Origin of the sequence: Aeromonas sp. 97A (assembly GCF_051919185.1) — a bacterium.
GTDB classification, from domain to species: domain Bacteria; phylum Pseudomonadota; class Gammaproteobacteria; order Enterobacterales; family Aeromonadaceae; genus Aeromonas; species Aeromonas veronii.
This window is the reverse complement of record NZ_JBQBFF010000001.1, coordinates 4,577,501-4,635,171: the sequence shown is the minus strand read 5'-3', so window position 1 is coordinate 4,635,171 and position 57,671 is coordinate 4,577,501. Positions and strand designations below refer to the sequence as shown.

The following is a 57,671-nucleotide window of genomic DNA, read 5'->3' as shown; positions in this document are numbered from 1 at the left end:
ACGGTGTAGTCGGTACCGTTCACGGTGATCTTGCTCACCGTCAGCGTGTTGTCCACGTCACTGTCGTTCGCCAGCAGACCACCAGCCTTGCCCACCACCAGCGGGGTGTCTTCGGTCACCGTGTTGCTGTCCGGCGCCACGACCGTCGCGTCGTCCACCGGCGTCATGGTCAGCGTCAGTGTCGAGCTCGCGCCGGTGTTGGTGGTGTAACCCACCACCGGCAGGGCTCCGGCGAAGTCTTTCACCGGCGTGAAGCTGTAGCTGCCATCACTGTTCACCACCAGGGTGCCCTTGCCCGCCAGCTCCACGCTCGCACCGTTGGCACCCACGGTGTAGTCGGTACCGTTCACGGTGATCTTGCTCACCGTCAGCGTGTTGTCCACGTCACTGTCGTTCGCCAGCAGACCACCAGCCTTGCCCACCACCAGCGGGGTGTCTTCGGTCACCGTGTTGCTGTCCGGCGCCACGACCGTCGCGTCGTCCACCGGCGTCATGGTCAGCGTCAGTGTCGAGCTCGCGCCGGTGTTGGTGGTGTAACCCACCACCGGCAGGGCTCCGGCGAAGTCTTTCACCGGCGTGAAGCTGTAGCTGCCATCACTGTTCACCACCAGGGTGCCCTTGCCCGCCAGCTCCACGCTCGCACCGTTGGCACCCACGGTGTAGTCGGTACCGTTCACGGTGATCTTGCTCACCGTCAGCGTGTTGTCCACGTCACTGTCGTTCGCCAGCAGACCACCAGCCTTGCCCACCACCAGCGGGGTGTCTTCGGTCACCGTGTTGCTGTCCGGCGCCACAACCGTCGCGTCGTCCACCGGCGTCATGGTCAGCGTCAGTGTCGAGCTCGCGCCGGTGTTGGTGGTGTAACCCACCACCGGCAGGGCTCCGGCGAAGTCTTTCACCGGCGTGAAGCTGTAGCTGCCATCACTGTTCACCACCAGGGTGCCCTTGCCCGCCAGCTCCACGCTCGCACCGTTGGCACCCACGGTGTAGTCGGTACCGTTCACGGTGATCTTGCTCACCGTCAGCGTGTTGTCCACGTCACTGTCGTTCGCCAGCAGACCACCAGCCTTGCCCACCACCAGCGGGGTGTCTTCGGTCACCGTGTTGCTGTCCGGCGCCACGACCGTCGCGTCGTCCACCGGCGTCATGGTCAGCGTCAGTGTCGAGCTCGCGCCGGTGTTGGTGGTGTAACCCACCACCGGCAGGGCTCCGGCGAAGTCTTTCACCGGCGTGAAGCTGTAGCTGCCATCACTGTTCACCACCAGGGTGCCCTTGCCCGCCAGCTCCACGCTCGCACCGTTGGCACCCACGGTGTAGTCGGTACCGTTCACGGTGATCTTGCTCACCGTCAGCGTGTTGTCCACGTCACTGTCGTTCGCCAGCAGACCACCAGCCTTGCCCACCACCAGCGGGGTGTCTTCGGTCACCGTGTTGCTGTCCGGCGCCACGACCGTCGCGTCGTCCACCGGCGTCATGGTCAGCGTCAGTGTCGAGCTCGCGCCGGTGTTGGTGGTGTAACCCACCACCGGCAGGGCTCCGGCGAAGTCTTTCACCGGCGTGAAGCTGTAGCTGCCATCACTGTTCACCACCAGGGTGCCCTTGCCCGCCAGCTCCACGGTCGCACCGTTGGCACCCACGGTGTAGTCGGTACCGTTCACGGTGATCTTGCTCACCGTCAGCGTGTTGTCCACGTCACTGTCGTTCGCCAGCAGACCACCAGCCTTGCCCACCACCAGCGGGGTGTCTTCGGTCACCGTGTTGCTGTCCGGCGCCACAACCGTCGCGTCGTCCACCGGCGTCATGGTCAGCGTCAGTGTCGAGCTCGCGCCGGTGTTGGTGGTGTAACCCACCACCGGCAGGGCTCCGGCGAAGTCTTTCACCGGCGTGAAGCTGTAGCTGCCATCACTGTTCACCACCAGGGTGCCCTTGCCCGCCAGCTCCACGCTCGCACCGTTGGCACCCACGGTGTAGTCGGTACCGTTCACGGTGATCTTGCTCACCGTCAGCGTGTTGTCCACGTCACTGTCGTTCGCCAGCAGACCACCAGCCTTGCCCACCACCAGCGGGGTGTCTTCGGTCACCGTGTTGCTGTCCGGCGCCACAACCGTCGCGTCGTCCACCGGCGTCATGGTCAGCGTCAGTGTCGAGCTCGCGCCGGTGTTGGTGGTGTAACCCACCACCGGCAGGGCTCCGGCGAAGTCTTTCACCGGCGTGAAGCTGTAGCTGCCATCACTGTTCACCACCAGGGTGCCCTTGCCCGCCAGCTCCACGCTCGCACCGTTGGCACCCACGGTGTAGTCGGTACCGTTCACGGTGATCTTGCTCACCGTCAGCGTGTTGTCCACGTCACTGTCGTTCGCCAGCAGACCACCAGCCTTGCCCACCACCAGCGGGGTGTCTTCGGTCACCGTGTTGCTGTCCGGCGCCACGACCGTCGCGTCGTCCACCGGCGTCATGGTCAGCGTCAGTGTCGAGCTCGCGCCGGTGTTGGTGGTGTAACCCACCACCGGCAGGGCTCCGGCGAAGTCTTTCACCGGCGTGAAGCTGTAGCTGCCATCACTGTTCACCACCAGGGTGCCCTTGCCCGCCAGCTCCACGCTCGCACCGTTGGCACCCACGGTGTAGTCGGTACCGTTCACGGTGATCTTGCTCACCGTCAGCGTGTTGTCCACGTCACTGTCGTTCGCCAGCAGACCACCAGCCTTGCCCACCACCAGCGGGGTGTCTTCGGTCACCGTGTTGCTGTCCGGCGCCACGACCGTCGCGTCGTCCACCGGCGTCATGGTCAGCGTCAGTGTCGAGCTCGCGCCGGTGTTGGTGGTGTAACCCACCACCGGCAGGGCTCCGGCGAAGTCTTTCACCGGCGTGAAGCTGTAGCTGCCATCACTGTTCACCACCAGGGTGCCCTTGCCCGCCAGCTCCACGGTCGCACCGTTGGCACCCACGGTGTAGTCGGTACCGTTCACGGTGATCTTGCTCACCGTCAGCGTGTTGTCCACGTCACTGTCGTTCGCCAGCAGACCACCAGCCTTGCCCACCACCAGCGGGGTGTCTTCGGTCACCGTGTTGCTGTCCGGCGCCACAACCGTCGCGTCGTCCACCGGCTTGACGGTGATGTTGACTTTGGCACTGTCGGTATCGCCGTCAACGTCTTCGGCCACATAGTTAAAGCTGATCTCACCGTTGAAGTCCTTGCCCGGCACAAAGCTGATGCTGCCATCCGCCGCAATCACGACATTGCCACCCTGTACCGCTATGGTCTGCGCCAGTCCGGTCAGCTCGACGCCGTTGATGGACTGAATTGCTAGCCCGCCATCCGGCGCCTTGTCGTTGGCCAGCAGGTTCAGGCTCACCGAGCCATCTTCGTTGACCTCGTACTCGTCATTGACTGCATCGACCGACTCATCAATATTCACGCTGCCATCGTCGGTCGCGGTGCCGGTGTTGCCGGCCGGATCGGTGACGCTGGCCGTTACTTGATAGCTGCCTTCCGCCAACGGAGTGGTGACATCCACGCTGTAACCACCACCCGGTTGCACGGTGGTAGTCAGGGTTTGCTGAGTGCCATTGGCATCGGTCACCACTAGGGTAACTGTGCTGCCTGGAACCGCATTGGTAGTACCAGTGATGGTAGGTGTGGTGTCACTGGTATTGTCAGGCGCATCGACGGTGATCACTGGAGCGGTTACATCCACACTCCCTGAATCAGTCGCACTGCCGGTATTCCCCGCAGGATCTGTCACTGTGGCTGTGACGGTATAAGAGCCTTCGGCCAAGGGGGTCACCACATCCACGGTGAAGGTGCCAGTGGGTGTGACGATCGCGGTCAGGGTTTGTTGATTACCGTTTGCATCGGTAACCAGCAGGGTGACGATGCTGCCAACGGGAGCATCCGTGGTTCCGGTCAGGGTCGGAGTGGTGTCATTGGTGTTATCTGGCGCAACGACGGAAATGGTGGGCGGAGTCAGGTCAAATACTTCATCTTCGCCAGCAGCATCAAGCGGTAGTTCACCATTGGCGTTGTAGGTGGTATCGAAGGTAGCTTCGGCAATGGTTGCGGAACCGGTACGGTCGATGGTGACAAAACCGCCGTTGCCACTGGCACCAGCTACGCCCCCAATACCGCCACCGCCGGCGGCAGGCGCACCGCCTGCTGCGGAGGCTTCAAAGGCCTGGGTCGGGTCAGCGCCACCCAAGATCGCCTGTTGCAGGGCATTGATATCATCAGGAGTGCCAGCAGCGCCGTTTTGTGCCAGCTGGGGAGCATCCCCCTCTTCGGCAGGCTCACTCTGCTCGCTGGCTGGTTGCACAGTGAACGACTGTCCACCGCCCATGAAACTGGCGCCATCCGGCGACATGATCACCGCCCCTTTCGGCAGCACATCACCTTCAGCCAACAGCTTCCGGCTGCCATCTGCGGCAACCAGATAAATTTGTCCTTTAAGTTGGGTTACGGTTACGCCCTGTTCCAAGGTAACGGCATTGGTGATCATGTTCTCTCCTGAATCCTGATTTGAATGCAATAAGCCACAGCCTACTTTGCAGACTGAGGGGAAAAATAACCAGCTCGAAAATTCGAAAGGATAGACCGATTTGAGGCTGAATTGTTCAGCCAGACAGAAGTGTATAAAACGAAGTTGCGAGAATGGTAAAAACCAAAATTATCAATAAATTACAGAGTAATGACAGGAGCATGACAAAGCATGCTCCTGTCAAGATTAACCCTATACACCCGCCCAGAGGATGATAGCCAGCAGCTGTGGCGAGATGATCCGCAGGAACATCACCAGCGGGTAGACAGTGGCGTATGAGAGCGCACTGGCGCCACTGGTCGGGTGCATGGCGTTGGCAAAGGCCAGCGCGGGAGGGTCTGTCATGGAGCCGGCCAGCAAGCCGCACAGGGTCAGATAGTTCATCTTGCCGTAGAGGCGCGCCAGCACACCGACTACCAGCAGCGGGATCAGGGTGATCGCCATGCCGTAGAGCATCCAGGCCGGGCCATCACCGTTGATCAGGGTATCGACGAAACCGGCTCCGGACTTGAATCCGACCACCGCCAGAAACAGCACGATCCCGATCTCCCGCAGCGCCAGGTTGGCGCTGGGTGGCATGAACCAGTAGAGCTTGCCGATGCTGCCGATCCGCGACAGGATCAGCGCCACCACCAACGGCCCGCCCGCCAGACCCAATTTGAGGGCGGCCGGAAAACCGGGCAGATAGAAGGGGATGGAGCCGAGCAATACGCCAAGGCCAATCCCGATAAATACCGGCAACATCTGCACCTGCTGCAGTTTTTGCTGCACGTTGCCGACCACATTGGTCACCGCTTCGATGGCATCGAGGCGCCCCACCAGGTTGAGGATGTCACCAAACTGCAGGCTGGTCTGACTGGTCGGCACCAGCTCGATACCGGCGCGGTTAAGACGGGAGATCACCACGTCATAGCGCTGTTTGATGTCAAGATCGCGGATCTTCTTGCCAAGTACCTGCTCGTTGGTCACCACCACCCGCTCGACGCGCAGATCGGTGCCACGGGTCGAGAGCGAGGTCTCCACCTCCTCCCCCAATACCAGCAACACCTTGTGCAGCGCGTGACGCTCACCCACCAGGTGCAGCAAGTCACCCAGTTCGATACGGGATTCCGGGCGCGGCACCATCAGCTCGTCGCCCCGTTTGAGCCGTGAACAGATGACATCAGACTCGTCGAGACTCGGGATCTCGCTCAGCATCAGGCCGTGCATGTTGGGGTTGCGCACCGCGATGTTGATGGTCTGCAAGCTCTCCTTGGTTTTACCGGTTTGTAGCTCGAACTGGGCGGCTTCATCGTCGATCTTGATGCGAAAGAAGACCCTGACCAGCCACATGGTGAGCAAAATGCCACAGATACCAAACGGATAGGCAACCGCATAGCCCATCCCCATCAGGCCGGTAGAACCGGGCGCGGCGCCCAGCTCGGCCAGGATCTGCTGGCCCGCACCGAGGGATGGGGTATTGGTGACGGCACCGGAGAAGACCCCCAGAATGACCGGCAACGGCACATCGAAAAATTGATGCAAGCCAGCGGCCACCACGCAGCCAAGGATGACCAGCAAAGCGGCAAACGCGTTGAGTTTGAGACCCGAACTGCGCAATGACGAGAAGAAACCCGGCCCGACCTGGATGCCGATGGTATAGACAAACAGGATCAGGCCGAATTCTTGAATAAAGTGAAGCGTTTGTGCATCCAGCGCGAGATCGGAGGCGCCTGCAAAGTGACCCACTATGATGCCGCCGAACAGCACCCCCCCTATTCCCAAGCCAACGCCATAGACTCGCCAGTTTCCCAGCCAGAGTCCCAGCACTGCCACCAGCGACAACATGCTGATGGAAAGCGCGATTTCACTCATTTCGTGCATCCTTTGCGAATTGAACTGGCCCTAGCTTGTCAGCAAACGCTGATGCCAACTGTGTGATACCGCACGAATTTATCCTTTTTCGCGCTAAAAATACCAATTAAGGGCTAGTTGCAAGACGTTAGGCGACGTAGCCGTAAATGGCCATAAAGTGACAAACGCTGCCACCCAGCACAAAGAGATGCCAGATGGCGTGGTTATAGGGGATCTGCTTGGCCACATAGAAGATGACCCCGAGGCTGTAGATAAGGCCACCAAGCCCGAGCAGCAGCAGCCCCTCACCGGCCAGATGGATATAGAGCTGATAGATGACCACCAGCGACAGCCAGCCCAGCATCAGGTAGGTAAAGAGCGACAACTTCTTGAAGCGATTGATAAACACCAGCTTGAACACCACGCCAGCCAGCGCCAGGGCCCAGATCACCACCATCAACCCCTTAGCCAGCGGCGTATCGAGCGCCACCAGCAGGAAGGGGGTATAGGTGCCGGCAATCAGCAGATAGATGGCGCAGTGATCAAACACCTTGCACCAACGTCTGGCCCGCCCTGACCCCATGCTGTGATAGAGGGTCGAGGCGAGATAGAGCAGCACCAGACTGCCGCCATAAAGGCTGTAACTCACCAGCGCCTGCGTGCCCTGCCCCCATCCCTTGATGAGCAACAACACCAGCCCGACAATCCCCAGCAACAATCCCGCACCGTGACTCAGCCGGTTTGCCAGCTCCTCTCGGGGGGAGTAATCCATCACACCACTCATAACATCGACTCCACAATAACTGTGGCTCACTCTACCCAGCGCCATTTCAGAGTACAAGTGTTCGCTTAAAAAATGGAGTGGCTGTCACCTGCCCCCCTTTGGTGTATGCTCTGCCGCCGATGCCCGAGACAAACGGCATAGACACCTACCCTGGTGAACTGGTCTGGAGAACCTGATGAAGTTGACTGAGCTGTTTGCACAAGCGGATCCCGCCTTTGGCGAGGCGATGAACACCTTGCTGGAGAGCTTCCACCACTCCGACGACAGTCAGGCCCCCTATCAGCGCGACCTGTTCACCCACCAGCTCGATCAATCCCGCATGCCTGCAGTCGGCCAACCTATCGAGGAGTATCTGGCGCGGCTGGCCACTCTGGTGCCCGGCGCCTCGCACCTCACCTCACCACGCTACATGGGCCACATGACGGCGCCCCTGCCGGCCTATACCGCCGAGCTGTCGCGCCTGCTGGTGATGCTCAACCAGAATCCGATGAAGATGGAGTCCTCCCGCCTGCTCAGCTTTCTGGAGCGGGAGGTGCTGGCCAAGCTGCACCGCCTCATCTATGGCAGGGACGATGCCTTCTACGGCGAGCAGATGCATGCCAAGGATGCCGCCCTCGGCGTCATGACCAGCGGTGGCACCATCGCCAACGTCACGGCACTGTGGCTGGCCCGCAATCGCGCCTGTGGCGACAACCTGTTCGCCCTCTATGAGCAGGGCTATCGCGGCGCCGTCATTCTGGGTTCCCGGCTGATGCACTACTCCTTCGACAAAGGGATGGATCTGCTGGGACTGGGCGCCCGCAGCGTCTGGCGCCTTGAGACTGACGAACAGAACCGGCTCTGTCTGGCTGCGCTGGAGCAGGCGCTGCTCCAGTGCAAGGAACAGAAATTGAAAGTACTGGCATTGGTCGGCGTGGCTGGCAGTACCGACTTTGGCTCCATCGACCCCCTGCCGGAGCTGGCGACCATCGCCGAGCGCGAGCAGATCCACTTCCACGTGGATGCGGCCTGGGGTGGCCCGACCCTCTTCTCCTCCCGCTATCAAAACCTGCTGGCCGGGATCGAGCGCGCAGATACCGTCACCCTGGATGGCCACAAACAGCTGCTGGTGCCGCTCGGTACCGGCATGCTGCTCTGCCGCCAGCCCGACCTGATGATGGCGGTCAAGCGGGAGGCGCCCTATGCCATTCGCGCCACCTCGTTCGATCAGGGCCGCTTTACGCTGGAGGGCACCCGCCCGGCCAACGCCCTCTATCTGGACGCCGCCTTCCAGCTCTTCGGCCAGCAAGGCTATGCCGAGCTTATCGAAGCCAACTACGACCGGGCGCGACTGATGGCCGAGCTCATCACCAGCAATCCCGCGTTCGAGCTGATGTCGGCACCGGTGATGAATCTGCTCTCCTACCGCTGTATTCCGCCCCACCTGCAGGGCAAGGTGCTGGATGAAGCAGCCAACGAGCAGATCAACGCCTTCAACGTAGCGCTGCAAAAAGCCCAGCGCGCCGAGGGACACAGCTTTGTCTCCCGTACCCAGCGGGCGGTGGTACGCTACGGTGCCCAACCGCTCACCCTGCTGCGCGCCGTGCTGCTCAACCCGCTTATCGAAGAGCGCCATATCCGCGACCTGCTGGCCGATCAGCAGCGACTGAGGATCTCGATTGCACGCCAACTGTTTGGCGACAGCGCGGAACCGGCGTAAAAATGAGCGGTCTTATTCATTTGCCGTTGTCCACCGTACAGGTAGACTGGGCAAAATTTGCAGGCCATCTTTGAGGACTAGGCGCCAACAATGAAGCAATTTATTGAATTTATTCCACTTATCGTTTTCTTCGCGGTCTACAAGTTCTACGACATCTACATGGCTACCGGCGCACTGGTGGTGGTCACCGGTCTGCAGCTCGCCTATAGCTGGATCCGCTATCGCAAAGTCGAGAAGATGCAGCTCTTTACCTTCCTGCTGGTCGGCTTCTTTGGCGGCCTCACCGTCTTCTTCCACGATGACACCTTCATCAAGTGGAAAGTGACTGTCATCAACGTACTGTTCGCACTGGGTCTGCTCATCAGCCGCTACGGCTTTGGCAAGAATCTGATCAAACAGATGCTGGCCAAGGAGCTGCAAGCACCCGATAAGGTCTGGGACACAGTCAATCTCGGCTGGGTCGGCTTCTTTACCGTCTGTGGCCTGCTCAACCTCTACGTGGCATTCAACATGCCGCAAGAGATGTGGGTCAACTTCAAGGTGTTCGGCCTGCTGGGGATGACGCTGGTCTTTACCCTGCTCAGCGGCGTCTACCTCTACCGCCATATCCCTGCCGAGCAGTTGTCCCAGCAAAAAGACGAACCAAAAAAATAACCCTCATCAGAAAAGGATTGTCTCATGTGGTATCTCATCTACTCCGAAGATGTCCCCGATAGCCTGCCACTGCGCAAGCAAGTTCGCCCTGCCCATCTGGCTCGCCTGCAAGCTCTGCAGGATGAGGGGCGGCTGCTGACTGCCGGCCCCAACCCGGCCATCGATGCCGAGGATCCGGCCGATGCCGGCTTTACCGGCAGCACCGTCATCGCCGAGTTTGCCTCGCAAGCGGACGCCCAGGCATGGGCCGATGCCGATCCCTATGTGGCAGCTGGCGTCTATGCCAAAGTGACCATCAAGCCGTTCAAGAAAGTCTTCTGACCCAAAGCGCATAGCTAAATAAAAAGGCCGGACTGGAAGTTCATTCCAGTCCGGCCTTTTTGCATCCCGATATCTCGTTTATGCCTTGGCGACAAACCAGGGATTGAGGATATCGGGCTTGTTGTAGGCAAGGGGTGAGCCATCGAGCTGGGTGACGCTGCCACCGGCCCCCTCCAGCACAGCCTGCGCCGCGCCGGTATCCCACTCGCAGGTGGGGGCGAGGCGCGGATAGAGCTCGGCGCCCCCCTCGGCGATGATGCAGAACTTGAGGGAGCTGCCCATAGAGACCAGCTCGATCTCGCCAAAAGGTGCCAAGAAATCGAGGGTCGCCTGCGACAGGTGGTTGCGACTGCCCACCACTCGCCACGCCTCTCCTTCACGATGAGGCCGGGTCTGGATAGGCTCACACTTGCCATCGGCGATACGCCAGGCGCCTACTCCTTTGCCGCCATACCAGAGCTTATCCAGCACAGGGGCATAGACCAGCCCCCAGCGCGGCGCCCCCCCTTCAATCAGCGCGATATTGACGGTGAACTCGCCGTTGCGGGAAACAAACTCCTTGGTGCCGTCGAGGGGATCCACCAGCCAGTAGCGGGACCAGCTGTGGCGCGCCGCCATCACCTCGGACCCCGACTCCTCCGACAGCACAGGGATATCGGGAGTCAGCCGTGCCAACCCCTGAACGATCACCTCATGAGCCCCCTTGTCGGCAGCGGTAAGCGGGCTCTCGTCGCTCTTGTACTCCACCGCGAAGGGCTGGCTGTAGATGGCCATGATGGCCGCTCCCGCCGCGCGGGCGACAGGTTCAAGTTCGGTGATATCGGGGTGGTACAAGGGATGATCCATAACAATCTCGTCCAGCTTACAGGGTCAACCAGTGTAACCCTTTTGACATCAACTGCTTATAGCCGATTGTGCTGGGTTATTACAGCTCGGTGGCCGCCAAGCCATTGCCCTCACTTGAACAACACCTGAAATAACAAAGGACGCCGCGGCGTCCCTTGCTATTTCTAGCGGCCGGTCTCAGGCCGCGGACCCATCCAGCGAATCAGATCCCCTGACGGGCTTCCTGCATCAGCAGGCGCATATCGCTCACGGCCTTGGCCAGACCGTCGAAGGCGGCGCGGCCGATAATGGCGTGGCCGATATTGAGCTCATAGAGCTCGGGGATGGCGGCGATGGCCTTGACGTTGTGGTAGTGCAGGCCGTGACCGGCATTGACCTTCAAGCCCTTGCCAGCGGCATAGGAGGCGCCGGCGGCGATGCGCTTGAACTCGGCGTTGCGCTCGGCATCAGTGGTGGCATCGGCATAGCGACCGGTGTGGATCTCGATAAAGGGGGCGCCACTCTCAGCAGCCGCATCAATCTGGATGGGATCGGCATCGATAAAAAGGGAAACCTGGGCCCCCACAGCGGAGAGACGGGCAACAGCGTCAGTCACCTTGTCCAGCTGACCGGCCACGTCCAGACCGCCCTCGGTGGTCACCTCGGTGCGCTTCTCAGGCACCAGACAGACGAAGTGGGGCTTGATACGGCAGGCGATGCCGATCATCTCTTCGGTCACTGCCATCTCCAGGTTCATTCTGGTCTGGATAGTCTGGCGCAGGATATCCACATCGCGGTCGGTGATGTGGCGGCGATCTTCACGCAGATGCACGGTAATGCCATCGGCCCCGGCCTGCTCGGCCACGAATGCGGCCTGTACCGGATCAGGATACTGGGTGCCACGGGCGTTGCGCAGGGTGGCGATATGGTCGATGTTCACACCCAGATAGATTTCACTCATTGAGAACTCCTTGAAAGGCTTCATCTGTTGACTGCGCGGTCAGCGAATCACACCGCGCCAATATCCGTATGTCTGTAATCTGTGTCAGCCTTGCATACTGGCTTTGCGTTTTAAAAACAGCTCCCGGCTCTTTAGCTGGCGCTTGCCCAGATAGGGTTGCAGTGCCAGTCGGCTGAAACGTTTGGCCGCCTGCAGCAAGGGGGGGGTATCGAAACGTCCCTCGGCAAAGGCGAGCAGGTGGGCACCGAGAAACAGGGTACGGGGATCCGGCGCCCGCTCGCAAGCAACAAAGCCCAATTCACGCTCGAAGCCATAGAGCAAGGTCGGCTCGATGGGCAACTCGTCGTCCGCCGTGTATTCGAAATCCACCGCATAGCCGAGCGCCTGCAACAGCAGGAACTCAAAGCGACGCAACGGCAGCTCCGGCGTCTCGCCGTCGGCAAGCGCCATGATGGCACGGGCATAGGCGTCGAATACTTCGGGGAACGGGGTGTGCGCTTCCAGCAGGTAGTAGACCAGCTCGTTGAGATAGAGGCCGTAGAAGAGGCGATCGCCGCCGAGACGCAGGGAGTGATCCGGGCATTCGACCTGGGTGAGGTTCTTGAGATCACCCTTGCCGCGCCAGGCGATGGTGAGCAGGGTAAAGGGTTGCAGCAGCCCCTTGAGAGGGGAGCGTGGCCCGCGAGAACCGCGAGCCACCAGAGTAAATCGGCCACTATCCTGGGTGAAGACCTCGACCAGCTGGCTGGTCTCCCGATAGGGCCGACTGTGGATGACGAAAGCCGGGGTCAGCAATCAGTCGTCGCCATACCCGAGGCTGCGCAGGGCGCGCTCATCATCAGCCCAGCCCGACTTGACCTTGACCCACAGCTCGAGGTGCACCTTGTTCTGGAACAGACGTTCCATATCGAGGCGCGCTTCGGTGCCGATGGTCTTGATCTTCTCGCCCTTGTTGCCGATGACCATCTTCTTCTGGCCATCGCGCTCGACCAGAATGAGGCCGTGGATGTGGTAGAGGCCGTTCTCTTCCACCTTGAAGCGCTCGATCTCCACCGTCACCGAGTAGGGCAGCTCCTCGCCGGTGAAGCGCATCAGCTTCTCGCGGATGATTTCGGAGGCCATAAAGCGGGAGGAGCGGTCGGTCACGTAATCTTCCGGGAAGAAGTGGACGTTTTCCGGCAGCAGATCCTTGGCCCACTCGCGGATCTTCTCCACGTTGGTGCCCTTTTCGGCACTAATGGGCAGAATATGGGCGAAGTTCATCTGTTGGCCCAGCCACTCGAGGTGGGGCAGCAGATCTTCTTTCTCTTTGACGTTGTCAATCTTGTTGACCGCCAGCACCACCGGGCACTTGAGATTGCGCAGCTTGCCCAGCACCATCTCGTCGTCTTTGGTCCAGTGGGTACCGTCAACCATGAATACCACCATGGCCACATCCCCCAGCGAACTGGTGGCGGCACGGTTCATCAGGCGGTTGATGGCCCGTTTCTCTTCAATGTGCAGACCCGGGGTATCTACATAGATGGTCTGGTAGTTATCCTCGGTGTCGATCCCCAAAATCCGGTGACGGGTGGTCTGGGGCTTCTTCGAGGTAATGCTGACCTTCTGGCCAAGCAGCTTGTTGAGCAGGGTGGACTTGCCCACATTCGGGCGGCCCACGATGGCGACAAAGCCGCAATAGGTAGTATCTGTCATGACAGTTTTTCCAATGCTTGCTGCGCCGCGGCCTGTTCGGCCTTGCGACGGCTGGTGCCGACCCCGACGAGGGGACCATCCAGACCTTCCACGTCACACTGGACAGTGAACTCCTGGTTGTGGGCCTCGCCCTTGACGTTGGTCACGGTGTAGGTCGGCAGGGATTTGCGGCTTCCCTGCAAAATTTCTTGCAGACGGGTCTTGGGATCTTTCTGCTCGATGCCTGGCTTGATCTCTTCCAGGCGGCTGGCATACCAGCTCAGCAGCAGTGTCCGCACCGTCTCAAGATTGGTATCCAGATAGACGGCACCGATCACCGCCTCGACCGTGTCGGCCAGAATGGATTCGCGGCGAAAACCGCCGCTCTTGAGTTCGCCGGGACCGAGGATCAGGTGATCCCCGAGGTCAAACTCCCGGCCCAGTTCGGCCAGGGTCTTCTCGCGCACCAGGGTGGCGCGCATCCGGCTGAGATCCCCTTCCGCCGCTTGCGGGAAGCGGTGGAAGAGATCGTCGGCAATCACCAGACTCAAAATGGAGTCCCCCAGAAATTCCAGTCGCTCATTGTGACGGGAACCGGCGCTGCGGTGAGTCAGCGCGCGGGTCAGCAGTTCCAGATCCGCAAAGACATGCCCGAGACGGGACTGCAGTCTGTTCATTTTGATATTCATTTACTTGATTCCGCCAATGCGGTTGAAGCGCACACCTGTCGGTACCCAACTTGGCAGCAGGGAGCCTTCTTCGCGCTCGAATTCAAAACTTATCCAGATAGCGACCGCCTTGCCGACCAGATTCTGCTCGGGCACAAAGCCCCAGAAGCGGCTGTCGGTGCTGTTGTCGCGGTTGTCGCCCATCACGAAATACTGACCTTCCGGTACCACCCACTCGTCGGGGTAGGTGCCGGGCTGGCGATAGTAACGGCCAACCATGTCGGGCATCAGCGGATTGCGCAGGGTCTCGTGGGAGACATCACCCAACTGCTCGGTATAGCGGTCAAGGGGGATCCCCATCTGGGTAAATTCGCCTCTTTGTTCAAACTTGACGTTGAGCTTCTTGAAGCCCGAGCACGTTTTCCCTTCCTGTTCCTCGCACTTGGGCCGGATCATCAGCTCCTTGTTGCGATAGATAACCCGATCACCCGGCATGCCGACCACCCGCTTGATGTAGTCAACGCGCGGTTCAAGGGGATACTTGAACACCACCACATCGCCACGTTTGGGCTCGCCAGTCTCGAGGAACTTGGTGTTGGTCACCGGGTCCCGCAGACCATAGGCAAATTTTTCCACCAGGATGAAGTCGCCCACCAGCAGGGTGGGCATCATGGAACCTGACGGGATCTGGAACGGTTCAAAAATGAACGAACGCAGGATCAGCACAAAGGTGATGACCGGGAAGACCCCGGCGGTCTGCTCAATCCAGACCGGTACGGGGGCCACCTTGGCCAGAGTCTTCTCATCCAGGTGGGCACCGCCATGGGCACGAGCCACGGCAATCTTGGCGGCGCGCTGCTTGGACCAAATCATCTTGTCCAGACACCAGATAACACCGGTGATCGCGCAGACCACCACCAGGATCAGGGAAAACGTGCTTGCCATCTATTAATCCTTTCCGACGTGGAGAATCGCGAGGAAGGCTTCCTGCGGCACGTCGACACGGCCGAGGGACTTCATCCGCTTCTTACCTTCTTTCTGCTTGTTCAGCAGTTTCTTCTTACGACTCACGTCACCACCGTAGCACTTGGCGGTTACGTCTTTACGCAGAGCCTTGACGGTGCTGCGTGCGATGATCTGGTTGCCGATGGCCGCCTGAATGGCGATATCGAACATCTGGCGCGGGATCAGCTCGCGCATCTTCTCCACCACCTGACGACCGCGATACTGGGCGTTGTCTTTGTGGGTGATGATTGCCAGGGCATCGACGCGCTCACCGTTGATCATGATGTCCAAACGGACCATGTCGGAGGTTTCGAAACGCTTGAAGCCGTAGTCCAGCGAGGCGTAACCGCGACTGGTGGATTTCAGACGATCGAAGAAGTCGAGCACCACTTCTGCCATCGGGATTTCATAGGTCAGTGCCACCTGCTTGCCGTGGTAGACCATGTTGGTCTGCACGCCACGCTTCTCGATACAGAGGGTGATCACGTTGCCCATGTACTCCTGCGGCAGCAGGATATGACACTCGGCGATCGGCTCGCGCATCTCCTTGATGCTGGTGATGGCAGGCATCTGGGCCGGGCTGTCGATGTGGATGGTGGAACCGTCGGTCAGCTCGATCTCGTACACTACGGTCGGCGCCGTGGTGATCAGATCCAGATCGTATTCACGCTCCAGACGCTCCTGAATGATCTCCATGTGCAGCATGCCGAGGAAGCCGCAACGGAAGCCGAAGCCCAGCGCCGTGGAGCTCTCCGGTTCGAAGAACAGGGAGGCATCGTTCAGGGAGAGCTTGTCGAGGGCGTCACGGAACGACTCATAGTCATCGCTGGAGATGGGGAACAGACCCGCATACACCTGCGGCTTCACCTTCTTGAAGCCAGCCAGCGCCTTGTCGGCACCGTTCTTGGCCTGAGTCAGGGTATCGCCCACCGGCGCGCCGTGGATGTCCTTGATACCGCAGACAACCCAACCTACCTCGCCACAGCCCAGACCCTGGGTATCCACCTGCTTGGGCGTGAAGATACCGATACGATCGACACCCCACACCTGACCGGTGCTCATCACCTTGATCTTGTCGTTCTTCTTCAGGGAACCGTTCTTGATCCGCACCAAAGAGACAACGCCCAGATAGGAGTCGAACCAGGAGTCGATGATCAGCGCCTGCAGCGGGGCATCCGGATCACCTTCCGGCGCCGGGATCTTGGCGACGATCTCTTCCAGCACCAGGTCAACACCCAGGCCGGTCTTGGCAGAGCAGCGCACCGCATCGACTGCGTCGATACCGACGATGTCTTCGATCTCCTCGGCAACCCGCTCGGGTTCTGCGGCCGGCAGGTCAATCTTGTTCAGCACCGGCACCACTTCCAGATCCATTTCCATGGCGGTATAGCAGTTGGCCAGAGTCTGTGCCTCAACCCCCTGGCCGGCATCCACCACCAGCAGCGCCCCTTCACAGGCCGCCAAAGAGCGGGAGACCTCGTAGGAGAAATCCACGTGGCCCGGGGTGTCGATAAAGTTCAGCTGGTAGGTGTTACCGTCTTGTGCCTGGTAGTTCAGGGTCACACTCTGTGCTTTGATGGTAATGCCGCGCTCGCGCTCCAGATCCATGGAGTCAAGCACCTGAGCCTGCATCTCGCGGTCGGACAAGCCACCGCAAGTCTGGATCAGACGGTCCGACAGGGTCGATTTACCGTGGTCGATGTGCGCAATAATCGAAAAGTTACGAATGTGTTTCATCGAGCAAGAGTCACTCAAAATTAGTTAAGGTCAGTTATGGAGGCGCGATTTTACTGGATAACCCGGCTGACGGCCATTCTTTAGTCGCCAGCGCCAGTGAAATAGCGCCTGTTCGGTCAGGGGAGGATGCGGACAGGGACTACCACGCCGAGCATCTGCGGGCCGTAGCGCCCCTGATCCAGGCGGTTGGAAAAGTAACGAACCAGTAAAAAGCCCAGCACGCCCCCCAGCAGGCAGCAGAGAATGGTAATTCCCTCCCCGCCCGAGAGCAGCGGCGCCAGCCAGAGCTGCCCCAGCAAGGCGCCGGCCAACAGACAGAAAAGCGGCAGCACATAGACCAGCGCCGCCCCGCGCAGCAGACTCTCCTGCGGGATACCGAGCCTCACTTGCTGGCCAACCCGCACCTCGGCGGTCAGCCTGACTCGCAAGCGGGGAGCTTTCAGGGGAAACGCCTTGGCCACGGTGCCGGTACCGCAGTTGGATTGCTGCTGACAACCACTGCAGGCAGAGCGACGCTCGCACTCCACCCAGGCATGGGCACCCTCAATGGCCACCACGGTCGCCAGCTCTTCACTCATCTCATTCACGGCAACACCTCGGGTTCACACAATCAGGGGATCTGACCACGACTCGCCACGCTCGGCAAGCGGGGGACAACCCCGCAGCCCCCGTTACTGCACCGCTTCGTTGCGGGCCAGCGGCTGGACCGACTCGGCGATGCGCTTGGCGGTTTCGGCAGGCACCTCGCCGACCACGGTGATCTCGACCCCCACCTCGTTGACATAGCTCACCAGCGAAGTCGCCCCCTGGCGGATCAGCTGCTGGCGCACCGCCTGCTTGGGATCGACCCGGGAGACGTAGACCGAGAGATCCACCAGCCCGTCGGAGAGCATCATGTAATCCACCGGCATACTGGTGGTCACCAGCTGGTGCCTGTCTTGCGACAGCACCTTGAAGCCATCGGGCAACCAGGTGATCTGCCAGTTCAACTGCTGTTGCGGCGCCGGATAGGCATCCTCCAGCGCCAGCGCCGGAGGCTGCTTGCTGTTGGCCAGCTTCACCAGCCAGGGGGCCGGTTTGCTCTGCAGATCCAGTTCGACACCAAGTACCTGCTCCACCAGATTGCCTTCCCGCTCGACCATGTCGATCCGCAGCAGCAAGTGGCTCTGCTCATCAATCCAGAGCACGAAACCATATTTGTCGGCCTCTTTAGGCACCAGCCTTACCACCTGCGCCACCACACCGGCAACCCGGCTGCGGCCGGCCAGCACAGGATCATAGCTCTCCAGCACCTGTGCCAGCGGCATCTTCACCAGGGTCGACCAGATGCCGGGGAAGCGGGCATCCTTCAGGGTGTAGGGATCGTGGCTGTTTTCAAAGAAGGTGTATTCGTTCTGGCGCTGGAGATACTCGATCGCCTTGCCGTCGAGGTAACTGAGGTGGGCCACTTCCTTGCCGTTGATCACGGCATGGCTGATCCGGATCGGTTCAAGACGCCCCTGACGGGCCTTGACCATGGACAACTCGAAATTCTGTTGCTGCACGGCACTCTGCATCTGCTGCAACAAGGCCTCGGCCGACTTATCGTCGGCCGAGGCCTTGGCACTAATCAGCAGGAGAGAGGCCAGCAAAATACGGCTGGACTGGCGCACGTTTGTATCCCTGACAACTCGTTATTGTTGGACCTGTCTGTCTTGCAACAGGCGCTGCTGTAACTGGTGATCACGCAGGAAGGCGTTGATGCGTTCGCGCTGCTCCTGCATCTGCTGTTCGGTCAGCCCCTGCTGACGGGCACGGGCACCATCCTGTTGCGGATAGTGAACACTCACAGGCGCCGCACTGCCACCGATTGGAATGGTATTGAGCACCGGATTGGCCGGAACGCCATCCTGCCCCTGATACTGCTGCACCCCGAAGATAACAGCAGCGGCCACAGATGCCGCAATGGCATATTGACCCAGTTGCTGACCGACACGGCGGAACAACGGAACCACATTGGCATCTGTCTTGACCGGCGCAACGGCTGGTTGCAGCACGGGAGCCGTCTCGACCGGCTTGGGTGCCAGTATGGTGGGCTCATCCTCCAGCGCAGCCATGATGCTGTCACTGAGATCCAGTTGCAGATTGACCGGCAGGTCACCCCGCATGGCATCGCCAATCAGGTGGTAACGACCCCAGGTATCTTGCAAGTCGGAGTCCATCTCCAGCTCGTTCAGTACCTCTGCGTCACTCAGGTCACCATCCATCAGGGCAGAGATTTGCTCTTTATTTGCCATAAGTTAACCCGTCTTTCCCCAGTTAATTCTCGATCAGAGGTTGCAGCTTTTTATCGATTGCTTCCCTCGCCCGGAAGATACGGGATCTGACCGTACCCACTGGGCAATCCATGATTTCGGCAATCTCTTCGTAGCTCAGCCCTTCCAACTCGCGAAGGGTGATAGCTGTCCTCAGGTCTTCCGGCAATGCCTCTATGGCTGAAAACACGGTGCGTTTGATCTCGTCAGTCAGCGCCAGGTTTTCGGGGGTTGAGACCTCTTGCAAGGCTTCACCACCACCATAAGACTCCGCTTCGTCAGCCTCCACATCACTGCTGGGCGGCCTGCGCCCCTGGGAGGTGAGATAATTCTTCGCCGTGTTGACGGCAATTCGGTACAACCAGGTGTAAAAAGCACTTTCGCCACGGAATGTCGGCAATGCACGGTAGGCTTTTATAAAGGCCTCTTGCGCCACATCGGGCACATCACCGGGATTGTTGACATACCTGGCAACCAGGTTGACCACCTTATGCTGGTATTTTTTTACCAACAGGTTGAAAGCTGCTTTATCGCCGCGCTGGACCCGTTCAACCAGCTGTTCGTCCAGTAGATTCTGGTCGCTCATCAGAGCCGTAAAACCCCCATCAGGTTATCGTTTTTCTTTTCCGGCCCTTCCTAAGCGCACAAGTTCAGACAGGGAGAATCAGAGAAAGTTCGCTTCAATTGAAAAAAATGTGATGCAGGCTGCATCCTCGCCCTCGCTTGGGCTACCATGGTGCCAGTTCTTAATCCAGGCCAATGATACTTATGAAAGCAAGTGTTGAATACCTTTGCGATGTACTGATCATTGGCAGCGGTGCCGCTGGTTTGTCCCTCGCGTTGCGATTGGCAGACCACGCCAAAGTCCTGGTTCTGAGCAAGGGGCCCATCAGTGAAGGGGCCACTTTCTATGCGCAAGGAGGCATCGCTGCCGTTTTCGACGAAACCGACAGCATCGAATCCCACGTGAGCGACACGCTCAACGCGGGCGCCGGGTTGTGTGACCCGGCCGTGGTCGAGTTCACCGCTCGCCACGCCCGCGAGTCCATCCAGTGGCTCATTCAGCAAGGGGTCCCCTTCGATCAGGAGGAGAACGCCGACGGCGAATCCCAGTACCACCTCACCCGCGAAGGGGGACACAGCCATCGCCGCATCTTCCACGCGGCGGATGCCACCGGCAAAGCGGTGCAACTCACCCTGATCGATCAGGTGCGCGCTCACCCCAATATCCAGCTGATGGAGCGCTTCAACGCGGTCGACCTCATCACCACCCGCAAGCTCAACCTGCCGGGCAACAAGGTGCTGGGGGCCTACGTCTGGAACCGCAACGCCGAGCAGGTCGAGGTGATCCGTGCCCGTTTCGTGGCGCTGGCCACCGGTGGCGCCTCCAAGGTCTACCAGTACACCTCCAACCCGGATGTGAGCTCTGGCGATGGCATCGCCATGGCATGGCGGGCCGGCTGCCGGGTAGCGAACCTGGAGTTCAACCAGTTCCACCCCACCAGTCTGTTCCACCCGGACGATCCCAACTTCCTGCTGACCGAAGCGCTGCGTGGCGAGGGGGCCTATCTGCGCCGCCCGGACGGCAGCCGCTTTATGCAGGAGTTTGACGAGCGGGCCGAGCTGGCACCGCGGGATATCGTCGCCCGCGCCATCGACCACGAGATGAAGCGACTCGGCGCCGACTGCATGTATCTGGATATCAGCCACAAACCGGCCGATTTCATCATCAAGCACTTCCCGACCATTTATGAGCGCTGCCTCGCGGTCGGCATCGACATCACCAAGGAGCCGATGCCCATCGTGCCGGCCGCCCACTACACCTGTGGCGGCGTGATGATCGATAACAACGGCCAGACCGATATCCCCGGCCTCTATGCCATCGGCGAAGTGACCTACACCGGCCTGCACGGCGCCAACCGCATGGCCTCCAACTCCCTGCTGGAATGCGTGGTCTATGCCCATCAGGCGGGGGCCGACATTCTGGCCAAGCTGCCGATGAGTGTGGAGCCGCCGCGCCTGCCGGTGTGGGACGAGAGCAAGGTGGAAGATTCCGACGAACTGGTGGTGATCCAGCACAACTGGCACGAGCTGCGGTTGATGATGTGGGACTACGTGGGGATAGTGCGTACCAACAAACGCCTGGCCCGCGCCAAGCGCCGCATCGACCTGCTCAAGCAGGAGGTGCAGGAGTACTACGCCAACTTCCGCGTCTCCAACAACCTGCTGGAGCTGCGCAACCTGCTGCAGGTGGCCGAGCTTATCGTCAACTGCGCCCTGCAGCGCAAGGAGTCGCGCGGCCTGCACTACAACCTGGATTATCCGGATATGCTGCCGGACTCCAAACCGACCGTGCTGACCCCGGAGCGGGATTAATCCCCCTTCCCGCAAAGCGTTGCAGCAATCAGTGACCCCGCCCCGGCGGGGTCACTTGTTTTCAACCGCTTTTCAGCCACAAAAAGAGTGTCGCCAGCCACATGGCAACAGCTTATCGCGAAAAATCAGCGCATGGTCATCACGGAAAGCAGGCGTCAGCGCCGGGACGGCAGAAAGTGGATGGCTCGCGCCAGCAGGCGGTAATGTTCGGGGGGAAGGGCGTCGGAGAAGAGCCACAGTTGCCGTGGCGACACAGCTCCACTCTCTTGCGGCTCGGGACAAAGCGCCAGCCTGAGTACGCCGGGCAGAATGCGGCTTTTCTTGTCGAGCTGATAGCGGCGACCTTGCCACTGCAACCACTGACCATCCCAGACAAGCTCGAACGGGGGCTCGGTGAGGGTGCGCCAGCTCAGCCAGAGCGCCACCAGCCAGACGGGCAGCAACAGCGCCCACTGCCAACCGGCAATCAGGCCAGCCACCGGCCAGAGCAGCAACAGAAAGAGGGCCACCAGCAAATATTGCTGATGGCGGGAGGGGTGAACCGTCATGATCACCCGCTCCACAGGATTACCCCTGGCGGTCGTGGCGCGCCTGATTGCGCTCCAGGATCATCGGGATCATGGCGGCAAATGCCGGATCGGCAGGGACACCATGACCCATGCACCATTTGAACAGATCCGGATCGTCGCTCGCCAGCAGGCGGATAAAGGTCTGCTGATCGGCTTCGCTCAGGGAGTCGAACTCGTGTTCGAAAAAGGGCATAAAGATCACATCCAGCTCGAGCATACCGCGACGGCAGGCCCACTTCAGGCGGGATTTTTCAACTGGGCTCAACATGGCACTCTCCTTACAAAGACCGGGGGATGGTACCAGCTGGATTTTCCGGCTGACAAACATTAGTTACGTCTTTACCATGCAGCTCACATACTTTCTCTCTGGAATACCATCGTGAGCCTGCAACCACCTGTTTTTCCTGCCGAGCCGACCCGCTTCTCCCTGACCAAGCTGGCCATCACCCGTATCAGCGGCCAGGATCGCGCCAAATATCTGCAAGGTCAGGTCACCTGTGATGTCAACGCCCTGCAACCGGGGCAACAGACCCCGGGCGGCCACTGTGATCCCAAAGGCAAGCTGTGGAGCAATTTCCGCCTGCTCTGCCTCGACGACAGTCTTCTGCTACTGACCAGCCCTTCAGTGCTGGAACGTCAGTTGCCGGAGCTGAAGAAATTTGCCGTCTTCTCCAAGGTCGAGATCGCCGCCGATGAGCGTCACGCTACCGGGATCGCCGGTGCGGGCAGCGATGCGTGGATCGCCGAGCAGTTTGGCCTTCTGCAGAGCGGTCTTATCGACGGCGGCATGGCGGTGAAGATTGGGCAGGATCGCTGGCTGCTGGTGAGCAATCAGCAAGCCGACGCCCTGCCGCAAGGTGACGAGTCACTCTGGTGGGGGCTCGAGATCAAGGCGGGCCTGCCACACATGGAAGCTGTGCATCAGGGGGAGTTCATCCCGCAGATGCTCAACCTGCAGGCACTGGACGGCATCAGCTTCAACAAGGGCTGCTACATGGGGCAGGAGACGGTGGCCCGCGCCAAGTATCGCGGCGCCAACAACCGCGCCCTGTTCCTGCTGGCGGGGACTACCGGCGAGCCAGTTGCCAGCGGCGATACCCTGGAGCTGCAACTGGGTGACAACTGGCGTCGCAGCGGCATGGTGCTCAACGCCTGGCAACAGGCCGGGCAGGTGTGGCTCACCGCCGTGCTACCAAAAGATACCGAGGCTGACGCCCAATTCCGCCTCAAGCAGGACGAAGGCTCCCGCCTCACCCTGCAACCCCTGCCTTACGCCCTGACCGAGTAAGGTCGGCTAGCGAGGCACCCGCGCCAGCAGTGCCTCCTTCAGCCAGCGCCCCGCCTGCCCCAGCGGGCGGGCGCGATGCCACTGCAGTTCCAGCGCCAGCGCGTGGCTGGCGATAAAGTCCGGCTCCAGCACCACCACTTCGCCGCGAGCCAGCGGCTGATGCAGCAGAAATTCCGGGATGGCGGACCAGCCAAGGCCCCGCTTGACCAGCTCCAGCACCCCGAGATCCCCCTCGACCCACCACACCTGAGCCGAGATGCGAAAACGCTGGCGCTCGCTCCCTTCCCGTCGGCCGGTGACCATCAGCTGGCGTGCCCCCTGCAGATCGACCTCCCGCAGCGGCTGCTTGCGGGCCAGCGGATGATCCGGTGACACCACCAGCGGCATGGTAACCTCCCCCAGCGAATGGGCGACAATCTCTCGCTGGGGATGCACCTTCTGATAGCTGATGCCGAGCTGGGCCCGGCCGGTCACCAGCATCTCGGTCACATCTTCCATCAGCGGGAAGAGCAGCTCCAGCTCCACGGTCGGGTAACGAGTGGCGAACTCCTCCAGCAGGGTGCCGAGCCAGGGGAGGTGGGAGTCATCATCGATGGCCAGAGTGAGCCGCGTCTCCACCCCGGCCGCCAGCTCCCCGGCAATGGATTGCAACCGTTCACTCTGCGCCAGCAGGATCCCCGCCTCCTGCACCATGCGGGCCCCCGCCTCCGTCAGCTGCGGATAGCGGCCGCTGCGGTCAAACAGGGTCAGCCCCAGATCGATCTCCAGATTGGCGATAGCGCTGCTCACTACCGACTGCGCCTTACCCAGCTTGCGGGCGGCAGCGGAAAACGAGCCAGTTTCGGCGGCCGCCAGCAAGATCCTCAGTTGTTCCAGTGATGGCGTCATCTTATGGCCCTCCGGCAAGCCCTCTCATCCATCTATTTTAGCGATGGATACCAACATGAATCCATCGCTAAAGTTCTATAGATTAACCAACAATTCGTGAATGAACCTGATTGAGAGAGTGACTTATGCGTACCCGTAACGATCGCCTGCGCCATGCCATTGGCTTTGAATTCATTGGCCTGCTGATTGCCGCCCCGCTGGCCAGCTGGGTTACCGGGGTCGGGCTCAACCATATGGGCCCGCTGGCACTGTTCTTCTCGGTGCTGGCCACCGTCTGGAACTACATCTACAACATCGGGGTCGACAAGCTGCTGCTGAAATATCAGGGCCATACCCACAAGACCCTGTGGCAACGGGTGCTGCATACCTTCGGCTTTGAGGGCGGTCTGCTGATCGTCGCGCTGCCGGTCATGTCCTGGTGGCTGAGCGTCAGCATGCTGGAGGCGCTGGTGCTGGATCTGGGCTTCGTCGTCTTCTACCTGCTCTATGCCTTCGTCTACAACTGGGGCTATGACAAGGTGTTCCCCATCCCCCGCGAAGTGCCGCACGGCATGCCCCAAGAGGCGCGCTAAGGTACGAATCCGTTGGATTGAAACCGGGAAGTGAAGGTCAACAAGGAAAGACTACAGAAGAAACGACACGGCCCCATCATGGCAGACATGATGGGGCCGCAAAAGGCGTCAGCGCTGGCAGGCCGGCTGATTCAGAGGTAAGGATTCAAACCTGCCCGTCGCTCAAGCCTGGGCCTTGAGCTCTTCGCCGCTCTCATCGGCAGCGGCAGCCTCTTCAGGCTGGGCCTGAGCTACCTGCAGCGCTTCCAGCTCACTCTGATAATCGCTCAGGATCTGCTGGGCAACCGCCATATCACCCTTGTGTTTGCGCTCGAACAGATGGTGCTGCACCACGCCGTTGAGATACTCCACTGTAATGGGCTGCTCCAGGGTGGCCATCAGCTCCTCTTTCTCCAGCTCGGCATTGATTTCATCGGCGGTCGTGCGCAGCAGCCCGGCCAATTGAACCAACATGCGGCGCTCACCTTCGCGCAGCAGGCTCAACATGCGGTTTCTCTGCTGCTCATTCTGTTGGGTCATACATTTCCTTACGTCAATTGGGAACAAGCTCGCTCATTCTGCCCTGTCCCCATGACAGCGTCTATCTCATGCCCCCCACAAATTTTTGGCGCTGGCTCACAAATGGCTACAGATGCTATTTGAAGCGCCTCTGGGGTATAGTAGCCGCTGATTTTCGGGCGCTTTTTTCACCTTCATCCGCAGACAGGGATGAGACGGCAAGGGCGCCTGCCCGGTTTACCCCAACGAGGTGAAGATCCGCTTTATGACCGACGCCATTGTGGTGCTCTGCACCTGCCCAGATCAAACCAGTGCCGACCTTCTCTGCGAGCAGCTGCTGAACCAGCGGCTGGCCGCCTGCATCAATCAACTGCCGGGCGTCACCTCCGTCTATCGCTGGCAAGGCAAGGTGGAGCGCGCCACCGAGATCCAGCTCATCATCAAATCCCGCCAGCCACTCTTTGCCGAGTTGCAGGCATGTATTCAAGCCCATCACCCCTATGAGGTGCCCGAGCTGCTGGCCCTGCCGGTAAGTGCCGGACTACCTGCCTATCTCGACTGGCTCAATGGGGAGACCTCATGACGTTCACCCGCTTGCTCTCTCCTTTGTTGCTGCTCTGTGCCCTGTTGATGACAACAGTGGGCAGCGCCCCAGCACACGCCAGCGGCGCCGATCTGCTCAGCTCGCTGGGCATTGAGGCCAACGCCAAACCCAAATTTTTGCAGGTCGATGAGGCCTTTCAGATCGAGAGCGAACAGCGTGGCGATCAGCTGCTGCTGACCCTTCACATCGCCGACGATTACTACCTCTATCGCCACAGCCTGCGTTTCAAGGGGAACAACCTCACCTTCAGCGAGCCGACCCTGCCGGAAGGCACCGAGCACGAGGATGACTTCTTCGGCAAGACCCGGGTCTACTACCAGCAGGTGAGCATTGCGGTGCCGCTAAAGGAGGTGGGGGAAAATGCCGCCCTGCGGGTGCGCTATCAGGGCTGTACCGACGGCCTCTGCTATCCACCGACCGACAAGCTGATCGATGTGGCCCCGCTGGTCACGGCAACCACAGCGTCCACTGCTGAAACGGCACAAAGCGTCGCACCAGTGAGTCAGCAGGACCAGCTGGCCGCCGCCCTCGGACATCAGGGGTTCTGGCTCAGCATCGTCGCCTTCTTCGCGCTGGGGCTGGGGCTCGCCTTCACCCCCTGCGTCTTCCCCATGTATCCCATTCTGACCGGCATCATCGCCGGTGCCGGCCATCGCCTCTCCACCGGTCGCGCCTTCCTGCTCTCCTTTGTCTATGTGCAGGGGATGGCGGTCACCTACACCTTGCTGGGGCTGGTAGTGGCCTCGGCAGGTCTTAAATTCCAGGCGGCGCTGCAACACCCCTATGTGCTGATCGGCCTCTCGGTGATGTTCGTGCTGCTGGCCCTCTCCATGTTCGGACTCTATACCCTGCAACTGCCGAGCAGTTTGCAAACCCGGCTCTCCGGTCTCTCCAACCGCCAGCAGGGCGGCTCTGTAGTCGGGGTCGCCATCATGGGGATGATCTCCGGGCTGGTCTGCTCACCCTGCACCACGGCGCCGCTCTCGGGGGCACTGATCTACGTGGCCCAGAGCGGCGATCTCTGGCTCGGCGGGGCGGCGCTCTATGCCCTCTCGCTCGGGATGGGGCTACCGCTGCTGCTGCTCGGCACCTCGGGTGGCAAGCTACTGCCCAAGGCGGGCGCCTGGATGGATGTGATCAAGCAGCTGTTTGGTTTTGCCCTGCTGGCGGTGCCGATCCTGCTGCTGTCACGGCTCTGGAGCGATCAGATTGCCACTCTCGCCTGGCTCGGCTGGGGGCTGCTGCTGTGCGGCTATCTCTATCACCACAACCAGCACCAGCCCCACTCGGTGGCCAAAAGCGTGCGCGGCTTCGTGCTGTTGCTGGCGATGATCAGCGCCGTGGTGGTGGGCAAGGATCTGCTGCAACCGGCCACCCCTGCTGCCATCACGGCGGATGCCAATCAAACGGCGCCGCGGTTTATCCGCGTCAAGACGCTGGATGATCTCAAGGTGCAGCTGGCCGCCGCCCGCGGCAAGCCGGTGCTGCTCGACCTCTACGCCGACTGGTGCGTCGCCTGCAAGGAGTTCGAGCACAAGACCTTCAGCGATCCTACGGTGAGGGAGCGCTTCGGCCAGATGGTGCTGCTGCAGGCGGATGTTACCGCCAACGACGATGCCGATATCGAGCTGCTCAACAGCCTCAATGTGCTGGGGCTGCCGACCCTCATCTTCTTCGACCGCGAGGGCAAGGAGCTGACAGGGCAGCGGGTCACCGGTTTTATGGGGCCGGCGGAGTTTCTGGGCAGGCTCGATCAGCTACGCTGACCAACGGCGCCCCTGTAGACAGACAGGGGGCAGCCTTATACGTTACGCACTGATTTTTCTGGCAATCCCTTGTATATGACCGGCAGCATGGCAGAATTTGCCCTTCGATTGTCTCGCCCGTCCGGAGTTTTGATGAAAAAGTGGTTCATCCCCCTGCTAGCCCTCTGGCTTTATGGCTGCAGTGCAGGGCCCGGTGAAGAGGATATCCGGAGCCAAGTTACCGCCAGGTTGCTGGCCGAGACAGACGCCAACCTGTTCGATATCAGCGACTTCACCATCCTCGGCAAGGAGGAGCGGATGGAGGGGGTCTATCTGGTCAAGGTGAGTTACCAGCTCCACTTCAAGCAGGGGCTCGATCAGTTGCAGGTGTTGCACGACGAGGACCTGGTCTACGACCGGGTTGGCCCCTTCCAGCAGGAGATGGGTCTGATGGATCTCGAGCGCAAATATGGCGAGTTCGAGGCGGGCCAGGTGCTGCCGCAAGAGGCGGAGGTGTGGATGATGAAGGGCGAACAGGGGTGGCGACTGGCTGAACCGGCGCAATAAAGGGCTGCCCGCCCCTTACTCTCTGCAAGCTCGGCAACGGCAGCTCTGCCGTGGTTGACCAGCTCAGACCTGGGTATCGACCCGATACCCTTTTCGCTCGGCGGTTTCGCTCGGCAACTTGCTGGCCAACCCTGACAGCACCTCCTTGAGGGTGACCCCGCTCTCTGCCGCACCACTGCTCTCCAGCAGCTTGGTCAGCTGGTTCTGCAAGGGGTTCACCGCTTCGCTTTCGACCCCTTGCTCGCTCTCTTTTCCCTGTCCGCCCTGCTGATCCAGCGTCTCCAGCAGGCGCTCCAGATCCCGCTTGAGCGGGTTTTCGCTGCTGTCGGCGATGGCGAGTTTGCGCTGTTCCTGCTCTTGCCGCTGTTGTTGCTGCAATGCCAACTGTTGCTCCTGCTGCTGTTGCAGGGAGCCCATCATGGTGTTGATGAACGCTTCCAGCGAGTCCCTGATTGAAACAGTGCCACCGCCGCTGCTCTCCCCTTGCGGTGACAGCCCCAGCTCATCCAGCACAGCGCCAAGGTCGCGCACCAGGCTGTCACTGCCCGTTGATGGTGAAGTTGCAGCCCGCTCCTGTGCCTGCACGGCGGGAGAACCCTGCCTTTGCGCCAGCGGGCTGGGCCCGCCTGACGCGACCACATTTATCTCCATCTTGGCCCTCCTCTCCCCGCCCTCTGGCCCTTTTTCGGCAAATATTCCGGCAATCTGACAAACTCTTGCCCCTTGGCAGATAACCGTACTCACACCTAAAAGATAGCGCCAACCGGACGAGATTGGCGCGAATGCATCTTTTGGTCTATCGGGCGGAACGATAGTGCCAACCCGCTATAAACAAGGGCTGGCAAGGGGGCAGGCGTTCAGCCATCACTGCGCTGGCTGACAATGGGGGTCAGAAGATATCCTTGAAACGGTGCCACAGCATCCCCAGCGCCAACAGCGGGGAGCGCAGCGCCGGGCCGCCGGGGAAGGTGATATGGGGCACGCTGGCAAAGAGATCGAAACCCCGGCTTTCGCCGCGGATCGCCTCGGCCACCAGCTTACCCGCCATATGGGTAGCATTGAGACCGTGACCCGAATAGGCCTGGGCGTAGAGCACGTTGGGGTGTTCCTTCAAGCGGCCAATCTGCGGCAGCCGGTTGGCGCCAATCCCGATCATCCCGCCCCACTGAAACTCGATGGCGGTGCCAGCCAGCTCGGGGAAGACCCGCAGCAGCTTGGGCAACATAAAGGCCTTGATATCCTTCGGGTCTCGCCCCGAATAGTTGCAGGCCCCGCCAAACAGCAGGCGACCATCGGCAGAGAGGCGGTAGTAGTCAAGCGCCACATTCTGATCGCACACCGCCATGTTTTGCGGCAGCAAGCGCTGGCGCAAGCGGCGATCCAGCACTTCGGTGGCGAGGATATAGGAGCCGGCAGGTAGCACCCGCCCTCCCAGCTCTGGATTGAGGTCGTTGAGATAGGCGTTGCAGCCGATCACCAGATAATCGGCGGTGACCCGCCCATGAGCCGTGGTCACCTCCACCTGCTTGCCGTAGTCGATATGGGTCACTCGGGAGTGTTCAAACAGGGAGACCCCGAGGCTGGCGGCGGCGCGCGCCTCGCCGAGCGCCAGATTGAGGGGGTGGAGATGGCCGGAGCCCATGTCGATGAGGCCGCCAATATAGCGATCCGATCCCACCACGCTATGGATATCTTCCCGCGGTACCAGCTTGAGTTCGTGCTCATAGCCCAGACTCGCCAGATGGTCGAGATCTTCCTCAAAGCCGGCCAGATGGCGCTGACGGGTGGCAAGGTCGCAGTAACCCCAGGTGAGGTCACACTCGATATTGAAACGCTCAACCCGCTCGCGCACCAGCTGCACCGCCTCCAGCCCCATCAGGTCGAGTTCGCGCACCCCTTCCTCACCAATCCAGCGGGCGAACTGGCTGGTATCGTGGCCGATACCGCGAATAAGCTGACCGCCGTTGCGCCCGGAGGCGCCCCAGCCGATTCGGTTGGCCTCCAGCACCACCACCTTGTAGCCTGCATCAGCCAGGTTGATGGCGGTGTTGAGACCGGTAAAACCGCCGCCGATGATGCAGACATCCGCTTTCAGCTCGGCCTCGAGTTCCGGCCACTGCTGCGGATCGTTGCGGGTGGCCGCGTAGTAGGAGGCGACGTGCTCCTGATATCCGTTGTGCTTTCCTGCCTGCATACTCAGCATCCTGCCTTGGTTGCAAATTGTTTAATAAAATAAGCAAAGTTGTTTCGATAATACCCAGTTCCCCCTCCACTCACCAACCGGTGCGGATCACAGAAATGCAAAAGGCGCCCCGAAGGGCGCCTTTTCATGCAATCAAGGTGCTGTAACGAATTACAGTACGTCGATGGCGTTCAAGTCGGAGAATGCTTTCTCCAGACGAGCGATCATGGAAGTCTGACCTTCACGCAGCCATACGCGCGGATCGTAGTACTTCTTGTTCGGCTTGTCGGCGCCTTCCGGGTTGCCCAGCTGGCCTTGCAGGTAAGCTTCGTTCTTCTTGTAGAAGTTCAGCAGACCTTCCCAAGTTGCCCACTGGGTGTCGGTGTCGATGTTCATCTTCACTACGCCGTAGGAGATGGACTCGCGGATCTCTTCCAGAGTGGAACCTGAACCACCGTGGAATACGAAGTCCAGGGACTTGGCAGGGATGCCGAACTTCTCGGAAACGTACTTCTGGGAAGCGTCCAGGATGGACGGGGTCAGCTTGACGTTACCCGGCTTGTATACACCGTGTACGTTGCCGAAGGAGGCAGCGATGGTGAAACGCGGGCTGATCTTGGACAGACGCTCGTAAGCGTAAGCAACATCTTCCGGCTGGGTGTACAGAGCGGACTGATCCATGTGGCTGTTGTCGACGCCGTCTTCTTCGCCACCGGTGCAACCCAGTTCCAGCTCCAGAGTCATGTTCATCTTGGCCATGCGGGTCAGGTACTCGCAGCAGATGTCGATGTTCTCTTCCAGAGACTCTTCGGACAGATCCAGCATGTGGGAGGAGAACAGCGGCTTGCCGGTTTCAGCAAAGTGCTTCTCGCCCGCTTCCAGCAGACCGTCGATCCACGGCAGCAGCTTCTTGGCAGCGTGGTCGGTGTGCAGGATTACCGGCACGCCGTAAGCTTCGGCAACAGCGTGAACGTGCTTGGCACCAGAGATGGCACCCAGGATGGCAGCTTTCTGACCTTCCAGCTTCAGACCCTTACCGGCGGTGAACACGGCACCACCGTTGGAGAACTGAACGATAACCGGCGCTTTAACCTTGGCGGCAGCTTCCAGTACGGCGTTCACGGAGTCGGTACCAACGCAGTTTACGGCCGGCAGAGCGAAGCCGTTCTCTTTAGCGATGGCGAACACTTTCTGAACGTCATCACCAGTGATCACGCCGGGTTTTACGAAGTCGAAAATTTTCTTAGACATGTTTAATCGTCCTGTCTCGTATGCCGTTAATAAAAAATGGGGGGTTCATCATGAACCGGCACAGCGGGCACATGATAAACGAAACGGGAGGCTTTTGCCCCCCGTTCCGGGTCAATTAGGCTTTGGCGCGCTGTTCCAGAATCGCAACAGCCGGCAGTACCTTGCCTTCTACGAACTCCAGGAAGGCGCCGCCGCCAGTGGAGATGTAGGAGACTTTGTCAGCGATGCCGAACTTGTCGATAGCAGCCAGGGTGTCGCCACCGCCAGCGATGGAGAAGGCCGGAGAAGCAGCGATGGCTTCAGCGATAACCTTGGTGCCTTCAGCGAACTGGTCGAACTCGAACACGCCAACCGGACCGTTCCACAGGATGGTCTTGGCGTTCATGATGATGTCAGCCAGGGCCTTGGCAGAATCCGGGCCGATGTCGAAGATCATGTCGCCGTCGGTCACGTCAGAGACGGACTTGATGGTCGCCGGAGTGGACTCGGAGAACTCGGCACCTACAACCACGTCGGTGGTCACAGGAATGTTGGTCTCGGCAGCCAGTTTCTTGGCGGTGTCGATCAGGTCGTGCTCGCACAGGGACTTGCCGACGTTGTGACCGGCAGCAGCGATGAAGGTGTTGGCGATGCCACCACCGACAACCAGCTGGTCAGCGATTTTGGAGAGGGATTCCAGAACGGTCAGCTTGGTGGAGACCTTGGAGCCGCCAACGATGGCAACCATCGGGCGCTCGGGCTTCAGCATGGCTTTACCCAGCGCTTCCAGTTCACCCGCCAGCAGCGGACCAGCACAGGCGACCGGAGCGAACTGAGCCACACCGTAGGTGGAACCTTCGGCGCGGTGAGCAGTACCGAACGCATCCATTACAAAGACATCACACAGGGCGGCGTATTTTTTGGCCAGCTCTTCGGTGTTCTTCTTCTCGCCTTTGTTGAAGCGGCAGTTTTCCAGTACAACCAGCTCACCGGCAGCGACTTCTACGCCATCCAGGTAATCCTTGGCCAGGCGAACCGGGCAGGACAGAGCGTCTTTCAGATAGTTGACAACCGGAGCCAGGGAGAATTCTTCGTTGTATTCACCCTCGGTCGGACGACCCAGGTGGGAGGTGATCATCAGCTTGGCGCCCTTTTCCAGAGCCAGCTTGATGGTCGGCAGAGTCGCAACGATACGTGCATCGGAGGTGACCTTGCCGTCTTTTACCGGTACGTTCAGGTCAGCACGGATCAGAACGCGTTTACCCGCCAGATCCAGGTCAGTCATCTTGATAACAGACATATTCAGTCCTCTATATTTTCCAGGTAATGTTAAAAACAGTAACCTTTCGCCCGGGGCAGGCTCAGCCTGCGGCCATCATGGCCCGGGTGGTATCCAGCATCCGGTTTGCGAAGCCCCATTCGTTATCGCACCACATCAACATCTTGACGAGGTTGGCATCGCTCACCCGGGTCTGGGTACCATCAATGATGCAGGAGTGTGCATCATGATTGAAGTCTACGGAGACCAGCGGTTCTTCCGTGTAATCCAGAATACCGTGTAATGTACCTCTGGATGCCCGTTGCAGGGCTTGATTTACGTCAGTAACTGTCACTTTTTTACGAACAGTAATACTGAGATCCATCGCTGTTACATTGATGGTCGGCACCCGCACCGCAATCGCCTCGAACTTGCCGGCGAAGTGGGGCAGGATGCGCTCAAGCCCCTTTGCCAGCTTGGTGTCCACCGGAATGATGGACTGACTGGCAGCGCGGGTTCGGCGCAAGTCACTGTGGTAGGCATCGATGACTTGCTGATCATGCATGGCCGAATGAATTGTCGTAATAGTACCACAATTTATCTCGAATTCTCGATGCAATGTTTCAATCACCGGCACCACGCAGTTGGTGGTACAGGAGGCGTTGGAGACGATCCGCTCGCGCCCCGTCAGCACCTGATGATTGACCCCGTAGACGATGGTGGCGTCCACATCCGCTTCGGCCGGATGAGAGAACAAAACCTTGCCCGCCCCCGCCGCCAGATGCAGCTCGGCATCGGCCCGTGAGCCGAATACCCCGGTGCAGTCCAGCACCACATCCACCCCCAGCGCCCGCCACGGCAAGTTCGACGGATCCCGCTCGGCAAACAGGGAGATAAGATCCTCCCCCACCAACATGCTGTTGCCAGCCAGCTGCACCGGATAGTGAAAACGACCGTGGCTGGTATCGAAGCGGGTCAGGTGCACCATGGCTTCGGGAGCCGCCAGCTCGTTGATGGCGACAATCTTGATGGTCTTGTCGCGCCCGCTCTCGTAGAGGGCTCGCAGTACATTGCGGCCGATCCGTCCGTAACCGTTGATGGCAATCTTGATCATCTGGCAGCCAGTTCCTTACCACAGATTTGCTAGCGCATGGGCTAGAGAAAAGAGCAGCCAACCGGCTGCCCGGGCCCGGCTCACGACAGCAGGGCATCCTTGAATTCACCACGGGCCAGCAGGGCCGCCCCGAACACCCCGGCACTGTCACCAAGGGCTGGAGCAATAATGGGGGCACTGAAACGGGGATTAAAGAGGAAGGGCAAAATAGTCTGTCTTCCCACGCTGTAGAGGCTCTGCACGTTGCCGACCCCGCCGCCGATGACAATAACATCCGGGTCGAGAATGTTGACCACATTGGCCAGCGCCTGACCAAACAGCAGATGCAGCCGATCGATGGTGAGCTTGGCCACATGATCGTGGGCGGTCGCAGCCACGATTTGCGCCAGCGACAGGCGACGCTTGGCCTTGGCCTCGTACCAGGCCTCCAGCGCCGGGCCGCTGATCAGGGTCTCGACGCAGCCGTGCTTGCCACAGTAGCACTCGGGGCCATCGGGGGAGAGCACATTGTGCCCCCACTCGCCGGCGATGCCGTGATGACCGTTGAGAATGCGGCCGTTGATGACGATTCCGGAGCCGACCCCGGTACCCATGATGATGCCGAACACCACTTTCGCATCGGGATGGTGCTGGCGCACCGCCCCAAGATGGGTTTCTGCCAGCGCAAAGCAGTTGGCATCGTTGGCAATCAGCACCGGCACGCCCAGCTTGCGCTCCAGATCTTCCTTGAACGGCTTGCCGTTGAGCTCGGTGGTATTGCAGTTCTTCATCAGGCCGGTCTGCGGATCCCGCGCCCCCGGCGTCCCCATGCCGATGACAGCCGGGCGCTGGCCAATCTTCTCGGCGCACTCAGCTACCAGCCTGGCGATCTGGCCGATCATATGGTCATAACCGCCCGCCCGCTCGGTGGAGATGCGGTGGCGCAGCAGCACCTCGTCGCCATCCAGCACCACGCATTCACACTTGGTACCGCCAAGATCGATACCCCAATCCAGTGACTTGCTGCTCATCTTGCCTCCTGCACGGGCGCCACGCTCTCGTCGTCGCGGCGCCTTTTTCAATGTAAAACGGGGCCTTGCGGCCCCGGATATCAAACACACTCTTCTTCTCTCGCCCCGGCCTTAGCGACCGTGGTACTGGGCGGAGAGCTCGTGTACCGCGTTGACGAACACGCCGGCATGTTCCGGGTTCACATCCTGATGGATGCCGTGGCCGAGGTTGAAGACGTGGCCATTGCTGACCGAAACCGGCAAGAATGGAGGCGACCTCTTCACGGATGCGAGCCGGAGTGGCGTAGAGCATGGAGGGATCCATGTTGCCCTGCAGCGCCACCTTGTCACCGACCCGACGCTTGGCGTCGGCAATGTCGGTGGTCCAGTCCAGACCCAGCGCATCGCAACCGGTGGCGGCGATCTGCTCCAGCCACTGACCGCCGTTCTTGGTGAACAGGGTGACCGGCACACGGCGACCGTCGTGCTCGCGGATCAGGCCATCGACAATCTTGTGCATGTACTGCAGGGAGAAGTCGCGGTAGTCGCGCGGGGTGAGCACGCCGCCCCAGGTGTCGAACACCATGACCGCCTGCGCACCCGCCTTGATCTGGGCGTTGAGGTAAGCAATCACGCTGTCGGCCAACTTGTCGAGCAGCAGGTGCAGGGTTTGCGGCTCTGCGTACATCATCTGCTTGATCTTGGTGAACGCCTTGGAGCTGCCCCCCTCCACCATGTAGGTGGCCAGGGTCCATGGGCTGCCGGAGAAGCCGATGAGCGGCACTTCGCCCTTGAGCTCACGGCGGATGGTGCGCACCGCGTTCATCACATAGCCCAGCTCATCTTCCGGATCCGGAATGGGCAGCGCCTGCACGTCGGCCATGGAGGTGATCGGGCGCTCGAAGCGCGGGCCTTCGCCCTGCTCGAAGTAGAGACCGAGCCCCATGGCATCGGGCACGGTGAGGATGTCGGAGAAGAGGATGGCGGCATCGAGCGGGTAGCGGCGCAGCGGCTGCAGGGTGACTTCACAGGCCAGCTCGGCATTGCGGCACAGGGACATGAAATCCCCCGCCTGGGCGCGAGTCGCCTTGTATTCCGGCAGATAACGGCCAGCCTGGCGCATCATCCATACCGGGGTCATGTCCACGTCCTGACGCAGCAGGGCGCGCAGGTATCGATCGTTCTTCAGCTCTTTCATCCCAGTTCCTGAGTTCGTATCACGCATAAAATGGCGGCCATAATACCACTTTGCCCACCGGATCGGACTGCCCAAAACGTGGCAAATAGGCACGCGGTTGCAAAGATGTGAAGGGGCGCAAACCTGACCGCCCCGCTTGTAACAAGAAGTGCAAAAAGATTGGCGAAAAGATAAGCGCCTCGTTACCCCTCGCCCGCCAGTGACAACTCGATCAGCCGCCGGGCAATGGTGCCGTGGGGTGGCAAGCGCGGCAAGCGGTCAGCAGCAAAGAAAGCGGCGGCAACCAGTTCGTCATCCTGCACCATTATCTCGCCGCTCTCGTAGTCGGCGGTAAAGCCCATCATCAGGCTGTGAGGGAATGGCCAGGGTTGACTCGCCACATAGCGCACATTGCGCACCCGGATGCCGCTCTCCTCGAACACCTCCCGTGCCACGCACTGCTCAAGGTTCTCTCCCGCCTCCACAAAGCCGGCCAGCACGGTATACATGGGATCGTCCGCCTGATAGTGACGGCGATGAGCCGCCAGCAGGATCTCCGGCCCCTTGCGCACCGCCACGATAATGCAGGGGGAGATGCGCGGATAGACGCTGTGGCCGTGGTGGCACACCTGCGCCCACTCCCCCGCCTTCGGGGTCATGGGGGCGCCGCACTCGCCGCAGAAACGGTGGGTACGGCGGAAGGTAACGAGCTGCCAGGCGCGGCCAGCAAGACGAAAGCCCTCCTTGTCTCCCGCCACCATCAGCTGGCGCAGGGGGGCCATCATAGTCGTGTCGGCCTCAGCCCCCAGATCCAGCAGATAGCAGGGCAGCCCCTGCCACTCGTCGAAACGCTCGAAATGGGCGTCAGCCAGCGCTGTGGGCAGGCACGCTTTACTTCCTTGTGGCACCTCTCCCTGCTGATCGAGCAGTACCAGATGATCGCCCCCCAGCACGAACCAGCGGGCTTGTTCGGTTAATGACATCAGATAAACACTCTCGTTAAAACAAAACCCTGACCACGGCTGGCCGACCAAGGGGCAAACGCCGCACGAATGGCTCCCATCTTACGACCGGCACGGGTCGCTGACGACCCCGCCGTGGCCGATTGTCCCATTCGTAAAAAACGGATGGTGCAAATAAAGAGGCCGCCCGAAGGCGGCCCGTTGTTATCCGGCATCCAGTATCCGGCCTCTATCGACGCAGATCAGGCATCGCCCATCGCCAGCAGGGAGGCGTTGCCGCCCACTGCAGTGGTGTTGATGGTGCGGGTCTTCTCGGTAACGAAGCGGCTCAGGTAGTGGGGGCCACCCGCCTTGGGGCCGGTGCCGGAGAGCCCCTGGCCGCCGAACGGTTGCACCCCGACCATGGCGCCGATCTGGTTACGGTTGATGTAGACGTTGCCCACGTTGATACGGCTCGCCAGCTCCTCGGCGTGGGATTCGTTGCGGCTGTGGATCCCGAGCGTCAGGCCATAGCCGGTGCCGTTGATGTCGCCGATCACCTTGTCCAGATCCCGGGTGGCATAGCGCACCACGTGCAGGATGGGGCCGAACTGCTCCTTGGTCAACTCGCGGATGGAGCCGATCTCCAGCGCGGTCGGCTGGACGAAGTGTCCCTCCATGGTCGCGGCGGGCATCGGCGCCTGCGCAATCAGGCGAGCACGCGGGATCATGTAGGCGAGATGAGCATCGAGACCGGCCTTGGCATCAGCATCGATCACCGGGCCGACGTCGGTGTTGTGCTCGGCCGGGTTGCCCACTTTCAGCTCCTGCATGGCGCCGGTGAGGATCTCCAGCACCCGCTCGGCGATCTCCTCCTGCAGGTAGAGCACCCGCAGGGCCGAGCAGCGCTGACCGGCGCTCTGGAAGGCAGCGCTCACCACGTCGCGCACCACCTGCTCCGGCAGGGCGGTGGAGTCAACAATCATGGCGTTCTGACCGCCGGTCTCGGCGATGAGCGGCAGGATGGCGCCATCGCGCTGGGCCAGGGTCATGTTGATCAGCTTGGCGGTCTCGGTGGAGCCGGTGAAGCAGACGCCGCCGATGCGCGGAGCCGCCGTCAGCTTGGCGCCGACGGTAGCACCGTCACCGGGCAGCAATTGCAGTACGTCGCCCGGAATACCAGCCTGATGGGCCAGCGTCACCGCCAGATGGGCGATAAGGCCGGTCTGCTCCGCCGGTTTGGCGATAACAGTGTTGCCGGTGGCCAGCGCCGCAGCGATTTGGCCGAGGAAAATCGCCAGCGGGAAGTTCCACGGGCTGATGCAGACAAAGACGCCGCGCCCCTGCAGGAACAGCTCGTTCTGCTCGCCGGTGTAACCGGGCAGCAGGGTCGCCTGCCCCATCAGGCTGCGGGCCTGTACCGCGTAGTAGCGGCAAAAATCGACCGCTTCACGCACCTCGTCGATGCCATCTTGCAGCAGCTTGCCCGCCTCGCGGGTACAGAGGGAGACAAACTGCTCGCGGTTCGCTTCCAGCAGATCTGCCAGCTTCTCCAGTGCGGCGGCACGCTCGCTCACCGGGGTTTCGCGCCAGCGCGGGAAGGCGGCGTGGGCGGATGCCAAAGCCTGTTCCACCGCCAGCTCGTCGGCCCAGTGGATCTTGCCGACGGTGAGGCTCACATCCTGCGGGCTCAACACGGTGCGTGCCTCGCTGCGCTTGAGGGTCTCGCCATCGACGATGGGGCCCGCCAACCACTGCTTGCTCTCCAGCTCTTTCAAGCGGGCGAAGAAGGGGCGCTGGATGGAGAGGATGTTCATGTTGACGCCGCTGGAGTTCTTGCGGTCGCTGAAGAGGTTCACCGGCTGCGGAATGCGGTCGTTGGCAAAGCCGGAGTAGCGCTTGAGGGTGCGCAGCGGATGCTCGGCAAGTGAATCTACCGGGGTGTTGGGATCCACCAGCTTGTGAACGAAGGAGGTGTTGGCCCCGTTCTCAAGCAGGCGGCGCACCAGATAGGGCAGCAAGTCCTTGTGGGCGCCGACCGGCGCATAGATGCGGCAGTGCAGGCCTGGGTTGTCGTTCAGCACGGCGTTGTGCAGCTCCTCCCCCATACCGTGCAGGCGCTGGAATTCAAACTGGCGATCACCGGCCATCTCCAGAATGCTGACCACGGTATTGGCATTGTGGGTGGCGAACTGGGGAGCGATAAAGCCGCGGGTCGGCTCGCTCAGCAGATAGCGGGCGCAGGCGAGATAGGAGATATCGGTGCCCGCCTTGCGGGTAAAGAGCGGGTAGCCGGGCAAGCCCGCCTGCTGGGCATATTTCAGTTCGCTGTCCCAGTAGGCGCCTTTTACCAAGCGAACCGGAATGAGGTCACCCTGCTCGCGGGCCAGTGCGGTGAGCCAGCAGAGTACCGGCAGGGCGCGCTTGGAGTAGGCCTGCACCACCATGCCGAGTTTGCCCCAACCACGGTTGGCGTCGGAGCGATAGAGCTGCTCGAACAGATCCAGCGACAGCTCGAGTCTGTCCATCTCCTCGGCATCGATGCTGATGGCCACATCCTTGTCGCGGGCGAGACGCACCAGCCCCACCAATCGCTCGCACATCTCGCCAAGCACCCGCGCGCGGTTGGCCACGTCATAGCGCGGATGCAGTGCCGAGAGCTTGATGGAGATGGAGGGGGCCGGGCCGCCGTCGCTAATGCGTTCATTGCCCACCGCCTCGATGGCGTTGCGGTAATCGGCCAGATACTTGTCGGCATCCTGCATGGTCAGCGCCGACTCACCCAGCATGTCGTAGGTGTGGGTGTAGCCCAGCTCGCGGGATTTGCGGCTCGCCTTCAGCGCCTCTTTCATGTCGCGCCCCAGTACGAACTGCTTGCCCATGATCTTCATGGCGGCATACATGGCAGAGCGCACCACCGGCTCCCCCAGCTTGTTGACCATGCGGCCCAGCAGGTTGGCCGGATTGCCGTCGAGCTTCTTGTCCAGCTTGATGATCTTGCCGGTCAGCATCAGCCCCCAGGTGGAGGCGTTGACCAGAGTGGAGTCGCTCTTGCGGAAATGGGAGGACCAGTTGGCGCCGGAGAGTTTGTCCTTGATCAGGGCATCGGCGGTCTCGGCATCGGGAATGCGCAGCAGCGCCTCGGCCAGACACATCAGGATGATCCCCTCCTGGGTATCCAGGCTGTACTCCTGCAGGAAGGCGTCGATACCGTCACCGGAGCCGCTCTCCTTGCGCACCTTGGTCACCAGGGTGCGGGCACGCTGGGTCACCTGCTCCAGCGAGGCGCCATCCCCCGGCAGCATGGCCGACAGTTCGGCCAGATAGGCATTTTCATCCACCACATAGTTCTGGGTGATGGCTTCGCGCAGGGCGGCCAGATCGGAGGGGATATAGTCAGCGGCAAGCACTTGAGTAGCTTTGAACATATGGGGTCTTCCTGTACGCCCTAGGGCTGATATCGACAAAGGCGGACGCGCCGCCGAAACGCCGATAATGTATACAATGTTGCGCCCTATATGAAATGAATTTGTTGCCAACCTTTAACAAAGATCGCTCATTCCCCCCATAAATTCGCTTTTGAAGCCAATACACCAGCAAGCGTGAGGGTCATCTGACTTCATTTTGTATACGATCTGCCACCGCCCTGTCGCAAAGCAGCCACGCATTCCGCCCAATACCGGATGTCCCCAATGCGCCCCAAAAAAGAAGGGCCGCCACGGCGACCCTTCTCAGCAATTCATTCAGCCAGATGCTGTCAGTTCATCCAGCGATCGCCACGGCTGCGACGACGGGGCAGCATGGGCAGCAGGATACCAAGCAGGATACCGGCACCCACCATGGCACCACCACGGATAAACCAGTCCATCTGCATGTCGTGCTCCTGGTTGTCGTAGCTTTGGGTCAGGGCATCATTCTGCTCTTTGAGATTGCTCATCTCCTCACCCTGACTGACCAGCTGAGCCTTGAGGGCGGCGATCTCCTTGCTCTGGGCAGCGATCTGACCATCCTTCTCGGTGAAGCGTTTCTCGTTGTCACCGTTAAGGTTCTGCAGGCGATCTTTAAGCTCATCGCGCTCTTTTTCCACCTGGGGCAGACGCTCGCGCAGGCTGATCTGGCTCTGCAGTTCGCCGTTCTTGATCCACCCCTCGCGGCCACGACCGTCCACCACCTGGGTGAAACCGGCCTCGCTGTTCACCGCCTTTACCTCCAGCGGTTCACCAGCCTTGACGCTGCCAAGGATCCGGTACTGGGTACCCGGGCCATTGTGGATATAGGTAAAGATGTTGTCTGAAACATAACGGGTATCGGCCAGTGCCTGTTGGGCACACAAGCAGATCAAAATCCCGAGAAGGGCGCGCATGGTCGATCGGTTCTCTTTTTCAGGTTTGGACAAGAGGTTGAATGTTAAGCCGCCAGCAGGTTAAAGGACAAGCAAAGAAAAAGCACCTCCCCCGGGATAATACGCGCAGAGTTGCGAGTCACCTCGCAACTTGCCCGTCTGCGGCCTCACTTGTTTTTCAGCTCCTGCACCTCGCTGCGCAGGGCGCGGATCTCCCGCAGCAGCTCCTCTTGCTGGTTGTTGTAGTGATGACGCCACTTGTCGGTCTCGCCATCCCCCTTGTTGGGCTGCAAAAACAGGCTGGCCATAAAACCGCTGATGGCACCGAACAGACCGACCCCGAACAGGATCAGCAGGCTGGCGACAAACCGCCCCTCCTCAGTCTTGGGCACCAGATCCCCGTAACCGACTGTCGAGAGGGTCACCAGCGTCCACCAGAACGCGTCATAGGGTGTCTCAATCTGGCTGCCGGGCTGGCCTGACTCAATCCAGTACATGACGCCGGAGCCCACCCCCAGCAGCAGGAAAAAGAGGAACAGGATGCCGGAAAGAGTGGTCTCGTTGCGCTCGCGACGGAACATGGCCCAGAGATCCGGGTGCTCCTTGAACAGCTGATAGACCCGCCACAACTGGATCAACCGCGCCCAGCGCAGCTGCTCCGCCATCGGCAGGCTACCCGGCAGATAGATCCAGTTGGCCTTGAAATAGGCCTTGCGATCGGAGGCCCGGATCCAACCATAAGCAAAGTGCGCGAGGAAGAAATAGCAGATCAGACTGTCGAGGTCATAGAAGAGCTGCAGAGTCTGTGGTGTCAGGCTCTCATGGCCCCACCAGCGGGCCGTCACCAGCACAACCGAGATAATCGACAGAAATGCCATCAACAGATCCATCGCCCGCAGATGAGTTAAGTGATGTCGCATACATTTTCCAACTTTAAGCACAGTGCAAATTAATAAAAGAGAAGATAATGCCGATAGTCCTGAGGGCAAAGGAAAAAACGGCTTTTAAAAGGAGAATGACAATGCAGCTGAACCTGCTGGAGAAAAGAATGAGCAACATCCGGTTGGTACCCAAAGTGGTGCTGCTGATGGTGTTCAGTACCCTCCTGCTACTGACAAAACTCTGGTTTGACGCCAACAATCTGGAAGCGACCCTGCTCAGCGAAGGGCTCGATCCCGCCAAGGCGGATGCGATCTCCAATCGCCTGCTCTGGACCGGTCTGATGGAGACCGCCATCATGGGGCTGCTGTTCGTGATCCTGCTGCTCACCGGCTCCCGCCTGATGGTCAAGCAGGTGCATTATCTGGTGGGCCTGCTGGAGCGCTTCGCCAAGCGGGACCTCAGCCACAAGGTACTGCTCAAGTCTCGTGACGAATTCGGTGACATCGCCAAGGCGGTCTCCCACTCGCAAGAGAACCTCAAAGAGGTGTTTGGCAACCAGCGTGCCGCCTGCAAGGAGCTCAACGACATCGCCTCCCAGGTGACCCTTTGCATGGAAGAGGCCAACGAAGCGATCAACGAAGAGTTCACCCAGATCGAACAGCTGGCCAGCGCCATGAGCCAGATGGTCGGCGCCATTCGCGAAGTGGCCGCCCATGCGGATCAGGCCTCTCATGCCACCGCCGAAACCAGCCAGCTGGCGGAAGAGGGGAGCCGCTGCGTCGCCGACACCGTTAGCACCATCGATACCCTCTCCGGCAACATCCAGCGCTCCGCCACCGTGGTCAACGAGGTGGAGCAGGGGGTCGAGCGCATTGGCTCTGTGGTCGACACCATTCGCGGTATCTCGGAGCAGACCAACCTGCTGGCACTGAACGCCGCCATCGAAGCGGCTCGCGCCGGTGAAGCGGGTCGTGGCTTTGCCGTGGTGGCCTCCGAAGTGCGCGAGCTGGCCAACCGGGCTCAGGCCGCCACCGTCGAGATCCAGAAGATGATCGAACAGCTGCAGGGCAATGCCCATCAGGCTGGCGAGCTGATGGCCCAAAGCGTACAGCAGGCCGACAAGGGGGTGGAACAGGTGACCCAGGCCGGTACCCAGCTCGCCACCATAGTGCAGCGGGTACAGGGTGTCGCCGACATGAACCGCCACATCGCCGCCGCCTCCGAGCAGCAGAGCTCGGTCGCCGAAGAGATGCGCGGCAATCTGGAGCAGGTCAAGCAGATCGCCGAAGGCTCCGTCGTGGTGCTTCGCGAGCTGCAAGAGGCCTCCGAGCTGGTCGAGCAGCACAGCAAGGAGCTCGACAGCCAGATCCAGTCCTTCAAGCTCGCGTGACCAGAGTGAATAGACAGAAGGCCCTGCGGGGCCTTTCTTCATATCCCCACCAGCAACCCATTTTCCTTGCCGGATCATGCTTCTCGCCCCTTCGCTGTGACGCGGGGGCCTGACAGTGCTAGATTGGCAGCCAGCTTTTTATCCGGCAGTTTCGTTAATCACAAGGACGGCAACCGTGGCCCAGCACTCTCCCTCTTTCTCCGCCCTCTCCCCCCTGCTGCAGGAGCTGGCCCAGCGCCAGTGGCAACGGCTGACTGAACTGGCCCCCGACTATGGCAACCAGCCCGAGCCGGTGCGCCAGACCCTGCTGACCCTGCTTGGTCTCTCCGATTTTATCGCCGACTCCCTCTTCAAGCAGCCGGAGTTGCTGACCGAGCTGCTCGCCTCCTGGGGTCTCGAACGGGTCGAGCGCTGGCCCGCCTACCAGAGTGACCTCACCGCCCTGCTCGCCGAGGTAAGCGATGAAGAGGCCCTCAAGCGCATCCTGCGCCAGTTCCGCCGCAGCCGCATGCTGGTGATCGCCTGGCGCGAGCTGCTGGGCCACGCGACAGTAGAAGAGAGCTTTATCCACCTCACCAAGCTGGCGGATGCCCTCATCTGCTCTGCCCGCGACTGGCTCTACGCCAAACAGTGCGGCGAACTGGGCACCCCGATGGATGGCAATGGCAACCCGCAACCGCTGCTGATCCTCGGCATGGGCAAGCTCGGCGGTGGCGAGCTCAACTTCTCCTCGGATATCGACCTTATCTTCACCTTCCCCGAGAACGGTTACACGGTCGGCGGGCGGCGTGAACTCGCCAACCAGCAATTTTTCATCAAGCTCGGCCAGCGCATCATCAACGCCCTCCACCAGCCCACTCAGGATGGTCAGGTGTTCCGGGTCGATATGCGCTTACGCCCCTTTGGCGATGCGGGGCCGCTCGCCATCTCCTTTGCCGCCATGGAGGATTACTACCAGCACCACGGCCGCAACTGGGAGCGCTACGCCATGGTCAAGGCGCGGGTATTGGGCCCCCAATGCGAGCACGCGGTCGAGCTGGCCGAGATGCTGCGCCCCTTCGTGTTTCGCCGCTATATCGACTTTGGCGTTATCGACGGCCTGCGCCAGATGAAGGCGATGATCGCCGCCGAGGTGCGCCGCAAGGGACTGGAGGGCAACATCAAGCTGGGGGCTGGCGGCATCCGTGAAGTGGAGTTTATCGCCCAGGCGCTGCAACTTATTCGCGGCGGTCGTGAACCTGCGCTACGGGTGCGCCACCTGCCCGAAGCGCTGGCCGCCATCGCCCAATGTGGCGCCCTCGAATCAGCCCATTGCGATCGCTTGCTGGATGCCTATCGCTTCCTGCGTCGGGTCGAGAACATATTGCAGGAGATCGGCGATCAACAGACCCAGACCCTGCCCACCGAGGAGCGGGATCGCCAACGGCTGATCGCTGCTCTGGGTTTTGTTGACTGGGACGCCTTTATGGCTCATCTCGATGAGGAGATGGCCGCCGTCCATCAGGAGTTCGCCGCCGTGGTGGGGGAAGAGAAAGAGGCACCCGCCCATCTGGAGCAGCTCTGGCTCGATCTGTGGCGTACCGAGCTCGACGCCGCCGAGCTGGAAAAACTGCTGACCGCGCAGGGAGTGGCCGAGCCCGCCCCGCTCTGCGCCGCGCTGCTGCGTTTCAAGGAGGAGTACAAGCGCCGTCAGGTAGGGCCGCAGGGGCGCATCGCGCTGGACTGGCTGATGCCGGAGCTGCTGCGACTGGTGGTCGCCAGCGAGCAGCCCGCCCGCCTGTTCGAGCGGGTATGCGAGCTGCTGACCCGCATCTTCACCCGCAGCGCCTACCTGCAACTGCTGGCGGAGAACCCGGGCGCCCTGCGCCAGCTGGTACGGCTGTGCGACGCCAGCCATCTGGTGAGCGAACAGCTGGCCCGCTACCCCATTTTGCTGGACGAGCTGCTCGATCCCCAGCACCTCTACCACCCCACCCCGCTCGATCAGTACAAGCCCCAGCTGCGCCAGTTCCTGCTGCGCATCCCCGAAGAGGACGTGGAGCAGCAGATGGAGGCGCTGCGTCAGTTCAAGCAGGTGCAGCTGCTGCGCATCGTGGCGGCCGATATCGCCGGCGCCCTGCCGCTGATGAAGGTGAGCGACCACCTCACCTGGCTGGCGGAGGCGATCACCGAGGAGGTGGTCAATCAGGCCTGGGCCCAGATGAGTGAGCGCTACGGGGTGCCGCCCGAGGTGGCGCTGAGCGGCCAGCGCGGTTTCGCGGTGGTGGCCTATGGCAAGCTGGGCGGCATCGAGCTGGGTTACGGCTCGGATCTCGATCTGGTGTTCCTGCACGGCGGCGACCCCAACAGCTACACAGATGGTCGCAAACCCATCGACAGCCGCCAGTTCTACCTGCGTCTCGCCCAGCGGATCCTGCACCTGTTCAGCACCCGCACCCCCTCCGGCATTCTCTACGAGATCGATATGCGGCTGCGCCCCTCCGGCGACTCCGGCCTGCTGGTCTCGTCGCTGTCGGCCTATGAGCAGTATCAGCAAAACGAGGCGTGGACCTGGGAACATCAGGCGCTGGTGCGGGCCCGCCCCATCTATGGCGATGACGCCATCGTTGCCGAGTTTGCCCGTATCCGCCGCGATGTGCTGGCCAGGGAGCGGGATCTGCCGACCCTGGCCCGCGAGGTGCGCGAGATGCGCCACAAGATGCGGGATCACCTGCTCAAGGCGGGGGCTGGCGAGTTCGACCTCAAGCAGTCCCCCGGCGGCATGGTGGATATCGAGTTTATCGCCCAGTATCTGGTGCTGGCCCACGCCTGCGGCGAGCCCGATGCCCTCACCCGCTGGTCCGATAACGTGCGCATCTTCGATGAGTGCGTCATGGCGGGGGTGCTGACCCTGGAGCAGGCGGAGGGGCTGAAGCAGGCCTATCTGGAGATCCGCAACCTCGGCCATCGCCTCAACCTCTCGGAGATCTCCCGCAAGGTGAGCGACGATCAGCTGCAGAGTGAGCGCAGCCATGTACTCGCCGTCTGGCAAACCCTGCTGGGGGAGTAATTCCCGCCAGCGGCAATGAAAAGGGGCCCGCCTGAATTGCTTCAGGCGGGCCCCTCTCTTATCGGAAAATCAGCATTCTTACGGCTGCTCAGCCGTGATCCATCACCGTCTCCACCAGCATGCTGTTGAAACGCTGATAGGCCTCTTCCTCAAGGAGCCCCGGATAGCTCAACACCCGCAGGGCATGACCTTGATAGTCAGGATGATAGGGTGGGTGGAGATGGGCATAGTCGTTGAGACAAAAGCCCAGCCCCTGATAGAAGCGCAGACGGCGAATGGCAATCTCATCTTCTGGCGGATCGATCTCGAGAATGACGGTTTTGCCTGCCCGCTCGCAAAATTCGGCCAGCAGGCGGCTGCCGTGGTTGCGGCCGCGCAGCGCCGGATTGATGGCCAGATGTTCGATATAGATCTGCTCGCCACACGCCCACCAGAAGATGAAACCGAGCAGCAGGCCGTCCTGATAAAAGATTTGGCAGTGATAGCGAGGATCCCGCATCTTCTGTGGCTGATGCTGTGACTGGCGCTGCTCGTAGCGGGGAAAACTCTCGCCATAGATCTGCCAGACCAGCGGCCACGCCGGATGGTTTACCTCTCTAATCACTTCACTCTCAATCATCAGAACTGCCTCTCATCTATTTTGCAGAACGTTCATCTATACATGAAAAATTCTGCCATATTATCCCCTGATGAAATAAAAGCCAGAACTCCCGATTAGCGGGCGCCATCCGGTTGCGAGACAAACTGCTGCTGACTGCCATCGGGCAACAGCGCCAACACGCTTTGAGCGGCCAGTTTGATCCCTGACAGCTCGGTGGCCGGGCCGAAGTTGGCTATCAGTCGAGTGCCATCGGCAAACTCGCTCTGCTGCACCACGCCTCTTTTATCGAGCCAGCGAAAACCGGTGAGCGGCTGGTTGTAGAGCCGCTCATGCATCGGACGGAAGAAGGCATCGAGCCCCCTGAGGTAGGGAATGCGCGCGCTGGCGCTATCCAGACTGAGGTTGAGCAGCGGTGGCACGTTGTAGAGCTGCTGCAACAGCTCGGTTACCTGACGGCTCTCCCTGAATTTGAGGCTGTCCATCGTCCAGTGGTGGGTGGTCACTATGCTGTCGTGAAAAACGCTCTGGAACAGCGGCAACCGCAGCGCCGGATCGAAGTAGAGCCCCTGATACTCAGGTTTTAGGTGGCTCTGGCGAAAGAAGAACGCGGGCTGATAGTCGGGATACCAGGCTCCCAGATAGTAGGGAGAGCGCTTGTTGCGGCGCATATCGGGATCCTGCCAGCCAAAGCCGCTGGTCTGGGGGCCGTGGGCAAAAGCCGCGGTGCGGTTGGCAACCGCGCCGCCTTCCTCGGAGCCCACCAGCACACCCTGACTCCTGGCAATCCACGCCATCCCGGCCATCCGGTTTTGCGCATCCTGCGCCTGGCTGGTCGGCTTGGCCGGGTCGAAGTCGTCAAACACCATGCCGGTCGCCGCCACATCGAGGAACCAGCTGTTGTAGTGGCTCGCCTGCTGCAACCAGGGTACGCGCTGTTCCATCACCGGGCGCACGCAGGCCTGATTGGTGTAGACGCCGCTATTTTGAAAGCCGCTCTTGCGCCGTCCGTTCTCCTGCATGATGCCGCAGCGCAGGTAGATATCCTGCCCCATCTGGGCGGTGAGCCAGCTCTGTTGGCTATTCCCCTCCGGCAGCGCGGTATCGTAAGAGTCGTAAGGGGCGATGAGATAGCCCGCCTGTTTGGCAAGTTCAATCCCCTCTGGCGCAGCAAAACCGGCGGTCCACTGGGGCAGACCCAGCCAGAGTTTGGGTAGTCCAGACTGCTTGAGAGCAGCGATCATCTTGGCTGAGCTGCCATCACCCCAGCTCTGTGGCTCGTTGAGCGCAGCCCCCAGTTGTTTAGTCGCCAGCACTCGCCGGGCAGTGAAATCGGCCGGTTGCTGACCCGGATGGCGCAGCGCCAGCGCCTGCTCCACTCCGGCCAATACCAGATTTTGCAGGTAGCGATTGCGCTCAAGATCGGGCGCTTTCAGCGCACTCTTACTCTCCCCCTTGAGCCAGTCGGTGGGGATCAGGCGGCGCAGCGCGGGCCAACTCTTCACATCCTGTGGCACCAGCAGTCGCTCGCCCCAAAGGTAGAGGTGAGAGGCGCCGATCAGCCGCTTGCCATCCTTTACTGCCGCCAGCTTGCTCTCGAGCGAGACCAGCTCGCCCCGCTCCTGCAACCAGCTGCGATAGGCCTTGGCCGCCGCCAGCCAGTCGTTGCCCGGTTGCAACGACACTGCCACCTCATAGGGGTCAGCCAGATTGAGGCGATTGACGCTATGGGTCGCGGTGAGGGCAATGCCATCTTTCTTCGGAGCAAAGGTGAGCCGGTTGTTGAAAGGGTTGGCAAAGAGGATCGCCAGCTGCTGATCGCCGTGATCCAGCCCAACCACCGGCAGGGTCAGATTATCCGTGGTGTTGATCCCCTGATACTCCTGCGCCAGCGCCTTGCGCCACGCAGTGTGCGTAGCCGGAATGCGAAATCCCTCGTGGATCGGCAGTATCAGCGCCTGCGCACCTGCCGGTACCCGCGGCCACACCAGCTCGCCAGCACTCGCACGGCTCAGGGTGAGGATCAGACGATTGCCCTCGAGGCGAGCCAAGGCCCGCACCTCGCCATCGGCACGGGTCAGCCAGCTGGCGCGCTCCCCCTCCTGCTGCAGAGCGGTGACCGGCTGACGCGGGCCGGGAGAAGAGATGAGAAGGTGCTTGCCCGATGGCAGCACAGCCTCGGCCGCCAGGGTGGCGGGATCCAGCTCGATGCGCCACTGATCGTTGGCAAGGGTCAGCGCCTCGGCAGGCAGGGAGAACAGCGGCGCCAACAGCAGCAGCGGGCGGATCCGGCTCGCTAATTCGGGAAGAAGAGTCATGGTCGGTGATTCCTGATAACACACGGGAATCGCCATTTCAGCAGATTGGCCGCCTGCGATTGTCAGGCCAATGTCAGGATTGCGTGCAACTGACCATCACGACGACCATTACTCAACCGGCCCAGCCTGACTGTGGCTTAGCTGCAACACCAGCTGGCCGCGCTGGCTGGTCTGCACCAGCGAAAGGGTACGCCAGCTGTCGGGCGTGGCAGCAGGCCAACCCACCTTGCCATCGAGAGGCAGACGGTTCCACCACAGCAGGGAATATTGCGGGCGGGCCAGCACCGTCTGCTCAAGCCAGAGCGGCGTACAGGAAGCGGGATTTGCGGGGGGACTGGCCACCGCCAGCGGCGAGCGGGAGAGCCAGTCCAGATCCTTCACCGCAGGCAGCGGCAGCGCCATCTGCCACTCCTTGCCCGCCACCGTCAGCCGCAGCTGATAGAGGCCAGCTGGCAAAGGCGTCGGTAGATCGGCCCCGACAACCCTGACTCCGGAGTTCTCTTCCGCCTCCCACTGAGCGCCTGCCAGTCGGTCACGGCCAGCGGGATCGATAAGTTCAGCGGCGGCGATGGGCCCCTCCCCGGTCAACTGCACCCGATAGTCCCGCAACAACGGCGCATCGCGCTGGATCAGCTCAAGACGCAGCTCGCTCACCCCATCAGGCAGAGTGAGCGGGAAATCCTTGCCACAGTGCTGGGCACTCAGCGCAGCCAGCATCCCCTGCCAGCTACGGCGCTCGGCATCGCTGTTGAGCGCAGGCCATGCCTGCTGCAAAGATTGCCAGGCGTGCTGGTTATCTCCCTGCAACAGCGCCAAGGTAGCCGGTTGCAGCGGGTCGGCGCGTTCGGTTTCCAGGAGGCGATCGGTTGCCATCACACTGCCTGCATTCAGTAGGCCGACGCTTAGAGCCAACAGCAGAGGTGTCAGCGTTGCATGCTTCACGCTGGCACCTCCAGCCGGTAGCCGATGCCGCGCACCGTCTCGATGGCCAGTCCGGGCAGCTTCTGGCGCAGTTGCAGAATATGGGTATCAACCGTGCGGGTGGAGGGAAACGCCTGATAGCCCCACACCCGGTTGAGGATCTCCTCCCGGCTCAGCACCCGCCCCGCCATCCGCACCAGCAGGGTGAGCAGGGCAAACTCGGTGGGGGTAAAGCTCACCTCCGCATCCTGCCAGCTCGCCTGCATCCGGGCGGGATGCAGCTGCAAGCCGCCCACCGCCTGAGTGCCATCCCCCAGCTGGCGCAGCTGGGCCCGGATCCGCGCCAGCAGCTCGTCGTGGGAGAAGGGCTTGGTCAGGTAGTCGCGCGCCCCCGCATCGAGCCCGGCCACCCGGTCGCTCACCTCCACCCGGGCGGTCAGCACGATCACCGGCAGCGCCTTGCGCGCCAGCCACAGGGGTAGCCAGTCGAGGGCATCCCCCTCCGGCATGGTGCGATCCAGCAGCACCAGATCCGCCGCCAGCCACTGCTGCTCCGCCGCAGCCAGGGTGTCGCACCAGAGGCAGCGATACCCTTCACGGGTCAGATAGCGTTGCAGGTTCTCCGCCAGCAGCGCCTCGTCTTCAACAAGCAGGATGGTTTTCATGATTCGGGGTCGCTCCAGAGTTGGCAGGGCAGCGTCAGGGTAAAAGTAGTGGGCGGGCCGGATAGGGCGAGGCGCCCGCCAAGACGGCTCAGCAGATGGCGCACGATGGCAAGCCCCAGCCCCAAACCATCGGCACGGGCACCTCGGTGCAGCAGGGTAGCGAGCCGGTAACCCGGCAGCTCGCCGCCATCGCTGACCGCGAGGATAAGACGCCCCGCCTGCCAGCTGGCACAGATCCGAACCGGCGCGCGGCCATGCTGGCTGGCGTTGCGCAGCAGGTTGTCGAGGGCGAGATCGAGCCAGTAAAAGGGGAGCGCCAGAGTCATCTCCCGCTCAAGACAGAAGGTGGCGTCATGCCGCTCGCAGGCCAGGGTGAGCCACTCGGTGAGACTGACCGCCACCCGCTCATCTTCCAGAGTCTCTGCCGCCAGATAGTGGCGACTGGCCTGCGCCAGTTGATGCAGACGGGCGACACTGCCCAGCAGCTGACCCACGCTCTGCTGGGCGGAAGGGGGCAGCCGGTCGAAATCGTGGCGCAGCTCCTCGCTGATGCCGGAGAGCGCCATGATGGGAGTGCGCAGCTCATGGGTCAGCATCTGCAATGCGACACGCCGCTCCCGCAGCAGGCGCCAGCGCTGCCAGCTGGCCCACCCCAGCAGCAGGATGAAACCAAGAGAGCTGGCCAGCGCCAGCCACTGCCAGCCAAGCGTGGGGCGAGTATTGAAGCAGATCGCTCCGACTCGCTCCTCACAAGTACCAGCGGTACGACTATCCAGCGTCACACCAAGCCGCTCGGCCAGCGGCTGCCACTGCCCTGCGCCATAACGGCGCCACTGCCCATCGGCAAGCAGCCAGAGCTGGCCGGATTGCAGCAGCCAGCGCTCGCCCCGCAGCAGGGCGTCTAGGTTGTCATCATCAAGCTCGCCAAGCTGCCCCAACCGATCGCTCCGCTCCCGCACATGGAGCAGAGCGTCGAGCCCGGCCGCCGAATGACCATCCTGCCAGCGAGCAGCGCTGGAACCGCCCTGCGGATAGACGGGGTGAGCAGCAAACCAGCGAGTCGAGGGTTCAGCCCCTTGGCCGCAAAGCGCCCGCAGCAGCGGCAGCCACTCGGCGGGCAACTCATTCTCTGTCCCGCACTCCTGCTGATAGCGATAGATGGCTTGCAACTGGCGCAGCGGATAACTCTGCCAGGCGGGATAGAGGGAGTCGGGAGCAATCAGGCGACGATCGAGCCGCTGCACCTCGTCAAGAGGCAGCGCCTGTTCGGGAGCCTGCCTGGCCAGCTCGCCCGCCAGGCGATCAGCCAGCGGCCCGGCCAGCACGGGATACGCCATGCCGTAGCAGATCAGGGAGCAGAGCAGCAGGATCAGGCGCATGGGTTCAACTCGAGATGACTCCGGATCAAGGCGCAGCAGATCACTGCGCCATAAAAAATGTCAGCGCCATTTTTCAATGGCGCTGACATCCGGTCAACCGCTAACGGCATTGGCGCGGCTCCCGCCAGCCCATGTGAACCGTCACCTATTTGAACAGTCCCTTGAGCAGCTGGTCAGCCACCCCTTTGACAGCATCGTTGTCGGCCTTGTCCCCCAGCAGCTTCTTGAGGCCGCGTTCGGCCTCCTTGCGGGCCTTCTCCTCCAGCAATTTGTTGTTGCTGAGCAGTGCCTTCACATCGAGCTGATAGCTGGGGGCCTGCCAGTGACCGCCGATCCGCACCGGAATGGTGATCTCCTTCAGCTCGTCCACATCCTTGCCCCCCTGCCCCTTGCTGCTCTCGACGATGGAGGTAAGGAACAGGAAGTCGAGGCTCTCCGGCACCAGCGCAGTCTGCCCCTCCCCCTTGACCCGCAAGGCCGGGGCAAATAGCTGGATGTCGTTGCTGCGGGCGATGCCGTCGGCAATCTGGAAGCTGGCGGTAAGGGAGCTGAAGTCGGTCTTGCGCGCCTCCTTCACCTGCTCGGCCCCCTTGCCGGTGAGGGTGGCCCGCGCCTCGCGGATCATCTCCGGCAGGTTGATGCCGTGCAGGGCACCGTCGCTCAGCTTCAAGGTAACCTTGCCTTGCATCCCGTTGCGCAGTGCCAACTCAGAGAGACCACGCCCCTGCACCTGCACATCGAGATCGCCCTTGCCCTCCAGCAGATCACTCTGAGCCAGAGTCTGCAACAAGGGGCGAATGTTCACTCCGGCCACCTGCTTGTGCACCTTGTAGGTGGCGGGCTGCTGGCGTGCGTCGAGTACCCCGTTCGCGCTTACCTGACCACCTGCTACGGTCGCGCTGAACTGTTTGAGCGTGAGCAGTCCCCTGGCCAAAACCACCTGCAGATCGACTGCGCCGAGATCCAGCCCTTTCAGACGCAGGCTGCCGAGTTGCAGCCGACCATCCAGATCCACCCCTTTGAGCGCGCCCAGATCCGGTTCAACCGCGGAGAGAGCTTCGCTCTTGCCGGTTGCCGCTTTATTGCCATTTGCAGCAGTGTTGGCAACACCGGTCGCCGGTTTGTCCTCTTTCGCCTGCGCAGGTGTGTTAGGTGCCGGTTTGGCGAGCCATTTGTCGAGATCCAGCTTCTCCCCCTTGAGATCGAAGCTGATTGCGGGAACAGCGCCAAGCTGCACAATTCCATCACCACTCAACAGCGCCTCATCGGCACTCATCACCAGCTTGCTCAGGGTGATCAGCTGCTTGTCGAGCTCGGCACGGGCAAACCCGGCCAGTTTCAGCTTCATCTGCGGGCGTGGCAGCGCATCACCTTCCAGCGCTGCCGTCAGCAGCACATCGGAGAGCTCGGCCAGCTTCATCTCTTTATCGAGCCGTCCCTTGAGCGTTCCTTCCAGCGAGCCAGCCAGTGAAGCTTGCTGCCCCTCTACCTTGGCTCCTTTCAGCGCCAACGTGAGGTTGCCCCACTCACCCAAGGCCAGTCGGTCTCCCTTGATGGAGAAACTGTCGAGTCGCAGGGACGGGTCACTCAGGCTGCCACTGAGGCTCAAGTCTTTTAGTTCACTCGCCATCACCTCCTGCGCCAGCTTGACCTGGGTCTGCCCTTTAACATCGAAAGCGAGCTTGTCGGCACTCCCCTTGGCGGCCAGCGTCACGGGTACCCACTGACCGGTGGCCAGCTGCCCCATATCGAGATCGAGGCGATCCAGTCGCAGCGAGGTGCCGCTGCGATCATCCTGTACCAGCGCGCTGGCCTGAGAGAGCACGACACCCTGCAAGCTGATCTGCCAGGGCTTGCTATCAGCGGCTGGCGCAGGGGTTGCGGGGACGACCGGTTCGCTTGCATCAGCAGTGGCATCTTTGAGCAGTCCGCTCAGATTGGAGCTGCCATCCGCCTTGGTCTGGATAAAGAGATGGGCACCACTCAGGGTCACCTTGCCGATCTCCAGACGATGGGAGAGCAGCGGCAACAGGGCCACCGAGGCCTCGCCCTGTTCGAAACGAACCAGATCCGGCTCGGCAAAACCGGCCGGATTGCGCAGGGCGACCTTTTCCAGCGAGAGGCCGAGACTCGGCCAGAAACGCCAGTCGATCTCCCCCACCATCACCAGTTCCCGGCCCGTGCTCTTGCGCACCTGTTCAGCCAGTTGGGGCTTGAATTGATTGGGGTCGATAAGGCTTATCAACGTCACTATGGCCAGCAAGGCCGCTACGGCGATGCCGAGCAAGATGAGAACTATCTTCTTCACGATATGCTCCTTGAATCCGGATCCACTGCAGACTATATCACTCACCGTCTGACGAATGGCGTCTGCGGGACAAAAGCGGACAAGGATGAGACAGGGATGGTCGCTGCCAATCCCTATTGGCATCCGCAAGAATCAGGCTTGTAAAGGGGATTGCTGCAGCCGCGCCATCGCGGTGCGCGTCGACTCGAAAGCAAAGCGGGGCAAGGGAATATCGCTGATCTTCAGCCACTGACAGGCGGCCACATCGTCAGCCGGCTGGATGACCGGTTTTTCACTCAGCTTGATGGCGAAAAAGGTGTCACAGGTGTGATAGGTGATGCCATCGTAGGGATAGATATTGGGGAAGGAACCGAGATAGGTAAAAGGTTGGGCGCTAACATCGAGCCCCAGCTCCTCCTGCAACTCGCGCACCAGTGCCACCTCCAGCGACTCGCCGGGATCGACAAATCCGCCCGGCAGATCCAGCAACCCCTTGCCCGGATTGCCGGCCCTCACCGCAACCAGCACCTCATCTTGCCAGCAAAGCGCCACCATCACAGCCGTCGCCACATTCTGGAAAAAATGAAAACCGCAGCCACAGTGAAACTCTTTGGGGCTGACGCTCTGCAGGGTTTGACCACCACATTTTGGACAAAACATGGGCTATCTCCGACGAAATAAAGCGCCATTTTACGACACCAAGGCCATTTTTTATGAGTAAAACCGACGGGGGAATACTAGGAATTGGAAGGGAGAGGAATAAAACGGGGCAATTATCAGGCGACTTACTGAATTTCAGCCAATAAAAAACCCCGCTCGATGAGCGGGGTTCTTAAATTGGGTGCCTGGCAGTGTCCTACTCTCGCATGGCGAATGCCACACTACCATCGGCGCTACCGCGTTTCACTTCTGAGTTCGGCATGGGATCAGGTGGTTCCACGGCGCTATGGCCGCCAGGCAAAAATCTTCAATCTGAGAAAGCTGACGTAAGTAGTTCGCTTGGTATTTGCTACAAGCCTTAGAACACTTCTTGGGTGTTGTATGGTTAAGCCTCACGGGTAATTAGTATGGGTTAGCTCAACACGTCGCCGCGCTTACACACCCCACCTATCAACGTTGTGGTCTCCAACGGCCCTTTAGGACCCTCAAGGGGTCAGGGATGACTCATCTCAGGGCTCGCTTCCCGCTTAGATGCTTTCAGCGGTTATCGATTCCGAACTTAGCTACCGGGCAGTGCCACTGGCGTGACAACCCGAACACCAGAGGTTCGTTCACTCCGGTCCTCTCGTACTAGGAGCAACTCCCTTCAATCATCCAACGCCCACGGCAGATAGGGACCGAACTGTCTCACGACGTTCTGAACCCAGCTCGCGTACCACTTTAAATGGCGAACAGCCATACCCTTGGGACCGACTTCAGCCCTAGGATGTGATGAGCCGACATCGAGGTGCCAAACACCGCCGTCGATATGAACTCTTGGGCGGTATCAGCCTGTTATCCCCGGAGTACCTTTTATCCGTTGAGCGATGGCCCTTCCATTCAGAACCACCGGATCACTATGACCTACTTTCGTACCTGCTCGACCTGTCCGTCTCGCAGTTAAGCTGGCTTATGCCATTGCACTAACCTCCTGATGTCCGACCAGGATTAGCCAACCTTCGTGCTCCTCCGTTACTCTTTGGGAGGAGACCGCCCCAGTCAAACTACCCACCAGGCACTGTCCGCGAGCCCGATTCAGGGCCCTGCGTTAGAACATCAAACATACAAGGGTGGTATTTCAAGGACGGCTCCAGCGCAACTGGCGTCACGCCTTCAAAGCCTCCCACCTATCCTACACATGTAGGTTCAATGTTCAGTGCCAAGCTGTAGTAAAGGTTCACGGGGTCTTTCCGTCTAGCCGCGGGTACACCGCATCTTCACGGCGAATTCGATTTCACTGAGTCTCGGGTGGAGACAGCATGGCCATGGTTACACCATTCGTGCAGGTCGGAACTTACCCGACAAGGAATTTCGCTACCTTAGGACCGTTATAGTTACGGCCGCCGTTTACCGGGGCTTCGATCAAGAGCTTCGCTTGCGCTAACCCCATCAATTAACCTTCCGGCACCGGGCAGGTGTCACACCCTATACGTCCACTTTCGTGTTTGCAGAGTGCTGTGTTTTTGATAAACAGTCCCAGCCATCTGGTCACTGCGACTCCCAACTGCTCCATCCGCAAGGGACTTCACTGTCAAGAGCGAACCTTCTCCCGAAGTTACGGTTCTATTTTGCCTAGTTCCTTCACCCGAGTTCTCTCAAGCGCCTTGGTATTCTCTACCCGACCACCTGTGTCGGTTTGGGGTACGATGACTTGTAATCTGAAGCTTAGAGGCTTTTCCTGGAAGCAGGGCATCAATGGCTTCCACACCGTAGTGTGTTCGTCTCGTGTCTCAGTGTTGTGTCTCCGGATTTGCCTGGAAACACCACCTACGCACTTTCACCAGGACAACCGTCGCCTGGCCCACCTAGCCTTCTCCGTCCCCCCATCGCAATTACAAGTCGTGCAGGAATATTAACCTGCTTCCCATCGACTACGCCTTTCGGCCTCGCCTTAGGGGTCGACTCACCCTGCCCCGATTAACGTTGGACAGGAACCCTTGGTCTTCCGGCGAGGAGGCTTTTCACCCCCTTTATCGTTACTTACGTCAGCATTCGCACTTCTGATATCTCCAGCATACCTCTCGATACACCTTCGCAGACTTACAGAACGCTCCCCTACCACTCACACATAAGTGTGAATCCGCGGCTTCGGTGCCTGGTTTGAGCCCCGTTACATCTTCCGCGCAGGCCGACTCGACTAGTGAGCTATTACGCTT

Annotated in this window: 46 protein-coding genes, 2 rRNA genes and 1 pseudogene (2 of these 49 running past the window's edge); 11 read left to right on the top strand and 38 right to left on the bottom strand. The window is 60.7% G+C overall.

Translation table 11 applies throughout. The features are described from left to right. The 3 genes from ACTG27_RS21335 to trhA all read right to left on the bottom strand — a co-directional run. Positions 1-4,493 carry the beginning of a retention module-containing protein gene (locus ACTG27_RS21335; RefSeq protein WP_439980399.1) on the bottom strand. Its footprint begins 11,287 nt before the window's first position, so 4,493 of the gene's 15,780 nt are visible here — the first part of the coding sequence; its start codon is at positions 4,491-4,493; its stop codon lies off the left edge, out of view. 231 nt (positions 4,494-4,724) lie between these two features. Further along, a complete protein-coding gene (locus ACTG27_RS21330; protein ID WP_021229463.1) occupies positions 4,725-6,386 on the bottom strand; it encodes a putative transporter in 1,662 nt (553 codons plus the stop codon). A 127-nt stretch (positions 6,387-6,513) separates the two neighbouring features. Continuing rightward, positions 6,514-7,149, bottom strand: a complete 636-nt coding sequence (trhA, locus tag ACTG27_RS21325) for a PAQR family membrane homeostasis protein TrhA (protein WP_042080056.1) — start codon at positions 7,147-7,149, stop codon at positions 6,514-6,516. 175 nt (positions 7,150-7,324) lie between these two features. Here trhA and ACTG27_RS21320 point away from each other — a divergent pair, with 175 nt between their 5' ends. From ACTG27_RS21320 to ACTG27_RS21310, 3 genes are all read left to right on the top strand, one after another. Then, the gene (locus ACTG27_RS21320; RefSeq protein WP_439980397.1) at positions 7,325-8,848 is read left to right on the top strand and encodes an aminotransferase class V-fold PLP-dependent enzyme; all 1,524 of its coding nucleotides are present in this window, start codon (positions 7,325-7,327) and stop codon (positions 8,846-8,848) included. Positions 8,849-8,938: 90 nt separating this feature from the next. After that, the gene (locus ACTG27_RS21315; RefSeq protein ID WP_021229465.1) at positions 8,939-9,502 is read left to right on the top strand and encodes a septation protein A; all 564 of its coding nucleotides are present in this window, start codon (positions 8,939-8,941) and stop codon (positions 9,500-9,502) included. A gap of 24 nt (positions 9,503-9,526) precedes the next feature. Continuing rightward, positions 9,527-9,823, top strand: coding sequence for a YciI family protein (locus ACTG27_RS21310; RefSeq protein ID WP_005354350.1), 297 nt, complete (start codon positions 9,527-9,529; stop codon positions 9,821-9,823). Between the two features lie 78 nt (positions 9,824-9,901). Here the strand turns inward: ACTG27_RS21310 and cysQ are convergent, their stop codons facing one another. The 11 genes from cysQ to rpoE form a co-directional block, all read right to left on the bottom strand. Next, positions 9,902-10,669 (bottom strand): 3'(2'),5'-bisphosphate nucleotidase CysQ, encoded by a 768-nt coding sequence (gene cysQ, locus ACTG27_RS21305; RefSeq protein WP_407704820.1) that lies wholly within the window; start codon positions 10,667-10,669, stop codon positions 9,902-9,904. A gap of 202 nt (positions 10,670-10,871) precedes the next feature. Beyond that, the gene (gene pdxJ, locus ACTG27_RS21300) at positions 10,872-11,609 is read right to left on the bottom strand and encodes a pyridoxine 5'-phosphate synthase (RefSeq protein ID WP_201944399.1); all 738 of its coding nucleotides are present in this window, start codon (positions 11,607-11,609) and stop codon (positions 10,872-10,874) included. Between the two features lie 84 nt (positions 11,610-11,693). Next, positions 11,694-12,404: a DNA repair protein RecO gene (gene recO / locus ACTG27_RS21295; RefSeq protein WP_201944398.1), complete on the bottom strand. Its 711-nt coding sequence runs from the start codon at positions 12,402-12,404 to the stop codon at positions 11,694-11,696. Then, entirely contained in the window at positions 12,405-13,304 is a 900-nt protein-coding gene (gene era, locus ACTG27_RS21290) for a GTPase Era (RefSeq protein WP_005335393.1), read from the bottom strand. Continuing rightward, on the bottom strand, positions 13,301-13,972 hold the full coding sequence (gene rnc / locus ACTG27_RS21285) for a ribonuclease III (RefSeq protein ID WP_005335394.1): 672 nt from the start codon (positions 13,970-13,972) through the stop codon (positions 13,301-13,303). Before rnc ends, era begins: the two co-directional genes overlap by 4 nt. Beyond that, a complete protein-coding gene (gene lepB, locus ACTG27_RS21280; RefSeq protein WP_439980394.1) occupies positions 13,973-14,896 on the bottom strand; it encodes a signal peptidase I in 924 nt (307 codons plus the stop codon). Between the two features lie 3 nt (positions 14,897-14,899). Then, positions 14,900-16,693 carry a translation elongation factor 4 gene (gene lepA / locus ACTG27_RS21275; protein ID WP_005335396.1) on the bottom strand — a complete coding sequence of 598 codons (1,794 nt, stop codon included), beginning with the start codon at positions 16,691-16,693 and terminating at the stop codon, positions 14,900-14,902. A gap of 116 nt (positions 16,694-16,809) precedes the next feature. Then, positions 16,810-17,271, bottom strand: a complete 462-nt coding sequence (locus ACTG27_RS21270) for a SoxR reducing system RseC family protein (protein WP_139428717.1) — start codon at positions 17,269-17,271, stop codon at positions 16,810-16,812. A gap of 93 nt (positions 17,272-17,364) precedes the next feature. Continuing rightward, a complete protein-coding gene (locus ACTG27_RS21265) occupies positions 17,365-18,345 on the bottom strand; it encodes a MucB/RseB C-terminal domain-containing protein (protein ID WP_005335407.1) in 981 nt (326 codons plus the stop codon). Positions 18,346-18,366: 21 nt separating this feature from the next. After that, on the bottom strand, positions 18,367-18,969 hold the full coding sequence (locus ACTG27_RS21260; RefSeq protein WP_439980392.1) for an RseA family anti-sigma factor: 603 nt from the start codon (positions 18,967-18,969) through the stop codon (positions 18,367-18,369). A 22-nt stretch (positions 18,970-18,991) separates the two neighbouring features. Continuing rightward, positions 18,992-19,573, bottom strand: a complete 582-nt coding sequence (gene rpoE, locus ACTG27_RS21255) for an RNA polymerase sigma factor RpoE (protein WP_005335411.1) — start codon at positions 19,571-19,573, stop codon at positions 18,992-18,994. A 182-nt stretch (positions 19,574-19,755) separates the two neighbouring features. Here rpoE and nadB point away from each other — a divergent pair, with 182 nt between their 5' ends. Beyond that, entirely contained in the window at positions 19,756-21,363 is a 1,608-nt protein-coding gene (gene nadB, locus ACTG27_RS21250) for an L-aspartate oxidase (protein ID WP_110304308.1), read from the top strand. A gap of 155 nt (positions 21,364-21,518) precedes the next feature. Here the strand turns inward: nadB and ACTG27_RS21245 are convergent, their stop codons facing one another. Both ACTG27_RS21245 and ACTG27_RS21240 read right to left on the bottom strand, forming a co-directional pair. After that, the gene (locus tag ACTG27_RS21245; RefSeq protein WP_439980390.1) at positions 21,519-21,911 is read right to left on the bottom strand and encodes a protein YgfX; all 393 of its coding nucleotides are present in this window, start codon (positions 21,909-21,911) and stop codon (positions 21,519-21,521) included. Positions 21,912-21,930: 19 nt separating this feature from the next. Then, positions 21,931-22,200 carry an FAD assembly factor SdhE gene (locus ACTG27_RS21240; RefSeq protein ID WP_005335417.1) on the bottom strand — a complete coding sequence of 90 codons (270 nt, stop codon included), beginning with the start codon at positions 22,198-22,200 and terminating at the stop codon, positions 21,931-21,933. A 111-nt stretch (positions 22,201-22,311) separates the two neighbouring features. Here ACTG27_RS21240 and ygfZ point away from each other — a divergent pair, with 111 nt between their 5' ends. Next, complete coding sequence (gene ygfZ, locus ACTG27_RS21235; RefSeq protein ID WP_168769973.1) at positions 22,312-23,220, top strand: tRNA-modifying protein YgfZ; 909 nt, start codon at positions 22,312-22,314, stop codon at positions 23,218-23,220. A gap of 6 nt (positions 23,221-23,226) precedes the next feature. Here the strand turns inward: ygfZ and ACTG27_RS21230 are convergent, their stop codons facing one another. Next, positions 23,227-24,108, bottom strand: a complete 882-nt coding sequence (locus tag ACTG27_RS21230; RefSeq protein ID WP_110304346.1) for a LysR family transcriptional regulator — start codon at positions 24,106-24,108, stop codon at positions 23,227-23,229. Positions 24,109-24,233: 125 nt separating this feature from the next. Between ACTG27_RS21230 and ACTG27_RS21225 the strand changes: the two genes are divergently transcribed. Then, positions 24,234-24,680: a PACE efflux transporter gene (locus ACTG27_RS21225; protein WP_202005869.1), complete on the top strand. Its 447-nt coding sequence runs from the start codon at positions 24,234-24,236 to the stop codon at positions 24,678-24,680. A 162-nt stretch (positions 24,681-24,842) separates the two neighbouring features. On the opposite strand, the gene ACTG27_RS21220 is transcribed toward ACTG27_RS21225, so the two are convergent. After that, the gene (locus ACTG27_RS21220; RefSeq protein WP_069556186.1) at positions 24,843-25,199 is read right to left on the bottom strand and encodes a hypothetical protein; all 357 of its coding nucleotides are present in this window, start codon (positions 25,197-25,199) and stop codon (positions 24,843-24,845) included. Positions 25,200-25,443: 244 nt separating this feature from the next. Between ACTG27_RS21220 and cutA the strand changes: the two genes are divergently transcribed. The 3 genes from cutA to ACTG27_RS21205 all read left to right on the top strand — a co-directional run bounded on the left by cutA (position 25,444) and on the right by ACTG27_RS21205 (position 28,094). Next, on the top strand, positions 25,444-25,761 hold the full coding sequence (cutA, locus tag ACTG27_RS21215) for a divalent-cation tolerance protein CutA (RefSeq protein WP_033136305.1): 318 nt from the start codon (positions 25,444-25,446) through the stop codon (positions 25,759-25,761). Continuing rightward, entirely contained in the window at positions 25,758-27,548 is a 1,791-nt protein-coding gene (locus ACTG27_RS21210; RefSeq protein WP_439980386.1) for a protein-disulfide reductase DsbD, read from the top strand. Before cutA ends, ACTG27_RS21210 begins: the two co-directional genes overlap by 4 nt. A gap of 132 nt (positions 27,549-27,680) precedes the next feature. Continuing rightward, entirely contained in the window at positions 27,681-28,094 is a 414-nt protein-coding gene (locus tag ACTG27_RS21205; RefSeq protein WP_439980384.1) for a hypothetical protein, read from the top strand. 63 nt (positions 28,095-28,157) lie between these two features. On the opposite strand, the gene ACTG27_RS21200 is transcribed toward ACTG27_RS21205, so the two are convergent. The 11 genes and pseudogenes from ACTG27_RS21200 to ACTG27_RS21150 all read right to left on the bottom strand — a co-directional run bounded on the left by ACTG27_RS21200 (position 28,158) and on the right by ACTG27_RS21150 (position 42,247). Continuing rightward, positions 28,158-28,745 carry a hypothetical protein gene (locus ACTG27_RS21200; RefSeq protein WP_263718626.1) on the bottom strand — a complete coding sequence of 196 codons (588 nt, stop codon included), beginning with the start codon at positions 28,743-28,745 and terminating at the stop codon, positions 28,158-28,160. Between the two features lie 238 nt (positions 28,746-28,983). Further along, positions 28,984-30,288 carry an NAD(P)/FAD-dependent oxidoreductase gene (locus tag ACTG27_RS21195; RefSeq protein ID WP_439980382.1) on the bottom strand — a complete coding sequence of 435 codons (1,305 nt, stop codon included), beginning with the start codon at positions 30,286-30,288 and terminating at the stop codon, positions 28,984-28,986. Between the two features lie 159 nt (positions 30,289-30,447). Next, on the bottom strand, positions 30,448-31,527 hold the full coding sequence (fbaA, locus tag ACTG27_RS21190; protein WP_005335434.1) for a class II fructose-bisphosphate aldolase: 1,080 nt from the start codon (positions 31,525-31,527) through the stop codon (positions 30,448-30,450). A 115-nt stretch (positions 31,528-31,642) separates the two neighbouring features. Further along, positions 31,643-32,806, bottom strand: coding sequence for a phosphoglycerate kinase (locus ACTG27_RS21185; protein ID WP_005335436.1), 1,164 nt, complete (start codon positions 32,804-32,806; stop codon positions 31,643-31,645). Between the two features lie 61 nt (positions 32,807-32,867). Next, entirely contained in the window at positions 32,868-33,878 is a 1,011-nt protein-coding gene (epd, locus tag ACTG27_RS21180) for an erythrose-4-phosphate dehydrogenase (protein ID WP_120415497.1), read from the bottom strand. 80 nt (positions 33,879-33,958) lie between these two features. Beyond that, the gene (locus tag ACTG27_RS21175) at positions 33,959-34,888 is read right to left on the bottom strand and encodes an ROK family protein (RefSeq protein WP_439980380.1); all 930 of its coding nucleotides are present in this window, start codon (positions 34,886-34,888) and stop codon (positions 33,959-33,961) included. A gap of 111 nt (positions 34,889-34,999) precedes the next feature. Then, positions 35,000-36,065: pseudogene (gene hemE / locus ACTG27_RS21170) on the bottom strand (uroporphyrinogen decarboxylase). Positions 36,066-36,247: 182 nt separating this feature from the next. After that, a complete protein-coding gene (gene nudC, locus ACTG27_RS21165) occupies positions 36,248-37,027 on the bottom strand; it encodes an NAD(+) diphosphatase (RefSeq protein WP_439980378.1) in 780 nt (259 codons plus the stop codon). Positions 37,028-37,248: 221 nt separating this feature from the next. Then, a complete protein-coding gene (gene putA, locus ACTG27_RS21160; protein ID WP_439980376.1) occupies positions 37,249-40,413 on the bottom strand; it encodes a bifunctional proline dehydrogenase/L-glutamate gamma-semialdehyde dehydrogenase PutA in 3,165 nt (1,054 codons plus the stop codon). 329 nt (positions 40,414-40,742) lie between these two features. After that, positions 40,743-41,348 (bottom strand): TIGR04211 family SH3 domain-containing protein, encoded by a 606-nt coding sequence (locus ACTG27_RS21155; protein ID WP_439980374.1) that lies wholly within the window; start codon positions 41,346-41,348, stop codon positions 40,743-40,745. A 146-nt stretch (positions 41,349-41,494) separates the two neighbouring features. After that, positions 41,495-42,247, bottom strand: coding sequence for a potassium channel family protein (locus tag ACTG27_RS21150; protein WP_005354446.1), 753 nt, complete (start codon positions 42,245-42,247; stop codon positions 41,495-41,497). Positions 42,248-42,348: 101 nt separating this feature from the next. Here ACTG27_RS21150 and ACTG27_RS21145 point away from each other — a divergent pair, with 101 nt between their 5' ends. Further along, complete coding sequence (locus tag ACTG27_RS21145; RefSeq protein ID WP_005362726.1) at positions 42,349-43,599, top strand: methyl-accepting chemotaxis protein; 1,251 nt, start codon at positions 42,349-42,351, stop codon at positions 43,597-43,599. A gap of 175 nt (positions 43,600-43,774) precedes the next feature. Next, positions 43,775-46,648: a bifunctional [glutamate--ammonia ligase]-adenylyl-L-tyrosine phosphorylase/[glutamate--ammonia-ligase] adenylyltransferase gene (gene glnE, locus ACTG27_RS21140; RefSeq protein WP_439980372.1), complete on the top strand. Its 2,874-nt coding sequence runs from the start codon at positions 43,775-43,777 to the stop codon at positions 46,646-46,648. A gap of 88 nt (positions 46,649-46,736) precedes the next feature. On the opposite strand, the gene ACTG27_RS21135 is transcribed toward glnE, so the two are convergent. The 9 genes from ACTG27_RS21135 to ACTG27_RS21095 form a co-directional block, all read right to left on the bottom strand. Next, positions 46,737-47,267 carry a GNAT family N-acetyltransferase gene (locus tag ACTG27_RS21135; RefSeq protein WP_439980370.1) on the bottom strand — a complete coding sequence of 177 codons (531 nt, stop codon included), beginning with the start codon at positions 47,265-47,267 and terminating at the stop codon, positions 46,737-46,739. 95 nt (positions 47,268-47,362) lie between these two features. Further along, positions 47,363-49,564 carry a glycoside hydrolase gene (locus ACTG27_RS21130; protein WP_439980368.1) on the bottom strand — a complete coding sequence of 734 codons (2,202 nt, stop codon included), beginning with the start codon at positions 49,562-49,564 and terminating at the stop codon, positions 47,363-47,365. A 108-nt stretch (positions 49,565-49,672) separates the two neighbouring features. Next, positions 49,673-50,437, bottom strand: coding sequence for a DUF2861 family protein (locus ACTG27_RS21125; RefSeq protein WP_439980366.1), 765 nt, complete (start codon positions 50,435-50,437; stop codon positions 49,673-49,675). A 65-nt stretch (positions 50,438-50,502) separates the two neighbouring features. Beyond that, positions 50,503-51,150 carry a response regulator transcription factor gene (locus ACTG27_RS21120; protein ID WP_058058526.1) on the bottom strand — a complete coding sequence of 216 codons (648 nt, stop codon included), beginning with the start codon at positions 51,148-51,150 and terminating at the stop codon, positions 50,503-50,505. After that, on the bottom strand, positions 51,147-52,529 hold the full coding sequence (locus ACTG27_RS21115) for a DUF3404 domain-containing protein (RefSeq protein ID WP_439980364.1): 1,383 nt from the start codon (positions 52,527-52,529) through the stop codon (positions 51,147-51,149). The genes ACTG27_RS21120 and ACTG27_RS21115 overlap by 4 nt, the downstream gene beginning before the upstream one ends. A 145-nt stretch (positions 52,530-52,674) precedes the next feature. Then, complete coding sequence (locus ACTG27_RS21110) at positions 52,675-54,837, bottom strand: AsmA family protein (protein ID WP_439980363.1); 2,163 nt, start codon at positions 54,835-54,837, stop codon at positions 52,675-52,677. A gap of 132 nt (positions 54,838-54,969) precedes the next feature. Then, a complete protein-coding gene (locus tag ACTG27_RS21105) occupies positions 54,970-55,476 on the bottom strand; it encodes an NUDIX domain-containing protein (RefSeq protein ID WP_439980361.1) in 507 nt (168 codons plus the stop codon). 183 nt (positions 55,477-55,659) lie between these two features. Continuing rightward, positions 55,660-55,774, bottom strand: a 5S ribosomal RNA gene (gene rrf, locus ACTG27_RS21100). 83 nt (positions 55,775-55,857) lie between these two features. Further along, positions 55,858-57,671 (bottom strand): 23S ribosomal RNA (locus ACTG27_RS21095) (it continues 1,076 nt past the right edge of the window).

Coding starts and splice junctions, on each gene's coding strand:
- ACTG27_RS21330 (WP_021229463.1), bottom strand. CDS start 6,386: ATGAGTGAAATCGCGCTTTCCATCAGCATGTTGTCGCTGGTGGCAGTG.
- trhA (WP_042080056.1), bottom strand. CDS start 7,149: ATGAGTGGTGTGATGGATTACTCCCCCCGAGAGGAGCTGGCAAACCGG.
- ACTG27_RS21320 (WP_439980397.1), top strand. CDS start 7,325: ATGAAGTTGACTGAGCTGTTTGCACAAGCGGATCCCGCCTTTGGCGAG.
- ACTG27_RS21315 (WP_021229465.1), top strand. CDS start 8,939: ATGAAGCAATTTATTGAATTTATTCCACTTATCGTTTTCTTCGCGGTC.
- ACTG27_RS21310 (WP_005354350.1), top strand. CDS start 9,527: ATGTGGTATCTCATCTACTCCGAAGATGTCCCCGATAGCCTGCCACTG.
- cysQ (WP_407704820.1), bottom strand. CDS start 10,669: ATGGATCATCCCTTGTACCACCCCGATATCACCGAACTTGAACCTGTC.
- pdxJ (WP_201944399.1), bottom strand. CDS start 11,609: ATGAGTGAAATCTATCTGGGTGTGAACATCGACCATATCGCCACCCTG.
- era (WP_005335393.1), bottom strand. CDS start 13,304: ATGACAGATACTACCTATTGCGGCTTTGTCGCCATCGTGGGCCGCCCG.
- rnc (WP_005335394.1), bottom strand. CDS start 13,972: ATGAATATCAAAATGAACAGACTGCAGTCCCGTCTCGGGCATGTCTTT.
- lepB (WP_439980394.1), bottom strand. CDS start 14,896: ATGGCAAGCACGTTTTCCCTGATCCTGGTGGTGGTCTGCGCGATCACC.
- lepA (WP_005335396.1), bottom strand. CDS start 16,693: ATGAAACACATTCGTAACTTTTCGATTATTGCGCACATCGACCACGGT.
- ACTG27_RS21270 (WP_139428717.1), bottom strand. CDS start 17,271: ATGAGTGAAGAGCTGGCGACCGTGGTGGCCATTGAGGGTGCCCATGCC.
- ACTG27_RS21260 (WP_439980392.1), bottom strand. CDS start 18,969: ATGGCAAATAAAGAGCAAATCTCTGCCCTGATGGATGGTGACCTGAGT.
- rpoE (WP_005335411.1), bottom strand. CDS start 19,573: ATGAGCGACCAGAATCTACTGGACGAACAGCTGGTTGAACGGGTCCAG.
- nadB (WP_110304308.1), top strand. CDS start 19,756: ATGAAAGCAAGTGTTGAATACCTTTGCGATGTACTGATCATTGGCAGC.
- ACTG27_RS21245 (WP_439980390.1), bottom strand. CDS start 21,911: ATGACGGTTCACCCCTCCCGCCATCAGCAATATTTGCTGGTGGCCCTC.
- ACTG27_RS21240 (WP_005335417.1), bottom strand. CDS start 22,200: ATGTTGAGCCCAGTTGAAAAATCCCGCCTGAAGTGGGCCTGCCGTCGC.
- ACTG27_RS21230 (WP_110304346.1), bottom strand. CDS start 24,108: ATGACGCCATCACTGGAACAACTGAGGATCTTGCTGGCGGCCGCCGAA.
- ACTG27_RS21225 (WP_202005869.1), top strand. CDS start 24,234: ATGCGTACCCGTAACGATCGCCTGCGCCATGCCATTGGCTTTGAATTC.
- ACTG27_RS21220 (WP_069556186.1), bottom strand. CDS start 25,199: ATGACCCAACAGAATGAGCAGCAGAGAAACCGCATGTTGAGCCTGCTG.
- cutA (WP_033136305.1), top strand. CDS start 25,444: ATGACCGACGCCATTGTGGTGCTCTGCACCTGCCCAGATCAAACCAGT.
- ACTG27_RS21210 (WP_439980386.1), top strand. CDS start 25,758: ATGACGTTCACCCGCTTGCTCTCTCCTTTGTTGCTGCTCTGTGCCCTG.
- ACTG27_RS21205 (WP_439980384.1), top strand. CDS start 27,681: ATGAAAAAGTGGTTCATCCCCCTGCTAGCCCTCTGGCTTTATGGCTGC.
- ACTG27_RS21200 (WP_263718626.1), bottom strand. CDS start 28,745: ATGGAGATAAATGTGGTCGCGTCAGGCGGGCCCAGCCCGCTGGCGCAA.
- ACTG27_RS21195 (WP_439980382.1), bottom strand. CDS start 30,288: ATGCAGGCAGGAAAGCACAACGGATATCAGGAGCACGTCGCCTCCTAC.
- fbaA (WP_005335434.1), bottom strand. CDS start 31,527: ATGTCTAAGAAAATTTTCGACTTCGTAAAACCCGGCGTGATCACTGGT.
- ACTG27_RS21185 (WP_005335436.1), bottom strand. CDS start 32,806: ATGTCTGTTATCAAGATGACTGACCTGGATCTGGCGGGTAAACGCGTT.
- epd (WP_120415497.1), bottom strand. CDS start 33,878: ATGATCAAGATTGCCATCAACGGTTACGGACGGATCGGCCGCAATGTA.
- ACTG27_RS21175 (WP_439980380.1), bottom strand. CDS start 34,888: ATGAGCAGCAAGTCACTGGATTGGGGTATCGATCTTGGCGGTACCAAG.
- nudC (WP_439980378.1), bottom strand. CDS start 37,027: ATGTCATTAACCGAACAAGCCCGCTGGTTCGTGCTGGGGGGCGATCAT.
- putA (WP_439980376.1), bottom strand. CDS start 40,413: ATGTTCAAAGCTACTCAAGTGCTTGCCGCTGACTATATCCCCTCCGAT.
- ACTG27_RS21155 (WP_439980374.1), bottom strand. CDS start 41,348: ATGCGCGCCCTTCTCGGGATTTTGATCTGCTTGTGTGCCCAACAGGCA.
- ACTG27_RS21150 (WP_005354446.1), bottom strand. CDS start 42,247: ATGCGACATCACTTAACTCATCTGCGGGCGATGGATCTGTTGATGGCA.
- ACTG27_RS21145 (WP_005362726.1), top strand. CDS start 42,349: ATGCAGCTGAACCTGCTGGAGAAAAGAATGAGCAACATCCGGTTGGTA.
- ACTG27_RS21135 (WP_439980370.1), bottom strand. CDS start 47,267: ATGATTGAGAGTGAAGTGATTAGAGAGGTAAACCATCCGGCGTGGCCG.
- ACTG27_RS21130 (WP_439980368.1), bottom strand. CDS start 49,564: ATGACTCTTCTTCCCGAATTAGCGAGCCGGATCCGCCCGCTGCTGCTG.
- ACTG27_RS21125 (WP_439980366.1), bottom strand. CDS start 50,437: ATGGCAACCGATCGCCTCCTGGAAACCGAACGCGCCGACCCGCTGCAA.
- ACTG27_RS21120 (WP_058058526.1), bottom strand. CDS start 51,150: ATGAAAACCATCCTGCTTGTTGAAGACGAGGCGCTGCTGGCGGAGAAC.
- ACTG27_RS21115 (WP_439980364.1), bottom strand. CDS start 52,529: ATGCGCCTGATCCTGCTGCTCTGCTCCCTGATCTGCTACGGCATGGCG.
- ACTG27_RS21105 (WP_439980361.1), bottom strand. CDS start 55,476: ATGTTTTGTCCAAAATGTGGTGGTCAAACCCTGCAGAGCGTCAGCCCC.